Source organism: candidate division KSB1 bacterium, from assembly GCA_034506335.1.
In the GTDB taxonomy this organism is placed as follows: Bacteria; Zhuqueibacterota; Zhuqueibacteria; order JANLFK01; family Oleimicrobiaceae; genus Oleimicrobium.
In genome coordinates, this window is record JAPDPR010000007.1 from 1 (window position 1) to 57671 (window position 57671).

At 58.7% G+C, this 57671-nt stretch carries 37 protein-coding genes (1 of these 37 running past the window's edge); 6 read left to right on the forward strand and 31 right to left on the reverse strand.

The features are described from left to right. From ONB25_03950 to ONB25_03960, 3 genes are all read right to left on the reverse strand, one after another. Nucleotides 1-1765: FAD-binding protein (locus ONB25_03950; GenBank protein MDZ7392043.1), on the reverse strand; the 1765-nt coding region annotated here is incomplete at its 3' end. Between the two features lie 35 nt (nucleotides 1766-1800). Beyond that, on the reverse strand, nucleotides 1801-2571 hold the full coding sequence (locus ONB25_03955) for a 3-ketoacyl-ACP reductase (protein MDZ7392044.1): 771 nt from the start codon (nucleotides 2569-2571) through the stop codon (nucleotides 1801-1803). Continuing rightward, on the reverse strand, nucleotides 2559-5195 hold the full coding sequence (locus ONB25_03960; GenBank protein ID MDZ7392045.1) for an FAD-dependent oxidoreductase: 2637 nt from the start codon (nucleotides 5193-5195) through the stop codon (nucleotides 2559-2561). Before ONB25_03960 ends, ONB25_03955 begins: the two co-directional genes overlap by 13 nt. Nucleotides 5196-5842: 647 nt before the next feature. Between ONB25_03960 and ONB25_03965 the strand changes: the two genes are divergently transcribed. From ONB25_03965 to ONB25_03985, 5 genes are all read left to right on the forward strand, one after another. After that, nucleotides 5843-6883, forward strand: coding sequence for an NAD(P)-dependent oxidoreductase (locus ONB25_03965; protein MDZ7392046.1), 1041 nt, complete (start codon nucleotides 5843-5845; stop codon nucleotides 6881-6883). Between the two features lie 65 nt (nucleotides 6884-6948). Next, on the forward strand, nucleotides 6949-7971 hold the full coding sequence (locus ONB25_03970) for a dihydrodipicolinate synthase family protein (GenBank protein MDZ7392047.1): 1023 nt from the start codon (nucleotides 6949-6951) through the stop codon (nucleotides 7969-7971). A 46-nt stretch (nucleotides 7972-8017) separates the two neighbouring features. After that, nucleotides 8018-9016, forward strand: coding sequence for a hypothetical protein (locus ONB25_03975; GenBank protein ID MDZ7392048.1), 999 nt, complete (start codon nucleotides 8018-8020; stop codon nucleotides 9014-9016). Between the two features lie 39 nt (nucleotides 9017-9055). Then, entirely contained in the window at nucleotides 9056-11494 is a 2439-nt protein-coding gene (locus ONB25_03980; GenBank protein MDZ7392049.1) for a carbohydrate-binding family 9-like protein, read from the forward strand. A gap of 67 nt (nucleotides 11495-11561) precedes the next feature. Next, nucleotides 11562-13175 (forward strand): amidohydrolase family protein, encoded by a 1614-nt coding sequence (locus ONB25_03985; protein MDZ7392050.1) that lies wholly within the window; start codon nucleotides 11562-11564, stop codon nucleotides 13173-13175. Here ONB25_03985 and ONB25_03990 read toward each other — a convergent pair. From ONB25_03990 to ONB25_04030, 9 genes are all read right to left on the reverse strand, one after another. Continuing rightward, nucleotides 13165-14265, reverse strand: coding sequence for a hypothetical protein (locus ONB25_03990; protein MDZ7392051.1), 1101 nt, complete (start codon nucleotides 14263-14265; stop codon nucleotides 13165-13167). The two genes, ONB25_03985 and ONB25_03990, sit on opposite strands and share 11 nt — an antisense overlap. Before the next feature lie 54 nt (nucleotides 14266-14319). Beyond that, nucleotides 14320-15378: a methyltransferase gene (locus tag ONB25_03995; protein MDZ7392052.1), complete on the reverse strand. Its 1059-nt coding sequence runs from the start codon at nucleotides 15376-15378 to the stop codon at nucleotides 14320-14322. Continuing rightward, nucleotides 15375-16358 (reverse strand): hypothetical protein, encoded by a 984-nt coding sequence (locus ONB25_04000; protein MDZ7392053.1) that lies wholly within the window; start codon nucleotides 16356-16358, stop codon nucleotides 15375-15377. The genes ONB25_03995 and ONB25_04000 overlap by 4 nt, the downstream gene beginning before the upstream one ends. 3 nt (nucleotides 16359-16361) lie before the next feature. Next, a complete protein-coding gene (locus tag ONB25_04005) occupies nucleotides 16362-17189 on the reverse strand; it encodes an HAD family hydrolase (GenBank protein ID MDZ7392054.1) in 828 nt (275 codons plus the stop codon). A gap of 115 nt (nucleotides 17190-17304) precedes the next feature. Further along, a complete protein-coding gene (locus ONB25_04010; protein MDZ7392055.1) occupies nucleotides 17305-17814 on the reverse strand; it encodes a nitroreductase family protein in 510 nt (169 codons plus the stop codon). 68 nt (nucleotides 17815-17882) lie between these two features. After that, nucleotides 17883-18803, reverse strand: coding sequence for a glycyl-radical enzyme activating protein (locus ONB25_04015; protein ID MDZ7392056.1), 921 nt, complete (start codon nucleotides 18801-18803; stop codon nucleotides 17883-17885). A gap of 57 nt (nucleotides 18804-18860) precedes the next feature. Further along, nucleotides 18861-19964, reverse strand: coding sequence for a hypothetical protein (locus ONB25_04020; GenBank protein ID MDZ7392057.1), 1104 nt, complete (start codon nucleotides 19962-19964; stop codon nucleotides 18861-18863). A 44-nt stretch (nucleotides 19965-20008) separates the two neighbouring features. Next, entirely contained in the window at nucleotides 20009-22039 is a 2031-nt protein-coding gene (locus ONB25_04025) for a heparinase II/III-family protein (GenBank protein MDZ7392058.1), read from the reverse strand. Nucleotides 22040-22095: 56 nt separating this feature from the next. Continuing rightward, nucleotides 22096-23976: a hypothetical protein gene (locus ONB25_04030; GenBank protein MDZ7392059.1), complete on the reverse strand. Its 1881-nt coding sequence runs from the start codon at nucleotides 23974-23976 to the stop codon at nucleotides 22096-22098. Nucleotides 23977-24118: 142 nt separating this feature from the next. On the opposite strand from ONB25_04030, the gene ONB25_04035 reads away from it, so the two are divergent. Continuing rightward, entirely contained in the window at nucleotides 24119-25318 is a 1200-nt protein-coding gene (locus ONB25_04035; GenBank protein MDZ7392060.1) for an aminotransferase class III-fold pyridoxal phosphate-dependent enzyme, read from the forward strand. An 89-nt stretch (nucleotides 25319-25407) separates the two neighbouring features. On the opposite strand, the gene ONB25_04040 is transcribed toward ONB25_04035, so the two are convergent. The 19 genes from ONB25_04040 to ONB25_04130 form a co-directional block, all read right to left on the reverse strand. Beyond that, a complete protein-coding gene (locus tag ONB25_04040) occupies nucleotides 25408-26406 on the reverse strand; it encodes a uroporphyrinogen decarboxylase family protein (protein ID MDZ7392061.1) in 999 nt (332 codons plus the stop codon). A 20-nt stretch (nucleotides 26407-26426) separates the two neighbouring features. After that, nucleotides 26427-28760, reverse strand: coding sequence for a hypothetical protein (locus ONB25_04045; protein ID MDZ7392062.1), 2334 nt, complete (start codon nucleotides 28758-28760; stop codon nucleotides 26427-26429). Nucleotides 28761-28775: 15 nt separating this feature from the next. Beyond that, on the reverse strand, nucleotides 28776-30425 hold the full coding sequence (locus ONB25_04050) for a hypothetical protein (GenBank protein MDZ7392063.1): 1650 nt from the start codon (nucleotides 30423-30425) through the stop codon (nucleotides 28776-28778). Beyond that, nucleotides 30422-31654, reverse strand: a complete 1233-nt coding sequence (locus ONB25_04055; protein ID MDZ7392064.1) for a Gfo/Idh/MocA family oxidoreductase — start codon at nucleotides 31652-31654, stop codon at nucleotides 30422-30424. The genes ONB25_04050 and ONB25_04055 overlap by 4 nt, the downstream gene beginning before the upstream one ends. 19 nt (nucleotides 31655-31673) lie before the next feature. After that, nucleotides 31674-32816: a uroporphyrinogen decarboxylase family protein gene (locus ONB25_04060; GenBank protein MDZ7392065.1), complete on the reverse strand. Its 1143-nt coding sequence runs from the start codon at nucleotides 32814-32816 to the stop codon at nucleotides 31674-31676. Beyond that, a complete protein-coding gene (locus ONB25_04065) occupies nucleotides 32813-35314 on the reverse strand; it encodes a glycosyl hydrolase-related protein (GenBank protein MDZ7392066.1) in 2502 nt (833 codons plus the stop codon). Before ONB25_04065 ends, ONB25_04060 begins: the two co-directional genes overlap by 4 nt. 45 nt (nucleotides 35315-35359) lie before the next feature. After that, a complete protein-coding gene (locus ONB25_04070) occupies nucleotides 35360-37669 on the reverse strand; it encodes a hypothetical protein (protein MDZ7392067.1) in 2310 nt (769 codons plus the stop codon). A gap of 41 nt (nucleotides 37670-37710) precedes the next feature. Next, nucleotides 37711-38691 carry an isochorismatase family protein gene (locus ONB25_04075; GenBank protein ID MDZ7392068.1) on the reverse strand — a complete coding sequence of 327 codons (981 nt, stop codon included), beginning with the start codon at nucleotides 38689-38691 and terminating at the stop codon, nucleotides 37711-37713. A 162-nt stretch (nucleotides 38692-38853) separates the two neighbouring features. Then, on the reverse strand, nucleotides 38854-39864 hold the full coding sequence (locus ONB25_04080; GenBank protein ID MDZ7392069.1) for a PorV/PorQ family protein: 1011 nt from the start codon (nucleotides 39862-39864) through the stop codon (nucleotides 38854-38856). 44 nt (nucleotides 39865-39908) lie between these two features. Next, nucleotides 39909-42443, reverse strand: a complete 2535-nt coding sequence (locus ONB25_04085; protein MDZ7392070.1) for a hypothetical protein — start codon at nucleotides 42441-42443, stop codon at nucleotides 39909-39911. A gap of 40 nt (nucleotides 42444-42483) precedes the next feature. After that, the gene (locus ONB25_04090) at nucleotides 42484-45675 is read right to left on the reverse strand and encodes a TonB-dependent receptor (GenBank protein MDZ7392071.1); all 3192 of its coding nucleotides are present in this window, start codon (nucleotides 45673-45675) and stop codon (nucleotides 42484-42486) included. Nucleotides 45676-46298: 623 nt separating this feature from the next. Next, a complete protein-coding gene (locus ONB25_04095) occupies nucleotides 46299-48365 on the reverse strand; it encodes a GxGYxYP family putative glycoside hydrolase (GenBank protein MDZ7392072.1) in 2067 nt (688 codons plus the stop codon). Nucleotides 48366-48498: 133 nt separating this feature from the next. Then, the gene (locus tag ONB25_04100; GenBank protein MDZ7392073.1) at nucleotides 48499-51276 is read right to left on the reverse strand and encodes a glycosyl hydrolase-related protein; all 2778 of its coding nucleotides are present in this window, start codon (nucleotides 51274-51276) and stop codon (nucleotides 48499-48501) included. Nucleotides 51277-51373: 97 nt separating this feature from the next. Then, a complete protein-coding gene (locus tag ONB25_04105) occupies nucleotides 51374-52213 on the reverse strand; it encodes an AAC(3) family N-acetyltransferase (protein ID MDZ7392074.1) in 840 nt (279 codons plus the stop codon). Nucleotides 52214-52404: 191 nt separating this feature from the next. Further along, nucleotides 52405-53508, reverse strand: coding sequence for a DUF5009 domain-containing protein (locus ONB25_04110; protein ID MDZ7392075.1), 1104 nt, complete (start codon nucleotides 53506-53508; stop codon nucleotides 52405-52407). 13 nt (nucleotides 53509-53521) lie between these two features. Next, nucleotides 53522-54160, reverse strand: coding sequence for a hypothetical protein (locus tag ONB25_04115; GenBank protein ID MDZ7392076.1), 639 nt, complete (start codon nucleotides 54158-54160; stop codon nucleotides 53522-53524). A gap of 28 nt (nucleotides 54161-54188) precedes the next feature. After that, nucleotides 54189-54935 carry a hypothetical protein gene (locus tag ONB25_04120; GenBank protein ID MDZ7392077.1) on the reverse strand — a complete coding sequence of 249 codons (747 nt, stop codon included), beginning with the start codon at nucleotides 54933-54935 and terminating at the stop codon, nucleotides 54189-54191. A 12-nt stretch (nucleotides 54936-54947) separates the two neighbouring features. Beyond that, entirely contained in the window at nucleotides 54948-55904 is a 957-nt protein-coding gene (locus ONB25_04125) for a PorV/PorQ family protein (protein MDZ7392078.1), read from the reverse strand. A gap of 16 nt (nucleotides 55905-55920) precedes the next feature. Next, a protein-coding gene (locus ONB25_04130) for a hypothetical protein (GenBank protein MDZ7392079.1) crosses the window boundary here: on the reverse strand, nucleotides 55921-57671 show its 3' portion. The gene runs 364 nt beyond the window's last position; 1751 of the gene's 2115 nt are visible here — the last part of the coding sequence; its start codon lies beyond the right edge, outside the window — the gene reads right to left on this strand; its stop codon occupies nucleotides 55921-55923.

The following is a 57671-nucleotide window of genomic DNA, read 5'->3' on the forward strand; positions in this document are numbered from 1 at the left end:
GCCCGCCCTTGTGCAGGTACTCCTTCATTGCTTCAAAGTAGACCGCATGCGTGAGACAGAGGTCGAGGTTCCGGAAGGCCTCCGGCAGTTCCTCCGGATGCTTAACACCTAGGCGGCTGCGCAGACGTTCGAGCTGCTCCCACGCTTCAGAGCAAGCCTTACTTACTCCGTCCACGCTGCGAATATGTGCGCCGTAGGTGGACATGCGTTGTTGGAGCTCCGTGCGGGCACTGCTATGCAGGCCGTGGTCCCGACTTTCATCCCTCAGGATTCGTTGCGCGAGCTCTGCCTTTGCCGCGACCTGCCCCTCAACAACTGCCACGAACTGCGCATCGCTCAACGGTTCTTCCCTGTACCGCTTGGCGATAAAAGTGGCGGCACGCATACTCCCCACCTGCCCGGAATTGAGCGCTGAACCCCCAGGACGGTACACACCGTGCGTCCCGTTGACCTCTCCAACGGGAAACAGATGCTTGATATTGGACTCCCACCAGATATTGCCCTGCAGTCCGCCATTGTTGTGCTGCGCGCACACCGCAATCTCAAGGGGGCCTCGCGTGATGTCGATGCCATGGCTGCGGTAAAGATCGATGGCAGGCTGGTTCATCTTTGCAAGGCGCTGGATCGGTGTGGGCAGCAGCGCGCCAGAACGTTCCAAATAGGTGCGGGCCTCCTCGGCCAGACAATCAAATGAGAAGTCATCCAGCACTCCAGCACCGCTCGGGTTTCGTGTAAAGTCCATGAATACCCTTCTGCCCTTGCGGACCGTTTCCTGGTAAACCAGGAGGTCAATCAACGAGGAACCGTGGTTTGGCACTTTACGCGCGTCGAATGGCCATTGATAGCCTTTGAGAAAGATGGCGGTGGCAAGAGCTCCCATGGAGGGAAAATAGCTGTTGAGAAACTCCCGCTCGTCGCTCCCATCCGACGCCGTGGAAATGTAGCGAGGGATTACCTGTTGGTACGTTCCCGAGACGTTCCAGCGAAAGCCAATTGACGCCAGACCGTATTGCCACTCGGTGAGGTTTTGGGCAATGGCCCCGATTTCCAGTGCCATGCCAGTGGCGCCCAGTTGGCTCTCTGGATAGACCGAAGCACGGTAGATGCCTGCAGGACCGCCAGTAGCCAGCACCACGTTGGTGGCATTGAAAAGCACCAGTCCGAGGCGGTCGTTTTCCATATTCGCCAGGTCAAACGCAAGCGCGCCCACTACCCGTTTCTCCTCCCCCTGCCCTTCGGTCAGCAGGGCTATGACCTGGTGCCGGTCCAGCACCGGGATCCCTTTTCGCTTGACATCCTGCGCCAAAGCCTGAAACATGAGCTGCGAGGTCAGCGGCCCTGCGGAAGTGGCACGCTGCCGGGGGTCGTGGTCCGTCTTGTAACCCACAAATGCCCCGTAACGGTCGTGCGGGAAGGGGACCCCCAAACTGACCAGGTGGAAAAAGGCCTGAAGGGAGTTCTGCGCTTCACACAGGGCAATGTCCCCATGCATGCTCCCCCCTTGCGCGAGGTCGCGGGCCATGTCCAGCGCGCAATCAGGTAGCTCCCCGGACAAGGACAGCTTGTAGTAAGTCTGCTTGTCCGAGCCCGTGTTGTTGGAGGTGCCTCCCCCCCACTGGTCGGTGACGATGATGACATCATCCTGTCCCCTGTCCACTAGGGTAACAGCGGCGTTCAGTCCGGCCGCGCCGCTGCCGATGACCAGGGTATTGCACCGGTAGACCGGAAGCCGCTTGCCGGCCAACGTCACTTCTGACTTGCGCATGAATTTGCCTCCTGCGAAAAGGGCCTCAAAACGGGCTACAGCCGCCGTATGTGAAAGCCTCCATCCACATTGAAGACTTCCCCTGTAGAAAAGGGGAAAGCGCCGGAAGCGATGGCGGCGACCGCCTTGCCGATGTCCTCCGGCAGCCCCCACCGCGCGATGGGGGTCAAACCTTGCGCGATGAGGGCATCGTATTTGTCTTTCACCGCCCTGGTCATCTCGGTTGCGATTATCCCCGGCCGGATCTCGTAGACGTTGATGCCAAAGGGTGCCAGCCGATCCGCGAAAAGCAGAGTCATCATGGAAACGCCGGCCTTGGAGATGCAGTACTCGCCCCGCGAAGGCGAAGAGGTGTAGGCCGAAATGGAGGAGATGTTCACGATCTTCGGGCTGCGCTCCGGAAACTGCCGCTTTTGCTCAATCATCCAGTTGGCAACCGCTTGCGTTAAGAAGTAGGGCCCCTTGAGGTTGATGGCCAGCACGCGGTCAAAACTCTCCTCGCTGGCTTCGAGAATGTCGAGCCGCTGTGCCGGAGCAACACCAGCGTTGTTGACGAGCAGGTCCAACCTGCCAAAACGCGAGCGGCACTCGTCGACGAGCCGCTGGCGGTCATCAGGCTTGGAGATGTCCGCCTTGACGTAGTAGGCCTCCACGCCCATAGATTGTAGCGCCTGCAGGGTGTCTTCGACCTCACCAGGTTCGCGCACATCGTCCACCACCACGTCGAATCCGGTGCGCGCTAGGGCTTCGGCGATCCCCCTGCCAATACCGCGCGCGCCGCCGGTGACCAGAGCTACTTGGCGCATAACGATTCCTCCCGCAAATAGGCATCGATTTCTTCGGCAGCTGCAAGTCCGTCCGCAATAGCCTGCACCGCAGTGGTGCCTCCGTTCACGATGTCCCCACCAGCGAACACCCCCCTCCTGCTGGTCCCATGGTGACCCGGGCCCACCAGTACAAGCTTATTGGGCCCGAGCTTGACCCCGGGAAGAAGCTCGGGCAAGTTATCAGGCACCTTTTGCCCCAAGGCTTCAATTACCATGTCCACTGGAATTTCAAACTCTGCGCCCGGAAGTTCACGCGGAGCACAAAATCCGCGCGCGTCTGGGTCCTCTAGCTCCACGGGCGCCAACCGCACGGCCTTGACCCTACCATTATCGGCGACGTATCCCTTTGGCATGAAGAGATTCATGAAATGGACGTCCTGCAGAAGGGCAAGTTGCTTCTCCGACAGCCACGCGGGCATCGTGGCGAAGGACTCAAAGCACATCACATACACGTTGCGCGCGCCATTCTGCTTGGCGGTAATCGCCGCGTCCATTCCAGTGTTGCCCCCGCCGATGACCGCCACAGTCCGGGGCACAGCGACGCGTCCTGCCTTCTTGGCCTCGGCAAGAAAGTCGATGGCGCTCACGAGATTCTCATAGGCCTTGGTGGCAAGCGACTTCCCTTGGGGTAACCCAATAGCCAAGAATACAGCATCGAATTGCTTGAGCAGCTCCTCCAGATTCCGCGCTGGCGTAAGAGGTGTCTTGTACCTCACCTGCAGGCGGTCATTCGGTAACAAGCGGAGAACGACCTCCATCTCTCGGTCGGCATTCTCAAAGGGAATTCGGTAGGCTGGAATGAGATGGCGCACCACGCCCCCTGGCCGTTCCGCGGCCTCCAGGACTTCCACCGAGTGCCCTTTCCGCACCAAGGCAATTGCACAGGCCAGGCCGGCAGGTCCTGCACCCACCACTGCCACCTTCTTACCGGTGGAATTGGCGGGCACCATCTGTTGCACCAAACCTCTCTCTCTGGCTTCTTTCGCTAGGAAAAGCTGTATGTCCCGGATAGCAACAGCATTGTCGGTGAGGATTTTTTCTACGCACGAGCCCTCACAGAGGACTTCCGTGGGACAAACGTATGCGCACATCTCAGGCAAGACGTTGCGCTCGGTCAAGAGCTGATAACCGCGCTGCAAATCGCCGTCAGCGAAGGCCTTGATGAAGCCTGGCACATCGATCTGGGCCGGACATGCCCGCTGGCAAAACGGCGTGGCGCAGTTGCGACATCGCTCTGCCTCTTCCTTCAAGCGGTCGAGCGCGAACCTCCTGCCGAGGCGGTAATTGGCGGCATAAATCTCCTTGTCGTGAATTACGCATCCGGTACTTTGGCCATCACGCATAATCTGTGTGCATGCCGAGCAGGAGATGCAGCACTTGTACGGGTCCATAACACCAACACTCTGAAGATCACGCACAAAATCAGGGTAGGCCAACGCTCCACGCCCGACCCCTATCAGTGTGGCCCAGCCATTGCGCACGACGCCCGCCGCCACATAGGGCAAGAAAAAGCGCAGCCACGAATACCCCGAACCCACCACCGACAAGTCGGGATGCGCCTGCTGTATCTGCCGCGTGATGCGCAAGAAGAGCTCAATGCCCTCCAACGGGTGAACGTCTGGGATGTAGCCTCCTTTAATGGGGAAATCGTAAGGACGGCCATAATGCGGGTTGTAGTACGGATTACCGATCGAGAGGTTAAGGACCGGCATACCTTCCTGCTTCAGCAAGCCGATCAGCTCGATCGGCTCCTTCAAATCAGGGACTCGGTGATCCTCCTCGGAGACGCCAAAGCCGTAAGGGTACTCAATGGCGTCATACACATTGAGGCGCGTGGTCACAAACACGCCAGGCACCTCTTCTTTGATCCTCTGCACCACCTCACGGAGGAAGCGGGTGCGATTCTCGAAGGATCCCCCATATTTGCTCCCCTCTCTAGTAAATGAAGCAAGCAGTTCCGACACCAAGTAGCGGTGACAGGCCTTCACATCGACACCGTCAAAACCGGCCTCGGCAGCGAGTCGTGCGGCCGCGACATACATCTCTTGGAGGCGGTCCAGCTCGCTGTCAGAAATGAGAGGGTAATCGGGTGGCAGCTGGTGCAGCGGATCCAAAACCCTACTGTGGTGCGCGATGATGGGTGCAGGCCTCCCAGTGGGCTTGGAGTAGCGCCCGGAGTGGGTCAGCTGAAGCACACACACCAGCTCCCGCTCAGCGCCGAATGCCTCACGTGCCGCCTTGCGCGTCTGTTCAACCAGCCGGCCAAAGTCCTCCACATTCCCTGGGTGAAGCCACAACTGACGGGGGTTCGACCTGCCTTCTGGGACCACGGCAGTGGCTTCGAACCAGATGAAGGCACTTCCGCCTGCAGCATACCGTCGGTACCGACGATAGGTAAGCTCGGTCGGGCCACCGCTCGGCCCGGCGTCGAAACCTTCGATCGGGTGAACCAAAAAGCGATTGGCAAGGGTATGACCCGCCACAGTGACCCGGTCAAAGAGCACGCTCACGTCTTCGTCGAATGGCAAGGTGATCCCCAGTTCCCCCAACTTGGCGAACAGTTCCTCCTTTGTCTTGAACCGAAATCGCTGATGTTGCGCCATGGTGCCTCCATCGTTGGCTAAGAACCACCGTCATTGAGGTAGGGTGCAAGACCCGTCCAAGCAACTGCGAGAGTTCGCTTTGGTTAAACAAAAGCCGGATTGCTGGGCCTCGGCAGGCCGTCACGGCTGCTTGTGCGTTTCTCGAGGAGCGCAAATATAGCAAAACCGCAAAGGAATTCAAAGGACATATTCTCGGTATTCGACTCGGCTGCATACAGATATGGTCCCTGGGGTGGGCAGCTGGCCCTCCTAGCTCCTCGCGACCAACACCCATATCCGGAGACTGGCTGCAAAGGGCAGGTCTCGACTCGTGCTGCCTCCCAGCCAGAGAGGTGCTTTCAAGTAGAAAGGCTACTCCATCGAGCCGCCAGCATCCCTCGGCGTCCCGAGCCACCCCTGAGCACCAGCACCGGCACCTCTTCGCGCGGGATTTGCCCACACCCCGGTGAGCCGCATATAGGCCCCCGACTTGGTGAGCCTTACGTCAGCACGTCGGCTAGGCGAGCTTTCCAAGTACAAACCTGCTCCACCACGCCCCTGCGCGCAGCTCAAGAAGAGGCGTGTTCTGCCGGTTGTGCGCCTTATCCCTTGCTTTATTCGGCGCGATTTGATATATTGGAACTCGCGTTTGTGACAAGGAGGTAACGATGACAGCGCCGTGGCCGTCGACCATTCATGACGAAGAGCATCTGGAACGACTCTTATCTGAGCCAACGCCGGAGGTCACCGAAGCAATGGGCGAGTTGGACGGCGACCTGCTCATCCTCGGGGTTGGTGGCAAGATAGGCCCTTCGCTCGCGCGCATGGCTCGCCAAGCATCGGAGGCCGCCGGCAAGAAGCGGCGTATCATCGGGGTAGCCCTGTTTGAGAGTGACCAGGCGCGCGTGCGGCTGGAACGGGAAGGCATCCAGTGCATCCATGGGGATCTGTTGGACCGCACGCTGCTTGAGGGGTTACCCGATGCTCCGAATGTGATCTTTATGGCGGGAATGAAATTCGGTTCCACCGAGAACCTTGCCCTGACGTGGGCAATAAACTGCTATCTGCCGGGTCTGGTCGCCGAACGCTTTCGCAAGTCGCGTATTGTCGCCTTTTCCACTGGGTGCGTGTACCCCCTTGTGCCAGTCACCAGCGGTGGCTCTTTGGAAAACGATCCTCCCCAGCCGGTAGGTGAATATGCCCAATCCTGTCTGGGCAGGGAGCGAATGTTCGACTACGGCTCGCGGACTCATGGCACCCCAGTAGCGCTCATTCGTCTGAACTACGCCGTGGAAATGCGGTACGGTGTGCTGGTGGACGTCGCACGCAAGGTTCTGGCAGAGGAACCTATTGACCTCACCATGGGCCATGTCAATGTCATCTGGCAAGGCGACGTCAACGCCATGGTCCTGCGCTGCCTGCGGCACTGCCAGGCCCCTCCGTTAGTGCTGAATATCACGGGACCGGAGACCGTATCCATACGCTGGTTGGCGCACCAGTTCGGGGCTCTCTTTGGCAAGGTGCCCCGCTTTGTTGGCGAAGAAAGCGGCACGGCCTTGTTGAGCAATGCGGCCCGGGCCTTCGGTCTGTTCGGCTATCCGCGCGTGCCATTGGAGGTGCTCATCCGTTGGACTGCTGACTGGATGGACAAGGGGGGCCCGCTTCTCCATAAGCCGACTCATTTCGAGGTGCGCAACGGCAGATTCTGACAGGGAGACTGGCAGTGGACTACCCGAAGCTTCCCTCTGAGCTGGCAGGGCGCCTGCGCGCTGGGATGGTCATCCCTGCGCACCCCCTTGCCCTCACTCCGCGACGAAGATTGGACGAACGGCACCAGCGCGCCCTCACACGGTACTACCTGGACGCCGGGGCTGGAGGGGTCGCCGTGGCCGTGCACACCACCCAATTCGCTATCCGCAAAAAGGGCGTGGATCTGCTCCGGCCCGTCCTGGCACTCGCCTCGGAAGAGGTTGACGCCTACGCCAAGGCAACAGGCAGGCCTATCCTCAAGGTCGCAGGTGTGGTTGGCACAACCCGGCAGGCGGTGCGAGAAGCGACGCTCGCAAGGGAGCTTGGATACCACACAGTCCTGGTCAGCCTTTCTGCCCTTAAGCAGGCCTCCAACGCCGAGCTCATTGCGCACTGCCGGGCCGTGGCTCGGGTGCTCCCGCTTTTCGGGTTTTACCTGCAGCCAGCGGTCGGAGGGCGCCCGCTGGACGTGGATTTCTGGCGGCGCTTCGCACTCATTGACAACGTCGTCGCAATCAAAATTGCCCCGTTCAATCGCTACCAGACGCTGGACGTAGTCCGAGGCGTGGTCGAGTCTGGCCGTGCCGATGAAATCGCCCTCTACACCGGCAACGACGACAACATCGTGTGCGACCTCCTCACCCCTTTCGCCGTTCGAACCGGCCAAACGCAGGTGACGGTGCGCATCGTGGGTGGCCTTCTCGGCCATTGGGCAGTCTGGACGAGAAAGGCAGTGGAACTGTTGACGCGCATCCGTAGCTTGGTGAAGCAGGGCGAACCTGTGCCAGGAGATCTGCTCGCCCTCGGCGTGCAAGTGACGGACTGCAACTCTGCCTTTTTCGATGCTGCCCACGGCTTTGCAGGCTGCATCGTCGGCATTCACGAGGTTCTGCGGCGACAAGGACTTTTGCAGGGAACATGGACACTCGACCCGCAGGAACGTCTCTCCCCCCGGCAAAAGGCGGAAATAGATCGCGTCTACGCCGCCTATCCGCACCTCAATGATGATGACTTTGTCCGAGCCAATCTTGACAAGTGGCTCAGGTAACAGGTTTGCTACCAGTGTCGCCTAAGGCACTTCCGGAGGACAGGCCATGAACAGACGAATGTGCTTCCTCATTCTGCTTGCCCTGGGACTGCTCTACCCCACCCAGTCACTCCTGGCACGCACGCTTTACGTGGTCACGCGTAGCACAAAGGTCTTCAGGCTGTCAAAGCGCGACTTTCCCAGTGTGGGCCTCTTTTCCACGCAAGATTCCGGTCAAACATGGGAGCATTACGGCTGGCACTACACGAAGTGTTTCTCCGGCGCTACCAGGCTTGTGGACGGACAACGCGTTTTTTATCTGGCTTGCGGGAACGGCGTGCAAAAGTCCCCCGACGGCGGAGAACACTGGATCTTGACCACAGGGAGCGACATAACGGAATGCCTCAAGGTGGTCGTCGATCCTAGCGATGCTAACGTTGTTTACACCGCCTCGGCTTACGGTATTTTCAAGAGCACGGATGGGGGGGCAAGCTGGGAGGAAAAGAACACCGGTCTGGCAAGCACTTTCACCTCGGCGATAATCGTGGACCGGGAGACTCCTTCCCTCCTGTTCTGTGCTACTGAAGCAGGGGTGTGCAGGAGTAAAGACGCAGCAGAGCATTGGGAGCCGGTTGGGCTTCTTGGGCTCGGGGTGCGCACCATTGTCCAACACCCCGCATACCCGAATTTGCTCGCAGCTGGCACCGAAGAAGACGGCGTCTGGCTATCCACAGACAGGGGCACCAGCTGGCACCCGGCCAACGCAGGGCTCACGCACAAAACTGTGTACGCCCTAGCCTTCGCGCCGCAGGATGATCGAACCATTTACGCGGGTACTTTTCAGGGTGGTGTCTTCAAGTCAGAAGATGCCGCGGCCACATGGAAGAGCGTGAACAACGGTTTGCGCGTGCTGGACATTCACGCGATAGTTGTGGATCCGGATGACAAGAACACAGTCTATGCGGGGACCCTCAACGACGGGGTTTGGCAGAGCAAGGATGGAGGGGCACACTGGCGTTTCATCGGCCTGGAGACGAGCCAGGTGTGGGACATGTTTTTCGAATGAAGCTTCTGGCAACGATTACCTAAAGCATGGAGCGCTGACATGGCACGGATTCTCCTTTCGACCCTGGCAACGACAACAATCCTGCTCGTGGGCACCTGCGCTGGGGCCTCAGCAGTAGAAACCGGGTACAAGGACAGACTTCGGCAGGTGCTGGCCTGGGCGGATACATGCAAAGGGGAAAGCTTTTTCCTTGCGGCAGCCAAGATCCACAACGGCGCGCATCGTGAGCAGGGTTTCGCGGACTTTGGGCGCGCCCTCCGCCGCCTGGACAAGTCGCCATCCGGCATGTTCGACATCTACAGTCTGATGATAAGCTACCTAGCAATACGCGATGAACTGCCAGATAGCCTCAAACAGCGGGTACGTGACGCAATGCTCACTGCCCGCTTTTACCGCGGCGACACCGAGAACCATCTCACCATGTACTACACAGGCCTGTACCTGGCTGCGCAGGCGTTTTCCGACCTTCCGGCCGAGAGGTGGTACACGGGCAAATCCGCAGCGCAGAACATGGCTGAAGCCAAGAGCTGGTTAGAGTATTGGATGCGCACCACAACCACAATTGGCCAGGGCGAATTCGATTCGCCAACCTACATGGCCTTTTTCATCACGCCGATGTTTGGCCTTTGCCAGTGGGCAGAGGACCCGGTTATGCGCGACAACGCCCGGGCCATGCTCCACTGGCTTATTGCGGACTTTGCTGTCGAGCACCTGCAAGGGATGTACGTCGGTGCTCATAGTCGCGAGTACCCCGAACGCCTGACAAACAAGACTCACCCCGGTTCGGTAATGAACGCCTGGGCGTGGCTCCTATTCGGACAGACAGCACCGCACTTCGATGACACGCTTGTGGCAGCAGCACTCTGTGACTTTGTGCTACCGGAGGTCCTCTACCTCATTGGCACTGATAGGAGCACCCCTTATGTCCATACTGAAACCAAGCGCGTGCGCAACGTCATCCGCCTTGGCGCGGTCAAGAATCCACCGGTCTACAAATACACCTACATGACCAAAGACTACGCCCTGGGTTCGATGATGGGCGGCGCCATTCTCCAACCGATCCAGCAACACGTGTGGGACGTCAGCTTCGTCACGGAGAGCCCCCATGCCTCCATTTTCTCGGTGCACCCTTACATCGGCGAAGAGGATCTAGGCATGTTTTTCCCCGAGGAAAGGAAGTTTGCGCTGGACGAAGTGACGCGCTTCCACACCTACTACGGGAGCGAGAACAAGTGGTCCTCTAGTTCGCCCTACGAGAAAACTTTTCAGCACAAGAATGCCATCATCGTGCTCTACGACATCCCCCCAGGGACAAAGTTCCCCCACATCGACGCCTATTTTCCCAAGGACCTGGAGCGCCGCGAAGTTGATCGTTCCGGGTGGATTTTCGTGGAGGCCGGGCGCTGCTACATTGCCTACTTCCCGCTCAAGCCATATGAGTGGATAGAAGAGCCTGACTGCTACCGGCTACGAAGCTATGCGCTAAGGAATGGCTGCGTAGTGGAGGTTGCGGGACGCGAAGAGTACCCCAGTTTCGAGGCTTTCAAGGCACGTATCCGCCAAAACACCCTGGTGCACCACACCTTTGAGGCCACGGCCATGGTGAGTTACACGACCTCGGGCGGGGATGTTATGCAGTTCGCGTTCCACGGCGAACGGCGCCTGAATGGGAAGGTGATTGATTTCCAGGACTATGGGCTGTTCCGGGGGCCGTTCTTGAACGCCGAGGTGGGGAGCCGCAAGCTTTTTATCCAACACGGCGGCAAGGGGTTGGTGGTGGACATGGCCACCGCTGATCGAGCACTCATACTCCCGCTGGTCCGCTGCAGGCGGACCACACAGGCCCCGACTTTGGATGGCACGCTAAATGATCCTGCATGGTCTCTCGCGGAACCCCTCCTCTTGAGCGACGCAGTGACCGGCACCACGCCTCGCTATCACACAGAAGTCCGGCTCTTATACGACGATCGCTACCTTTACGTCGGTTTCCGGTGCGAGGACGAACACATCTGGGCAACCATCAAACAGCGGGATGGGGCGATTTATGATGAGGAGTGCGTGGAGGTGTTCTTGAATCCTGCCAATGCGCCTCACCAGTACTACGAGATCAACGTGAGTCCACGCAATGTGGTGTTCGACGCCTGTTTGATTAACGAGCGCACGCCCCAAAATCCGGAGGGCACCTTCAAGAGTCTGAAGCAGTGGGACGCAGAGGGCCTGCGGTCGGCCACTGCAGTCAAGGGCAAGCTCAACGCCCCAGGGAAGGCCACTGAATGGACTGCCGAGCTGGCCATCCCACTTGGACAGCTCTACGGCGCCCCCCACTGCCCTGCACGTTCCGGTGACATGTGGCGGGCCAATTTCTACCGGATCGACGCGCCGGAAAAGGGCAAAGATCCACACCTATACGCCTGGAGCCCGACCGCGCGCAGGGCCTTCCACCTCCCCTGGCGCTTTGGGTACATCCAGTTCGAATAAAGAGGCCTACACCACCGAGCTCAGAAGAGTAACGAGCCAAAGGTAACCCCGACAAGGCGCGGCACCGATGAAAGAAGAACCGATCATCTACTTTGACTGTTTTGCGGCAATCGGCAGGCGTGCGGCGAAGGACCCTCGTGCTCCGTGGAGCACGGAGCAACTGTTGGCAGAGATGGAACGTTGTCAGATTCACGGCGCATTGGTCTACGCCCACCAGGCCCGCGAAACGCACCCTGCTGTGGGGAATCCGCTTGTGATCGAGGAGTGCCGCCGTCATCCCCGCTTGTACCCGTGCTGGGTCGGACTCCCGCACCACACCGGCGAGTTTCCTCCTCCTGAGCAACTGGTCAAGCAAATGGAAAGCGCAGGCGTACGTGCGCTCAAGCTTTTTCCGCGCCTTTTCGAGTTCCGTGTAGACGAGCCCACACTTGGCCCTTTGCTCTCCTGTTTGCAGGAAGCCGGCATCTTGCTCATCGTGGATGCGGGCCGATACGATGAGGCTGTCCAAATGGACTGGGAAGAAGTTGAATGGATTTGTCGCCACTTCCCCCGCCTCAATCTTCTCCTGCACAGCGTGCGGTGGGAAAGCACGCGCATATTGGCCCCTCTGGCGCAACGGTACCCGAATCTCTACTTCGAGTTTTCCAACTACCAAGGCAACCGCATGCTGGAATTCTGGTGTGACCGGATCGGCCATGAGCGGCTCCTTTTCGGCACCGAGGCCTTGATCAAGAGCATGGGGGCGGCCCGGGCATATGTGGACTATGCTGAGCTGAATGAGACACAGAAACGCGCCATCGCAGGGGGGAATCTACAGCGTTTGCTGCGGCTCCCTTCGCTGCCCCCTCAGTACGAGACCTCCTACCATCGTGCGGACCAAGTGCTGCGGGCAGCGCTAAGTGCACAGCCGGTGCGGGACTCGGTTGTTATTGATGCGCACGCGCACATCACCCAGCCGGGCGGAAGAGGCGCATCCCGGGTGGCTATGAACTCTGCTGACGCGCGGGCGGTGGTGGAGCGCAACCGCCGTCTGGGAGTGGCAAAGACGTGCGTGAGCTCCTGGACGGCAATCTGGGGCGATTATGAGTTGGGCAACCAGGACACCCTCCAGGCCATGCGCCAGTTCCCCGACGAGATAGTCGGCTACGCCGTGCTGGACCCCAACTATGTGACCGACTGGGAGCAAGCGTGCCACTACTACCACCAGCAATGCCGCTTCCTGGGCATGAAGCCTTACTACCCGCGCATGAAGATACCCTACAACGATCCGCTGTTCGACCCATGGTACCGCTTCGGCGACGCGCACAGACTTTTCTGCCTTCTTCACTACTCGGACAAGTTCAAGGAGGAGGTCTCCGACATCGCTGCCCGATATCCTAACATTGCTTTCATCCTTGCGCATTCGGGCACGAGCTGGAAAGTAGCCCGGGAGCACGTCTCGTTGGCAAAACAGTTCCCAAACGTGTACCTCGAAATTACCCTCACCTCGGTGACCAACGGCGTCATAGAGTTCATGGTGGAAGAGATTGGCTCTGAGCGCGTCCTGTACGGCTCCGACTCGCCGATGCGCGATCCTTATCCCCAGTTTGGCTGGGTCGCGTATGCGGACCTTCCAGAGGAGGACAAGCGGAATATCTTGGGGAAAAACATGCAGAAGATACTCGAGCGGGTTACGCTGTAGGTTCGCCCTCCACGCGCGCACGAATATCAGCTGCCCTGTCAAAGATCTCCTCCCTGCTTACCCCGGCGGCGGCAACCAAGGCGAAAACGTTCTCGTCTGGCGCTTCGGGGGGAATTGTGTGCGAGGCGGCCAAGATGTAGCCTCCCCCATCGATGGTCATCTGCTCAATAAGCGCGCGCGTTGAGAGATAGACCTCATGGGCTGTGCCATACGGGATGGTGTGGAGGTTGTCCAGGCCTCCCATGAAGGACAGAGCCTGCCCGAACTCTCGCTTGAGCGCACCGGGCTCCATCCCCGGGCAGTTGCACTGGATCGGGTTGAGCACGTCCACGCCGATTTCTATCAAGTCCGGGATTATCTCCCGCATCGCCCCACAACAGTGATAGGCCACCCATAAGCCTCTTTTCTTCCCCACGGCCACCACGCGGGCCAGGTGCGGCTTGATAAGTCGACGCCACGTCTGTGGACTCATCATTAGACCGCGGTGGGAAGCCACATCATCGCCGGTCCAAAGCCAGTCCAGCGGAAAGCGCGCGCACGCCTCTTGCGCCAACATCGCAGCAAAGTCAGCACAGGCGCGCAAGAGGTTCCAGGCGAGATCCTCGTCTGCTGCAAGGTCCACCAGGGCCTGTTCCATGCCCCGCAACCTGCAGTACATCTCAAAGGCGCACGGCGAAACGTCGCAGCCAATGAAGGCAGACTCCCCGCCGCGAACCACCGGCTCCATTTCCGCGAGCAGTGATTCCTTCCGGTCTATGGGGAACGTGTACTGTCGAACCTGCTCCGGAGACGCGTACGCCAGCGGGTGGTACTCCGGCTGGTTGAATGCGCCGCGCTTGACCCACTTGATACCCCAGTAGTCGGTGTGCCACTCTCCCTCATAGGCATGGACAATGCCCTCCATGGCGTAGTTGTTGTTCACCCATGTTTGTCGCACGTCGTTGCCCATCGCCTCCCCCACCATGGAGGGCGGGATCTCCAGCACTTTACCCAGGCGTGCTGCCGTGTCGGGGTGAAACCACATGAAGATGGGGACCCGGTCTGTGGGTTCCCGGCGAAGGGCTGCGTGAACACGCTCTTTACTGGTCACGGCCGAATCTCATCTCGCATGATCTAGGCCTAAGAGTTCACATGGCGCAGCGCTCTACCCTTTTCCCGCGCTAATCCTCTCCCATTCTTCGTACACCGCCATAACCGTGGCAGGATTTGCCCCGGCGCCGAACTCCAATTGCGCGATGATGCCGCCTGAGGGATCGTAAAGGTGACGGGCCACCTCCCGCACGGCCCGCCTGCCGTCCTCCGGGTCCTGCGAGGGCAGAATGTGCTGACGGTCAATTTCGCCCCAGAAGGTGATCTTGCCTTTCACCCGTCTGGCGAGGTCGGCCATGTCCATGCAAAAGAGTTGCGAGTTGATGGCGTCCACGCCGATCTCGACCAGGTCCTCGAATATCTCCGCGATATGGCCATCGGAGTGCATGAAGGCAAACTTGCCATAGCCATGCGCAAACTCGCAATAGTCGCGGTACAATGGTTTGAAGAGCTCGCGCCACACCTCCGGCCTGATTAAGAGCTGGTGTTGGCTACCCCAGTCGTCCATGAATCTGATGGCGTCCACGTCGGTGTTCACCCAAAATTGCATCTCCTCCAGGAAGAAGTCGTGGATGAGGTTAAGCAGTTCCACGGCCTCTTCGGAGGGGTCAGCCATGTCCATCAGGCTTTGTTCGCTGCCCCTGATGAACTGGTAGCGCTCCCAAGGCCTGGGACAACAGCCAGCCAACACAAACTTGTCACTCTTGGCACAAAACTCATTCACAACCTTCCGCGCTCCTTGGGGGTCGGACGGCAGAATCTCATAGGGCGGCTTAACTTCCTCCCAGCGGCGCAGGTCGGCCAATACGGGTTCGCGAACCTCGCCTTGTACCCCGTTTTGAATGTTGACGAATCGGCACCCCCACTCGTCGGTGAAAGTCCCTTTCGCATACATGGCCCCCTTTACCCTCGGCGATGGCCTGTACACATCGGGCGCTCCTGCAAAGTCAGAAGGGTACCGTCGCTGCACCTCGGCCACCGCATCTGGGTAGTGTTCAACAGCCCATGGCAACACCCACAGATCCCGGGGGATCCGCTCCGGGTGATGGAAGGTGATCGCCTTGCGCACAATCTCCCGGGGCGGAATGCCTTCCTTTTTCCTTTTCAAACTCATGAGTGAGCACCCTCTTGGCTAAGGAGGCGCACCACCTCGCGATGCAGTGCAGGCAGCGTGAGTCGGTGTTCGCCCCGGATGTAGAAGCTCTGTCCTCCATCCCGCACCGTACGGACAAGGAGGGTCTTGTATGGCCGGAAGTAGTATCGCGGATCCGTCTTGGGTGCTTCTTCATCCAACTCCTCCCCCAAGTCCAGAAGATCAAACACCGCGGTGGTGAACCTCCGGATCGCCCTTCCCTCCTGGCGGGCGACATTTCGAGCCATGGACAATGCCTTGAGAAACACCTCGGGGCCCATCACTGCTGTGCCAAAGTTCAACAGCACGCCGCCTTCGAACTGCGAAACGGTGTGGGCAATAGTGAGAAAGTCCTGGTATGAAGTGGCACCGAGCGCAGCACCATCGCAGTTGGGGTGCTCGTGGATGATGTCGTAGCCGATGCCCACATGGACCGTTATTGGCACACGCAGGCGGAAACCGGCAGCCACAATGCTCACCTCCCGATGCGGGAAGCGCTCTTGTTCGATCATGCGACCGATGGCCTCACCCATGCCGAGCCCGTCGCGGGCACCCTGAACCACGGCATCATTGATCCTGCCTGTTTCTTGCCATAGGCCAAACTGCCCCTCTCGGATGTAGTGCGCCACGCTCTCCGAAGTGGCCCCAATGAGGGCCAGCTCAAAATCGTGGATTGTCCCTGCGCCATTCATGCCCACGTGGGTCACGACGCCCCGTTCCATGAGGTCGATCACCACGCGCGAGAGCCCAGCTTTGATGACATGCGCGCCCATCATGAGGAGCACCTGGTGACCGCCTCGGGCGGCATCTACCACAGCCCGTGCGACGGGCGCCACTTTCTCTTGCGGAAATTCCCCAGAAATCTGCCCGGGCACGATCAAATCGCTCAATGTCACCAAGTGCTGTCGTTCTGCAAGAGGCTTGATCGCCAGTCTGGTCCTGTCGAACGTGGGAAAAGGCATGGTCTACTCCTCGCCAAAGAGAAGCGCTGTCAGGGCCTGGGCGGCGCGAAAATCAGGGATGATGATGTCTGCACCGGCCGCGATGAGCACCTGGCGCTTCCGCTGGTCAGTGCCGGCGCGCCTCACCTCGTCGGAGGCCACACCCACCGCTAATCCACCAACCCTCTTTGTGTCCTCAATTTCCACATAGCCGTCCCCAAACGTGACAAGCTCTGTGCCCTGCACGTGTTGTTCGGAAAAGATAGCATGAATGGCTACCATCTTGGCGTCCTCGAGCCGATCGTCTTGGGCGCCGTGGATGGCATCAAAGTAGTCGATGATGCCTAACGCCCGCGCCTCGTCCCTGACGTCCACCTCGTCCGTGCCAGAGGCTAGGTAGCAGCGCACGCCGTGCGCCTTCAGTGCCTCCAGCATCTGTACTGCACCGGGCACCATCATCTGTTCTGCCGGTACTTTCCCGCTCTTGACCGCTTCGACCCGTCCTTTGATGCGTTCCCAGAGTCGCGCTAGGTACTCTTTCTTGTACACGCCTGGAGGCTCAGGGTTTCCACCGCGCTTTTTCACCTCCTCCGCCAAGCGCATCATCTGGAAAATTGTCTGCTGGCCGGTAGTCACAGTGACCACATGGCGGACAAAGCGTTCCAGTTCCGGCGGCGGCTCGTGGCATGGTGTTTCCATGAGCACCTCCACCATGAGTGGCACCATCACCTCTTGCCACCCCTGGCGCAGTAGCGAGAGGGTTCCGTCAAAGTCAAAAAGCGCGTGCCGGATTGGGAGCCCCAGCCGCCCCGGGTTAATCACTTCGATCTCGTCGTACTCGGTTGTGCGCATCACTTCTCTCTTGGTAGTCGCAACGTTCTTCCGTCTAGGCCAAAGTACCGCGAACACCCCCGGGAAAGAACACGGAAGCCGGGTCGCCACACCCCCCGCAGGAAAAAATGAAAGGCTACCATCGGTCGTAGTGCACAAGCTCGGAGAGGGGTTTGCGGCTCTTGGGGCCTGGCCGATCGTCGGGGTAGCCGAGTGGCGTGAACGCCAGCGGCTCGACCCCCTCGGGCAGCCGCAACACTTCGCGCGCGGCTACTGGATCAAAGGCGGCAACCCAACAGGTGCCCAAGCCCAGGTCGGCCGCTGCCAATACAAGGTGGTCCATAGCGATCGTGGCATCCACGTCGGCATAGTTCTTCCCGTCGCGACGCGTCCAGGCCTTGTCCGGCACAGTGCACATCGCAATTACCAGCGGGGCCTGGGTGAACCAGGGCGCCTTGTAGATCCTGTGCAGCTCTTCTTCCCGTTCTCTGGTCTTTACAACAACTACAGCAAAGGGCTGGCGATTGGCGGCTGTAGGTGCCAGACGCGCCGCCTCAAGGATCGCTGCCAGCTTCTCCTCCTCCACGGGAACGCTCTTGTAGGCCCGTACGCTATAGCGCGCCCGGACAAGTTGCGAAAACTCCATACTGCCTCCACGTCTTGCAGAAAGGTATGAACCTCCCGTCGCGCCTCATGGCTGTCTTTCACCCCAATCTACGAGGCCTCGGCAAGGCCATGGGACCTCACGACCTGGCGCAAGCGGGTCATCGTCTCGCTCGAAGGGGGCGCCAACTGCACCGCGCGGTACCGCATCCCCAGCGCCTTGTATTTTTCTGCCGCCATCTTGTGCAAAGGCACCAGCTCCACCTTCACCTGAGCCGGGCTCCCAGGAGCTCGATGAGGGTTCCTCCGCGCCAGCTCCCGCAGCACATCACAAATTGCCCCCATCTCCTGCTCACTGTCGTTGAAGCCGGGCACCACCGGCACGCGGATGAGCAGCGGAGTGTCCGTCTGCATCAATCGCTCAGTCATGTTCAGGATCGCACGGCAGCCGCGGCCCGTCGCGTAACGATGCTTCTCCTCATCAACGTGCTTCACGTCCAATATGACCAGGTCAGTCACCGGGAGCAGCGGGCACATCTGTTCCCATGTTCCGGCTGCGGACGTGTCCAGGGCCGTATGCAGGCCCTCCTCCTTGCAGGCCTTGAGAATGGCGGCGGCAAAGGAGGCCTGGTACAGCGGCTCGCCGCCGGATATGGTTACCCCACCTTGGGATGTCGCGTAGAACACGCGGTCCCGCAGAACCACCTCGACAACCTCGGCGTCGGTCATCTGCTGCCCACACAGGACGAGCGCCTGCGTTGGACAAGCCGCAGCACATTCGCCACATCCCTTGCATGCGGCACGATGAAAACGGTGCTGCCCTTGGTGCAGAGAATGCGCCCCCTGCGGGCAAGCCTGAACACACGCGCCGCACCCCAAACATCGCGTGGGGTGGTACAGTATCTCGGCGCGTCGTTTCAGCCCCTCGGGATTATGGCACCAGAAACAACGCAGTGGGCACCCCTTCAGGAATACTGTGGTCCGAATTCCTGGCCCATCGTGGATGCAATAGCGCTGAATGTTGAACACCATGCCCGTCACTGGGCTCACCGGTGTCACTCTCGACAGCAGATTGAGGACGGCACTCGCTCAGGCGGCGCTGCCGCACGCGAGGGCCTCATCGACCATCGCCAAATAGTTTCCCACCGGCACGTAGCTGGGGATAGAGTTTCCTGAACCAACCGCGTACCGCCCCCGAGCGCCGCAGATCTCGATGAGCTGGCGGGTACGCTGCCGGACTTGCTCCGCTGTGCCTCCGGCCAGAATGTTGACATCCACCCCGCCTAAGACCCCAACCCTACCCTGGTACTGCGCCTGGAACTCCTCCACCGGCAGAATCGCATCTTCAAATGAGTGCTTGGCATCGATATGCACCACGTCCAACAGATCCGTCATGATCGCATCGAGATTGCCGCACGAATGGAGGAAATACGGCACGCCATGCTCGTGAGCCAGGTGCGCAAGCCGCCGGTGCCAGGGCAACACATATCGACGGAGGTGGTCCGGCGCGATCAGCGTCCCGGAGCGGAATCCCATGTCGTCACCCTGGAAAATGGCCACCAGGCGGTCCAGAGAAAGTAGCCGACGGTAGTATCCCTCGAAAATCCCCCCGAGTCTGTCAACCAGTTGCTGGACCAACTCTGGATCATCGTGCACGGCAAGGCACAGCCCCTCGTAGGACATGATCTGCGACAGGTGTTCGAATATTCCACCGGCGTGACAGCTCAGGAGGCCCATCCCCTCAGGAAGATGGCTGTTCACGTACTCCAGCTCGAATAAATCGGCATCTTCCACTCTCGGCCATTCGTAGCGCTCCAGATCCTCGCGGCTGCGGATGACGCCGCCATGAAGGTCTGCCCATGCCCTATCCCGCTGGAAGCTCGTACCCGGGTCCTGAGCCACAGTGAACTTCTTTGCAAAGGGCAAAGGGCGCTCCAGACGCACGCAATCATAGCCCAACCGATACCACACCTGAATGACGTTTTGAAGGTAGCGCTCCCTCTGCGAGCGCTCCATCCCCCAATCGACCCACTCTCTGCCCAACACTTCGGTGACGACCGCTCGGAGCACTACATCGTCGACGATGTATTCTACCAACGGTACCCTGCCCGAGGTTTCGTGGCCCAGAAGAATGGCAATGAACTGTTGCGCATCTGGCCGCGGGTGGGCCAGGGGTATGTGTTGCAACTGCACGGATCCTCCAGCTTGCGTCGACATGACCTACGATTTCGGCCTGTTCACACAACAAGCCTCGATACCTCGAACTCTGGAAGTGTACCGGTGTCGAAGATAAGAAGCCCGAGCTCCTTGTCACCCAGGCCAACCTCAATCCGCCAGGTGGTCTGCTCGCGCCTGAGTGCGATGTTGGGGTTGGGCTGGTCAGAGCGGAGAGGGCAACCAACCATCAACAGCAGAGGCTCCGTTGCGGGTTCGGTCCCGGCAACCTCCACAAATGGGAATATGCCTTTCGCCTCAGGCACGGGGTGCTTGTTGCTTGTGACGACCACTGGCACCGTGCCGTCGCATGCAGCATAGAACCGAGCGTACGGGCGCTCGATTGTGAAACCTCTGCCGTCACACAGTACCTTCGCTTTGCCGTCGCTGTTTTCTGCGTGCCATCTGGCCGCAAACCGTGAAGGATGAGTCCCCTTGCAGAGCTTGTCTACCACCACCAGGCACGGGAACTTGGGCACCGCGATGACGGTCCGCGTGACCGCCTCGATGTCTTCATCTACGAGGCGGTAAGCGTGAGTCGCGTCGCTAGCCCAAAAAAGGTAGCCCTCCCGCTCGCCAAGGCGCACTATCTTGGCCGATGCCTGCGAGGCGTTCGTCCCCTCCTTGCCGTCGTGGTACTGGTGGCCTCGGCCGTCCACCAAGACAGTGTTGTGGGCCGGCGAGGTACGCAGTATCCAGGCAGGGTCTCGATGGTCATACGGCGGGCGCTTGATGTCGGCAAGGAGGATCTCTCCGTAGCATTTGAGCACCAATGAATTCCGGTCGGCGTGCTCGTGGTTGGCCGGGCCACCGCTGCGCATGGCGATCACCAAGTCGTCTAGGTCGTAACCGGTGCGGGCGATCACCCAATCGAGTGCAAGGTGTTTGAAGTGCTCGCGCGCAGGAGGTGCGCTGGCGTTGATGCGCTCATCAAACCAGATGACCGAGTAGGGGCTGTGCTTCTGAGCGTGCTTGATCCCAGCGTATTGGGCCAGTCCGTCGCGGGAGCGGCGTGCAGTCCAGAAGGGCACCGCCGAATCGAATCCAGGGCCGCTGTCGCCAAAATTCACCAGGTAGTTCGGGTTGCCATGATGAGGCATCTGCAGCGCCAAGACGTACTCGATCATTCCTGGGAAGTTGGCCCAGTCATAGCAATCGGTGCCGCGCTTGCGCGAAAGCATCTCCACCGTCAACGCCATGTGCAGGGCCGTATAGTCCCAATATGAGCCTCCTTCGTCGTAGCTTCCGTCCCACGCAAAACGTGTGACGAAGGTGCGATAACTATGTTCCACCATCTCCCACCATCGATCCACACGCGGGTCCACCCCGTCTAGGAGTGCCGCACCCACTGCGAGCGCGCCCATGGGAACCGCCTTGAGATTGGTCTTGTCCAGAATCTCCGGCCACCGCCTCATGTCCCGCTCTTCCCAGTAGCTCTCGCGGTCAAAACTCCAGCCCACCACCTTGTCTGGGTAGCGCATGCCGAAGAGGGAGCGGTAACAGGGCTCGCACCCTTTGTCTCCGATTTGGCGAAGCATCTCCTGGCGTTGAGCCTTGCTCAATAGGTCACCCATCCAGTCGTATGCCAGCGACAGGGCAATGGTCGTGGCCGGTGCGCGCTGCAAGCCGATAGTATGGACACCTGCTTCCAAGAAATAGTCCCACTTGGGGTACTCCAGTAGCCTCTTGACCGCCAGCTGAGCGAGTGCGCCCCGCTTTCGGTTGCGGCTAATCAGGTACACAAAAGCCTCACGTTCAAGAATCTTGCAGGCCCTGTCGATGTGTCTCAGGTGGTTGTGCAAGTCTATTTCCTTTTCCAGGAACCGCCAGTCGTCAGCGAGGTCCATCTCCATCAGCTGACCCCAGTAGGTGTGGAACACGGGGAGTTGCACCGTACGGCGCAGCCTGGGCACCTCTTCTGCGGTAAACAATAGGCCAAGCGGAAGTGAAGAATCGGTGCCCTGCTTTTTTTTGGAAGGCCGCAACAGATTCGGCGCAAGGACGATCATGCTACCAGCTATGCTACCCTCGCGCAGGAATTCACGCCTCGTCATCGTAGAGTGCCTTTGAGTCACTTCTCTGCCTCCTCTTACCTTGGATACTCTTTGCGCTATGCGCCACCGGTTTTCGGCGGCAGCTCCTTCTTGCCCGCAGAAGCAAATAGGGCCCCCAAGCTACACAGAATGCCCCCCACTGCCAATCGGATGGGGATGGCCGTGCGACAGGACGGGTCCAGGATTTGCAAGAAGACAAAAAGACCGACAGCGATAGAGAGCCTCCCCACAAGCGGAAAAGTTGACCACGCGCGCCTGCCCGTGGCGTACACTTCTCTGTCCACGTCCACAGGCCGCGCAAGACGGGCGAAGAACTCCTGCACCGCCTCCCTATCCGCCGCGGTCTCGCGGGCAGACAACTTCGCACACAGCACCAGAACGCATGCGAACACCGCAGCGCCCGCCCAGAGGAGCAGTGCTCTTTCGCTGTTGAGCACGGTCGACCTTGAGGCAAGAAATGCCAGCAATACCGCACCAATGCCTGCCACAGCACCGCTCGCCCACGGTTTGTTCCTACAAAGCGTGGCAAGCGGACGCATTCCCAGGAGCAGGACGAAGGTCACCCCGATTGTGACATAAAGCTGCATGCCTACCGACAAGTCGAGCACAAAACGCGCCATTGCACTGCTCAGTGTGCCCAGAAGGACAGCACAGACTGCCGCCCAGCGCGGCGGGCTCTGGAAGACTAGACCAAACGCAAGGGGGATGGCCAACGGCATATAGAAAAGGGACAAGAACACCACCATCAGATTGAAAATGCCGAGGCTGCTCCGGGCGTAAATGACCGCAGTCGTCATGGTTACCAGGCCCAGAAAGACTGTGGCAAGGCGCCCGACAACCAGCACTTGTCGGTCGGTAGCCCGTCGGTTGATCAGACCCGCATAGAGATCGCGCGAAATCACTGAGGAGTCCAGATTGTAACCTGCGTTGATGGTGCTCAGCGTGGCCGCAAACATCGCGACCAGGAAAAGGCCAATCAACCCCTTGGGCAGCGTCTGCAGCACTATCCCCACGTAGACCAAATCCTCAGGCTTGAACTGGTCACCGAAAAAACTAATCTCTCGCAAGTTTGGCCAAAGAACGGAAGCCACGAGTGGAGGTATGCCAAAAAGCACAGGGACGGTCAGGAAAAGCAAGCTGCCCAACAAGCCCACTCGCTTAGCTTCTGCTTCGTCCTTCACGCTGTAGTAGCGCTGTGCCGGTGCCCAGTTGGCATTTATGATGTTGAACATCGTGATAGCGACTAGATAATGCACGTCATAGTGGAGACCGCTGTAGGCATGCGACAGACGCAATGCTGGCAGCTTTTCCACCAGCGCTCCCGGGCCACCCACAAGATGGAGGCTGAGCGGCATCACCACCAAAGTCACCGCTATGAGAATCAGAAACTGGACTACATCGCCGATGGTAATGGCCCAGAGGCCGCCCAGCATTGTATACACCAGGATTATCACACCTGCAGCAACAATCACCCACTCGATGGGTACGCCGATGGTTGCCGCGATTATCTTGGACACAGCCGTGAGCGTGATGCCACGGCCGAGCAGCCCGCTCAGCACCATAACATACCCGGCCAGCTGCCGCGTGGCAGGATTGTAGCGCATCGTCGTGTACTCCACTGGCGACAAGACCCGTGCCCGCCGCCAGCGCGCCGCAGTAATGCGGTAGCCGATGAAAAAAGCAAGCGACCACGTGAGGAAGTAGATGAGGCCATAAAGGCCAGTATGGTAGACGAAACCAGCCGCACCGGTAAAGGTCCAGGCGGTAAAGTTGCCCATGTACAGGGACACGCCGCTGACCCACCAAGGTATGAGGTTCCCCCCAGTGAAGAACTCTTTCGCCCCTTTCATGAACTTGGTGAAGTAAACCCCAATGGCCACCAGAAGCAAGCCATAGAAAGCAAGCGCGTAGTAATCGGCTGGCGCCAGATACTTCATCGTTGCCCTGCCCAATGTCCTGGTGTGAACCGCACGATGCCGCTCACCTGCCTTTGCAAAAACACCTTGATTTCATCTGTGCTAGGATGTATCTTTGCTCTCGCTTGAACATAGCGATCGTCACTACGGAAGGAGCTCTCCCATGACCCCTGCGCACCGCGAACATCTGGAGAAGACACTGCGCCTCATCCCATGGGCCACACAGACTAACGCGAAACGTTTCAAGCCAGAAACGCCCCATATGCCCCCCTTCATCCGGCGTGCCTCAGGGTGTCGCATTTGGGATCTTGACGACCGCTGCTACATAGATTATCGTTGCGCACTAGGGCCCATCATCCTTGGCTACGGTCACCCCAAGGTGGAGGAGGCCATCCGCCAGCAACTCTCGCAGGGAGTGCTCTTCAGCATGGCCAGCCCGCTTGAGCTCGAGGCGGCGGAAGCAGTGCTCAGCAACGTGCCCTGGTTGGAGCAGATTCGTTTTATGAAAACCGGCGCGGACGCATGCTCGGCCTGCGTCCGCTTAGCACGTGCGCTCACTGGCCGAGACCACATCGTGAGCTGCGGTTACCACGGCTACCACGACTGGTCAGTGGTCGACTGGCCAGAATCCGGCGTTCCTGCCGTCCTGCGTCAATTCACCCACCCGCTCGCCTACGGCGATATCCGAAGCGCGGAGCGGCTCTTTGACGAACTCGGCTCCCAGATAGCCGCCGCCGTAGTGGAGCCGTACGATTGGCAGCACCCAGACGGCGCGGCCTTCCTCCACCGCCTGCGGGAACTGTGCGACCATCACGGCGCACTTCTCGTCTACGACGAGGTGCTCACCGGTTTCCGTTTGGCGCGCGGTGGAGCCCAAGAGTACTTTGGCATCACGCCTGACCTGGCAGCCTATGCGAAGGCTATCGCAAACGGCCTCCCACTGTCCGCCTTTGGCGGCAAGCGTGTATTCATGCAGCAGTTGGAAAAAACCGTCATCACCATCACCCACGGCGGCGAAGCCCTCTCGCTGGCGGCCGGCAAGGCGACTATGGAGGTCATGCGCTCGGAACCAGTGCATGAACACATTTTTGCTGTTGGGCAGCGCCTCCTTGATGGGTTTAGCGAGATCATAGCAGAGCTGCGAGCACCAGCCCGTGCCGGCGGACTCCCACCGGCACCCTACATTGCCTTCGACACCGGAGACGCCCAGCTGGACACCCAACTAAAAAACGCGCTCTTCGACCGGTTGTACGCCGCCGGCATCTTCGCCAATGACCGCTGGTTTGTAAGCTACGCCCACCAGCCCAAGGACATTGATGAAACACTGGAGAAAGTTCGCGAGGCCTTCAAAGCAATTTTGTAAGCTAGTGAGCTAATGGCCGTTCTCTGCGCTTTTTCGTTCCACGCACCTCGTACGTTTTCGACAACGACCTAGTCATTACGTGATTGCCCCTACGAAGCTGCCTTGAGGCAATACTCGCGCAAAAGTTCCATGTATTGGCGGTACTGTTGCAGTGACACGTTGGGCGGCGTCTGGTGGTCCACCGAAGGGATGAATCCTCCCTGCCGCATGACCGGGAGTAGGCGCTCAAACTCCCTTCGCATTGCTTCTGGCCCCTTGTCCAGAGTCATCTTGTCAAAGGCACCGATGAGCTTGAAACGCGGATGCCGTTGACGGATTTGTGCCACATCCACCCCAGCCATTCGCTCCAACGGGGCGATCCCTTCGATGCCCACCTCCTCCAACCAAGGGATGAGATCAGTCACATTGCCGTCCGAATCCACAAACGGCACAATCTCGTAGTGCTTTAGGAGCGGAACAATCTGACGGTAGTAGGGCGCCAGAAACTCATCGAACATTGCCTTTGAAAGCATCGGGCCGTGGTTGTACGACATATCCTCAGCAAAGGTCATATACTCCGGCCGCAGGATTTGGCAAAGCGCACGCACGACCCGCAGGTTGAACTCCACCAGGTCAGTGTTGATTTCGTGGATGAGGTCGGGCTGATCGTAAAAGGCCAGGAAATGGCCCTCGATGCCCAACAGTTCGCGCGGACCCCAAAAGAAGCCGTCCAGGGTGAGCCACACCACCAGCTGGCCGCGCGCATGGGGTTTGGCCCACGAGCGAACCAACCGGCTGTCAAAGGGAGGATCCGGAAAAAGGTGCTTCTTGAGCCTGCGATACTCCTCCCTGGTTCGCGCAATGGGTGCTCCATGGTACGCTGGCTTGGGACAATCGGGTCCCAAAGCACTGACCCAGATTTGCCGATATGGGTCGTGGCCGAGAAACACGTTGATATCGGTAAAATCGGTCAGGTGACGCGGCAAGCCCTCCTCGTACCAGCGCGCGAGCGTCTTGTCCCACCACATCGCCCACTCGATCATTGGCAGGCGGTCGACAGGGGCAAAAGACATCACTCGGCGGAAACGCTCCACGTGCGTTAAGGTCATGGCGGAGGACCTCCGGACCTTCACCGCAGGAGTTCTGCGGCCCGGCGCTCCATATACCCTTCTTCGATAAAGGGCTCGTCTTCCATGTGCTTCCGCATGAGGGCGATGCGGCGGTCCAACAAGTCACCCAGATTGTCGCCGTACATGAGAGGCGATTCACCTTTGTCCGTCAAGGCCATAAAACTCACGGGGCTGCGCCAAAGCACCTTAAGCTCCTCGGTGTTGCGTATCTCCTTTTCCATCAAGTCACGAACAAGCTCGCGATAGTGCCTTTTTCGCGCCGCCGTGCGAGCTCGCATGTAGCCGTGCACGCCGGCAATCCAAGCCGCCACGTTGCGCTGCGTCATGAACCAGCAGCGCAGTGCCCTGAGCCGCACCCACTGGTCCACGATTACGTTTCTCTCTCCCAGTTCCGCCGTCGCCTCTCGCTGAACAGCCTCCAGCTTCTCGATAGCGGTATCCAGTGGGTCCCACAGGTATCTGTCAATTCGTTCCACATCCACTTCGCTCTTTTCTGGCGTCGTAAGGTAGAATAGGACATCCCTGCTCAAGTCCACGTTGTTTGGGTTGTGCGGGGTCGTGCACATGAAATCCTGGTAAAAGGCCTTCTCCTCGTCAGGAATGGCGTCCAGGTTGGGCACCAGGGGACGAACCCACAGTCGGTACCAAGTGAAACCGAACGAGGCGTAAAGGGGCGTCACAATGGGGAAGGCCAGGATGGCGTCCTCCGCCAACCGCCACGCTTCGAGGAGCGCGCTGCTGAAGCGTTCACCCGCCCACTTACTCGCCAGCGCGCCCAGTTCCTTCTCAATATCCATTCCCGGGTCAAAGAGGAACCGCCAGGTAATCTCATGGTTCACGTTGTAAGGCACCAGCTCTGGGGGGCACGTGCCCCCGGAGTGAGCTAAGTATTCCACACCGCCCGCATGCATAGCGCGCAGCTTGCGGTAGGTCAGCCGCGGATACGGCACCCCAACCAAAGGGTCAAACATGATATGTGGACCGGCCGTGAAGTAGAAGTGACTCCAGGCTCCTTTGCTGGCTAGCTCTTTCACCAGCTTTTTCTCCCGCGTGTCGAACTCGAGCTGGTACACCGTGCCTGCATTGATCGCCTTGTTGTCCGGATATTGAGGGTGGGCATATGGCACATCCCAACCTCGGGCAAGCAAGGTGGCCGCTTCCACGTCGACGCCCTCGCCCAGTCCAGCCCAGACCGTGTCGTGCTCCCCATAAAAGGACTCCAACCGCGTCATGACGCGGAAATCGGGATTGACCTCCCGCGCCGCATCGCGCAACAGCCGCAAGAAGCGAAGCGCGTTCTCGCCTGCCACTCGAGCAATTTCCTCGTCATCCTTCCACTCGCGAATGAGATAGGCTCCTCCGTTGCGTCCCACGTACAGAGACTTGGTGTGCTCAAAACCAGAACCGCTGTCGTTGGTCCAAATCGAGAGGAACCCGAGCTCAGGCACCTCTCGCATAAGCCTCCGCATCATCTCCGCGTAATGCTCGCGCACCCGTGGATGAGCGATGGTCATGTTGTACCGAGGCTTGAAACTCCTGAAAGGGTGGTCCACTCGTGCACCACGCAACATGGGGTAACGCGCAAAAAACTCCTCCGGTACCGAGCGGGGTTCAAAACAAAGCAGTCCCGGGGTCAAGCCGTACTTCAAGGCCAGTCGCGCATTTTCCTTCAGATTGGCCAAGTTGGCCGCCAGGTAGTAGAACGGGTAGATGCCCTTGTTCAAGTCCGTGTACACGAACTGGTCTAAGGCAGGGCAATAGGTGTAGAACATGGGGTAGACTTCCCCTTTGGGACCTGTTTCCAACCCCATAGGAAACGCAAGGCCATTGACCTCGATGTGCGTGAAGCCCAGCCGCGCCAGCTCGCGGATGTATCGCTCCTTGTTCAGACCCCGTTGGATCCTCCCTTCCTGGGTCAGAAAGTAATCGTAGGAAACCCTCTGCCATTTGAACGCCGTAGGAAACACACGCCCCTGCGCGAATGGCGCAGCGTCTTTCTGCCACAAATGCTCAATCACGTACCGCACGAAGCTGAAGAGCAAGTTGGCGTGTGAAGTCACGATCATACCCCCTCCTGCCGGCTCCACCCGTAGATAGCCGAACGCGTTGTCTAGGCTCTGGCGCAATCGCTGCAGATCCTCGCTCTCAAAGTCCTCAGCGGTGCCGACGTAAATGACTCCAGGCCTCAGGCCGATCCGTCTTGTCCGTGTGGACTCCACCGGGACCGCACCCAAGACCGAGGCAAGCTCGCTCGCCGAGGTGCGCGCCACCAAGGGACCTTGAGCATGATACTGAATCGACCGGACATTTGCTACGACGTCCTTAAGAATCATTGCGTATTCCTCCGGCTAATTTCCGCTCGTTGCGTTCTTTACATTGGCTCCTTCCACGCCGTCATTAAGAAGCGATTCCTTCAGTCCGACCACAATCTCGGTCCCCTTTTCGCACGCTATCTCGGCATCCACGTAACAACTCCTTGCTATGCGGCTGTTGGCAAAGGGTACTTCCCTTCCATTAACCGTGAGTTTCCGGGCTGATTTTCCCTCGGGCAGCAAAAGGTGAAGCTGCACCTGGCAAGGAGCGGAGTGCGTTCTTATCACCAAGGCATGGCCTTCGTTGCTGTACTCGTACCCAAACACGCTTCGCGAAACCTCATAGCACACTTGAACCTCACATGCCTGCACGTCGGCTGCGGGCCACCGAGGCGCCAGTCTCACCACTGCAAACTGCTTCAGACGGTCTTCAATACCGACAAGCCCCTCCAGAAACGCATAGAGCATGGCACTTGAGCCCCAGCCGTCGGTCGGGGTGGCGTCCGGACTGGTGCTCGTCTCCCGCGTGGAAGGTCGTCCATCAGGGAAGTACCATAGGAACGTTGCGTTGGTATCCCGAATCAGCTGGTAGTAGCGACGCAGGATATCCACGCCATAAGACTCGAACCCGTGCTCAAAGGCCGCTCGTGCCAGCTCACCGCCCACCAACGGCATTATGCCGCCGTTCACATAGGCACCACGCACTAGCTTTTCATCACCAAAAACGCCGTCGGGGAAGGGTGGGTCTATGGAAAACCACTCGGCGAAGGAGTGGGTACTTTCCCTACGCCTCAGATACTCACCAATGATGGAGGCGGCCATCTCCTGCGTACACACCCCGCGATTGATGTCCATAGGATTGCTGAGGCTGAGCTGCTCGTCCTCCTCTACACCGTCGATCGTTACGGGAGTCAGCTTCACAAAGTGGGTGTAGAACCTCCCGTTCCAGCAGACCTCGTTCATGCGTTTCCGTATCCCCTCTGCTTGCTGGCGCCAATAGGAAGCGCGTCTCTTCTGCCGGAAATAGCCATAGAGCAGGGCCATGATCTGGAAAGCCTGGAAATAGCCGCTATTGTCCCCGTGCATGATCCCCCAGTAGGTGTCATCGGTAATCTGGAACTGCAGCCAGTCGTGCTTGCCAGCCGTGTAGGCAAAGTCCCACGTGTCTATGGTGTAAGGCCGCTTCACCAGCTGGAGGCTCGGCTCCCAGCGCCACGGACTATTGAACACGTAGTGCAAAGCCTTCTCCAATTTCGGGAGCAGACGTCTAATCCAATCGTCGTCCCCGGTAGCCTGCCACGCCAAAAAGGCGGCCTTCACGAAGCGGAACTCGACATCCGCCTCCACTGGCACCCGGACATACTTGGCCCAGTTTTCGCGTTCCGAAGGCAGCTTCTCAGGAATGGTGGTAAAGAAATCGAAGATTCTCCCATTGTCGGCTTGGGTTTCGGCAAAGTGCTCCACTGCCGAGGTCAAGTCGCGCTCGAAGTAGCGAAAGCCACGCATCATGTCGCTGTGGTCGCGGATCCAGATGGACTTTCCATCCGGTGAGCGGTACCCCCGCACCGGTTTTGCATCGATGACCAAGTCCAGCGTATCCTGCTCCAGGAACCCGCGGATGCGTGGGTAAAGCTCATCAAACTCCGGCCTTCCTGTCCGGACAAAAGTGCTGAAGGAATCGCTCACAGCTGCCCACCCTTAGGACTCGTTCCGCCGGGGAAGAAAGTGTAGCCTTCCAGGTTTATTTCCTTCCCAGGGACTGCCCACGGCACCTGCATTTCGCTCGGCAGTACATTGCGCTCGAATGCCTCCGCCAAACACTGCCCTACCGCAGGGGCGTAGGTAAGCCGCCGGCCCGGCTCGCCCTTGGTTGTCACCATTTCCCTTGGCAGATCCACAATCTCGGGTGCTGACTCGTGCATGCCGTTGATGGCGAGGGTGTGAGCCAGTGCCGCTTCTATCCCGCACACGGGAGCAGCCCCTGTGCGCACGGCGGAAATCGCCTGCCACATCTTCTCCAAGTAGTGCGAATCCGGCGCTCCATAGCTCTTTTCCCTGCCGTCATGCCATCTGGCCACGAACTCCGTGTGCCAACCAACGTAGGTAACCTTGGCCCGCTCGAACTCGTACTCGATACGCGGTCCAACCTCCTCCTCCACCGCATGGGAACCATAGAAAAGAACCTCTGTCCCATGCTCCGTGAGAAACCGTGCGGCGAAGGTGTCAAAGTTCTCAATGTCGTTTGCACGATAAAGTTCCGCCACCGCTCGCCTGGGTCGCGCGCTTGTGTCAACTCGTTCCCCGAGCAGATAGAACATGTTGTGCAGGTAGTGAGCTAACGCATTGTTCGCTGGGCTGTCCAAAACCCACCGCCCTTCTGGATCGCGTTGGGCCCCGGCCCAGTTGTTCCGCCGGTAGTAGCTCTCGTCTCGCGGCCAGAGTGCGATAGTCTTGAACCTCAGCGGCGCGCCAAAAAGGCCCGCGGCGATATCACGTTTCAGTGCCTGGATCGTTTCCGTGAATGACCACTGATAGCCGATCGCCACAAACTTTCTGGCGGTGTTTCGGGCCCGAATCATCTGGGCCCCTTCCTGAACAACGGCCCCCAAGGGTTTCTCGCACAAGACGTTGCTCCCCTTGCTGAGCGCCAAACAGGTCTGCTCACAATGCAAATGAATGGGTGAGGAGATGATCGCTAGATCGGCCTGGTGGTGCGAGTAAAAATCCTCCAAGCTCCCATACACCGGAACGCCCCTGGCACGAAGCTCCGAAAGGCGCGTACATCGCTCCGGCTCGGGGTCAACACCTCCGACAATGGTGACATTTTCGTCTTTCCGGTGGTCCATGAGCCCTTCGAGGTAAACCAGTCCATAGCCTCCCAAAGCAACAACCACTATGCTCACGTTTCTCGCCATATCCGGCACCTTCTCTTCGTCAACAATACGCACACAATCGATGATATTCTTCCAGCATCGCCATAAAGTTGTCGTAGCGAGAACCTACTGCCACCGAATGGCTGCTCCCGAGTATGAAACGCCCTCCTTCCTTTGCGCAATTCATGGCCCGACGTACGTCCGCCCGCACATCCTCGGGCGTGCCGCTGACGAGGTGCTCGACTGCTACGCCACCCCACAAGGTGAGCACACGGCCGATCCCACTTTTCAAGGCACAGATGTCCATGCCCGCCGAAGGTTGAATCGATTGGTAAGCGTCGTATCCGATCTCGACGAATGCATCCAACAGAGCGTGCACGTTACCACAGCAGTGTTTCATCACCTTCTTGCCATACTTTTCGTGAATTTGGCGCACTCTCGTACGATTGGCCTCGAGGAAAAGCTCCCGGAACAGCTTCGGACTGATGAACGGTCCTCCCTTGTGCGCAAAGTCTGCTCCCCAGAGTACCGCGTCGCTGTCCGGATGGATGAGTACTTCGTCGGCAGCCATCTGCTGTTCGAGCAGTTGAGCGGTGGCCGCCTTGACCGCGGGGATGTTCTCAGCGAGCTCAAGGCACCCCCGCTCCAAGCCTCCGAGAAACACAATGCCGATTTCGCCCCCCGAGGGTCCGCAGATGAACTTCTCCTGTTTGAACTCCTGAATCACGCCATCCAGTACTCGCCAGGAACGCTCGTCGCGCTTCGGAACCGGCAAAGGCCTCTCAAACATCTCGGGCCGAAACACTGTCCTTTCCAACACCGGGTCCTTGATGCACGTGATATCCGCTGTGACCGGCGAGTAGCGGTAGATACGCCCAAAGCGGTCTTCCCAGGTCACGTCATCAAGACGTCGCGGGGGTGGCTCGTCAGTCTCGGCGGGGATTTCCCACGTGGCCATGGGAAAAGTGACGATGTCGAGCTCCAACTTGCGGTGCAATTCGATGTGGTCCCGCAAGTAGCTTTCTGCCACCTCGTCGTGTCGCCCTTCCCAAAACGCAATTTGCGACTTCGCCTTGGCCCGGAGGTAGGTCTCATGGCCAATAATCTTTTCCACCGTGTCGAAATCGATCGCAAATTCGCCGATGGGCACCCGATCAGGTTGTTCCCCGGCAAGGGTTGCCAGGACCCGTTGCTTCGAAGTCATCGCCCAGTCAGGCTTTGCTCCAACAGATCCACTTCCGCAAACCTCTTTTGCCGCCCCGAATACCGCAGCGTCTTAATCTCGAACGGGGCAAGGGTCACGTTGGTCTTTGCAGGCACCCAAGGCAGTTCCACTACAGTGGTCCGCTCCTGCCCGGTTGGTTCGAACAGTCTGATGATCAGGTCGTCGTTGTCCTCGGCTTTCTTGATTGCCGTCACAAGCACGCTCTCGTCGCTGACCCGAAGGCCTGGCTGGGGCGGAATCCCTTCTCCAGGAGGGAAGAACGACAGCGCAAAGGGGCGCTCGTTCTTGCTGAGCGCCTCGCGGTCAATCGCTGCCAGCCGTTCAGCTGCAGGTCCGGCATTGAGCCAGAAACGAAAAATGCGCTCGCCCTGATCGATGCGCGGTGTGAAGCGGTCCTGGGGCACAATTGGTCGGTCCTCGATCGGATGCCCGGAGTAGGCTGGTGACCGTAAGAGCGACAACCGCAGCTCACCTTCCGCAAAGTCTGCCCCATAGGTCCCCTCGTTGATGCAAGTGACTGCGTACCGGTCCTGCTCACCCAGCACCGCCATCCACTTCTGCGCCACAACCTCATCACCGTTTGTCGGCAACGTCCCCCTGCCGTACGCAACTTGGCCCAACAAACGGCCGCGTAGGAACGCCGTGGGTATGGACAGTTTGAGCATGCGGTTCTTTTCTCCCCAATACACGCGCAGCTCAACCTCCACTTCATTGCCCTCTTTGAGGACCTTGTAGCGCTGGCATATCGCCGAACTGCCATACGAGAAGCATGCCTCCACCACCGTTCGCACCGGCCCATCTTCGATCACTCGTACCGGAGGCAGCGCCTTGGTGCGCACACCGGCAAATCGAGCCGATTGCGTGCCCGACATGAGGCCAAACTCCCCCACCACCTCGCGGAAACGACGGACGCGCATCCCCCACGGGTCCTCGTTGTCATCAATCACCAGTGCCTTGAAAGCACCAGGGCGCAGCACCTCCGTACCACCCACGCGCCATGCGTCTACCAACCCCGTCCGCGCATTGATGACCATCTCCATGGTCGGGGTGCTGAGCACCAGCTTCCCTCCGCGTACTGCCGGCCTCTGACGCTCCCTCGCCGAAACCAGCTTTGGCCGGCACTCAAACCGATTCATCTGGCTCGGAGCCAGTTCCGCCCTGAACACCACGCGCTTGCGCCAGTCGATGCTCAGGTTGCTGAGCTCTTTTTCCACTTGCGCCGGCACCGGCCTCCCGTTCTGAAAAACCTCAATCTCCGTGAAAAGCGACTGGTCCCAGTTTATGTCCGCCAGTTGGAACTCGCATTCGATTGTATCGCGGACGGGATACGGGTGCGGATTGTACACGAGGACCGGGATCTCGCCCTCTTGCGCGGACGACTGCCCCCGGGCAAAGGCGAAGAAGGCACGAGCTTTGACTCTTGAAAGGATCTCCAGTCCATGATCCATAAGCCGTAGCGAGGCCTCCTCCACCGGCTGGATGGAACTGCCGGGCAAGATGTCGTGGAACTCACTGGTCAACAGGTCGTGCAGAGCCTGGCGCAGCTCTGCTGCTGGATAGGGGATGAGCCTTTGCGCTGCAGCGCTAGCCGCCATCTTCTCGGTGAGGTAGAATTCATTTTCCAGACGGCGATGGCGCTGTTTTACTCGAGTCATGGAGGTATAGCATCCCACCCCCCACGGGTTGATATCACCTTCATGCACCGGGAGCTGCTCACGCCGCCGAGCAAGCTCCTCAAAGTACGCTTCGGGAGTGGAGTGCATGATCTCAAACTCTTGCGTGTCCTTCATCAAGGCCGCAAGCTGTTGCAAGTCCATGCGCGAGGGGCCACCTCCGTGGTTACCTACCCCCCACAGCAGGACGCCAAGCTGGTCGTGCGGGTGCTCCCGCATCCAGGTTTCTACCTTCTGCCGCGCGCCACCCAGCGGGCTGTTGTAAAAGCTCTCCACGCGCGTGGCCAGCACCTGCGAACCGTCGTACCCCGTCCAGCGAAAATCTTCAGCAGGGAGCGTACAAAAAGACGAATCCGGTCGACAGAACAGATAGGCATCGTAACCACTTTTGGCCAGAATCTGCGGAAGCCCTCGGCTGTGCCCAAAGGGGTCGAAGTTGATAGCCACCCTGGGTTCGGCACCGAACTTTTCGCGGAAATAGCGCCTGCCCCACAGGATCTGTCTCACCAGCGATTCACCGCTGGACATATTGCAGTCTGGCTGCAAGTACCAGCCACCCATGATGTGCCACTTGCCCTGCCGCACCAACTGCTGGATGCGACGAAAAAGCTGTGGCTCATACTCTTCAACCCACTCGTACAGTATCGCTTCGTTGTGGTTGAACACAAAGCCAGGAAACTCCTCGCAGAGGTTGGCGGCGCTGCGAAAAGTAGCAATCGCAGCCGCGGCCCCTTCCTCCCACTCCCACAGCCATACTGGGTCCATGTGGGCATTGCATACCAAGTGCAGGCGTTTCTTCTCCACGCACCACCTCCGTCACGCACGTGTCCAGTTATCGCGCCGTGAACATCAACGCGGCTGTTCTTGCAAGATCACCTCATCTCGCCAGTAGCGAATCTTGCCAACCCCCGGCATGTCTGGGCTCCCGTCGAACGCCAGGCCGAACATGGCAGGTTTCGGGTCATACAATACTTGCTCCCCGTATCGTGCCCCGCTTATGTTGATCGCAGTATACGAAAGCATCCGCCCCCTGCGGACAAAGAAAACAAAGTCCCCGTTGGTCTCAAATTCCCCATACTTGATTCTACCCGACTCGTAGGTGTACTTGGGCCGACGCCAGTCTCGTATCATGTCCATACGCAGGTCGCGTTTGGCCGCCACAGTGGTGATCCTATCCCCATCGGTTATCTCTACCATGAGTCCTTTGCCTTCTGGAGCCGGCTCCACATACCGCACCTTCTTCACAAGTTCCTCGGGCGCCACGTCAGGCCGGTGTGGTATCAGCACTGTAACGAAGGCGACGGTCTGCCCTAATTCAAAGTGCTGACCTGTCGTCTGGTGGATGACCAGCTCGTCCTGGTAGTACCGCCGCTCCCTCTCGACCCCTTCGAGCTTGTAATGGTGCTCTGGGAACATGATCAGGAGGCGCATGTGAGGAGGCAGGGCCAGTGCCTGAAGCGAATCATATACAGTGTCGTACCAGTGCTCTCCCTGGGCGAGAATCTTGCGCGTGTGCCAGAGGTTGGCAGCGGTGAAAAACGCAGGCACGCGCGCCTTCACGATGTCAAACACCACGAAGAGCTCAGGTTCTTTTACATAGGTGACTATGCGGTCCTGCTCGTAACCGAGGAGTTCGTCAACCACTCTTGTTCGGCTATAATCGAATTCAGGCAGTGTGACAAAGTCCACCTTCTGTGTACGAACCTCGCGATAAGAACCGGCGTTGTGGAGAAAATCCAACACCGACTGCCCTGGGACCGCGTCCCGTATGCTATAGCGGTATTGACCCTGGTGCTGGCCCATGAAAATCTTCTCCTGCCGCACGCAGACGCGATTGTGGAAGTAGTCCTGGCGGTACGCGCCGAAGGGCCCGCTGGGCATGTAGTCGCGATACCCTCCATCGTGAAGAAGCACCGAGCCCCCTGCCATCAGCAGCACGATGCTGTTTTCGTCCGCGTGCCCATGGGTCATCTTCTCTTCTTCCACGGGAATGGTGTCGCGCAAGTAGTCCCTAAACAACAGACCGGCGTCACCCTCGTCCTTGTAATTGAGGAGGAGATAGGTTGAATTGGCCTGCCAGCCGTTTCGCATCACGATCTTTTTGCCCACAACGTCTTCCATCACCTCGGCGCTCAATGTGGCGGGAGCTTGCGGGCGGACCCTATCCGTGCCAAGCCGATATGCGTCCAAGAGCAAATAGGCAAGACCCGTGTCGGCAAGATTCTTGAGATTGAGAAAACGCTCGGCAATCGTTGCCGCTGCCCACTTGAGCTCGGCCGAGTTGTAGGCACGAGCTGCTGCCTCAAAGAACACCAAAAATCTACTCCAATTTGCCCGCCAATGGGAATCCCCAAAGTCAGGAATCATCCCATCCGGGCACATCAGATTGAGGAAATAATGGGCGTAATAGTACAACTCGGGCAATTGGAAAAGCTCGTTCACTGAGTTTTTCGCATCCGCGTAGCTGAGCAGCGAGTAGAGCCACACGGCGTTGTAGAGGCTGGCGTCCTCGATCTCCCAGTTACCCCAGTTGTCTGCCCGCAGGGCCTCTTCCAGCACCTTCCAGTACTTTGCCTTTGGGTGATCCGGCACCGCGCGAATAGCCCAGGCCAAAGTCTCAGCGCGCAAAATGGCTCGATTCATCGCCCCCCATTCTTGGGTCCTGAACAGATACTCAATGCTCTCACCAATGATGGCCGCGATTTTGGCTTGCTGGGGCGGCGTGAGGAATCCCTTCCGTTTCAGGGAATCGTAGGCCCGCACATAGCGCATGGTCGTGAAAAAGTCCGGGAGCGCAGGAACCCCTTGGTCGTAGTCAGACCTCTTGCGCGCCGACGAATCGGGATAGAAGGCGCGATAATCACTGTAAGTCAAAAGCACCTTTCGCGCCCGTTCGGCATACTCTTTCCGTCCTTCTGTTTCGTAAAGAAACCCATAGATGGCAGCCATTTCCAGAAAGCGCGGAGGAGGGCGGTAACCGAAAACGTTGTCGGGATCGATACTTGCCTTCCACACCGCTTCCAGTGAGTCATAATGCTGCCAAGTCCAGTCGGCGGAAGCTCGCGCAAATTCCAGGTACCGCGCCATCGGCGGGGCTACTTGCCCCACTGCCCACGTGGCACAGAGCACCAAGAGAATCACCACTAGAGTTGTCCGCATAAAGGCCTCCTTCATCCTGCCGGGCATTGGCGAATCGTTTCTTACCCTCTCCTTGCCTTCGTGAGACGCTGGCATGCTGCAATGAAATCCTGAGCACTGTGCACGTAGCCGAACATCAAGCTGGTACGCCACAGCGCTTCTTGCTTATGGAGCTCGCCCGCGACACTCTCCTTGTTCTCCACAGCAGTCACCGCCTCCTTGAGGCACGAACAACGATAGCCTAGGCGTGCCATGTCCACCATACCGCCTGGTGAGAACCAGAGGCACCAGTTCAGCGCAAAGCCCATGTAGATCAGATGCCACACCCCCAGGTGGCGCAGTACTGCATTCAACTGATGGGTCGTAGTCGTCACATACTCGTCCCTCACCGGGCGAGCAGGTTCCGGGAAGTCCAAGCGACTCGAGTACCACTGCACGGCTTCGGGGAAACGCGGACCGAAAAGGAGGCGCTGTTTTTCTGCATCTGGGTGCTCTTCTTGGGTAGGACGCACTGCACCCGGTCCGCGTGCCGGTTCGGGTCCCGCTAGCGCCTGGGCGCGCTTGTATCCAGGATACTTGCGTGCATAGGATTCATCCGAGGCCACGTGCACCACAGGCACTCCTGCAGCCCGCGCAGCCCCGAGAACCTCAGGAACAACGGTGCGCGTGATGGGGATAGAACGAACGGCCCACTCCAGCATTTCCATAACCGGGCCAGCAGGCCCAGAGGGTGTGAATTGCAACTCACGATCAAAACCCACATTCCATATGTGCATGGAGATCAGCGCAGTCTCTTCCACTGGCACCCTTATGGGCACGCTTTCTCCCCATCCTAGGAAGCCCTGTGCACCCAACATGCCACGCGAGAAATCAACCGGATAGTGACGGTAGTATTCGCCGCGCAGTTCAAGAAAGCGTCCTGAGGGTACTCTGTCCCGGGGCACGACAGGGTGATTCCCCCTGGCGGCCCGTGCCGCTGTCTTGCTGACGATGAGCGACCCCGCCGCGCAAAGGAGCTTTCCAAGAAACGAGCGTCGGTTCATTGCTCTCCTGACAATGCTCGGCGAGGCAGGCGCCCGATGCGCACCGCCTCGCCGCTCATGTGGCCACTGCATACGAAAAACTCCCAGAGTTGCCTCCGGGAGTTTTTCGCTGCAGCAACACTCACAAACGCACGCCGTGTGCAGACGGCTGGTACGGCTCCCTTAGAACTGGAACCTCAGGCTGAACCGGTGGGTATTGTCAAACACGGTGAACTGGGTGAATGCATAATCCAACCACAGGTTCATGCCTGAGATGGGCAGTGCCAGGCCCGCGCCGAAGGATGCGCCTTCGTCGGTCTGTTTCAGCCGAGTCAGCTCATCCGTGAAGCCGGAGTAGTTGAACTTGTACCCGGCACGCAGGGCCAATTTGTCGTAGAGCGTCCACTCGCCGCCCACGAAGTAAAGCTGGGGGCTGTCCTTCGGCTTGGTCAGGTCTACGAACGCCTTCAGGGCAGTGTTCTCCTCCTTGGCCACGCTCATCGAGGCGCCAATAGCGAAGTAGAGCGGCAACGAGGCCCCGATGGCGTAGAACTTGAGGTCGCTGCCCACGTTGTTGATGCGCGCGCCGAAGGTCAAGTCGCGGAAGCCCGTCTCGTACACGGCGCCAAAGTCGAACGCCCAGGCGTTGGCTGCTACGTTGTCAATGCTCTCACGGATGTACTTGGCCGCAAGACCCATACGGAAGCGATCGGTGAACTGCTTGCTATAGCCAAGGGTCACCGCAAGATCGTAGTAGTTGTAAGTATCGTAGCGTCCAACTCCCGGTGCCTCGGGCACAGGCTCCTCGTAGCCCGGAGGCGCGAGGTCGCGGTCGGCGGCCAAATCAGACAGGCCCATGTAGATGACGCCCAACCCGAAGCTGCCCACGTCACCGAGCCCATGGGTGACCGCCAGCGCCGTGTGATTGATGTCGATCAACCACTTGTTGTAGTTGAGCCCTACCAGTGTCTTGCCGGCATCGGTCTGGATGCCCGCCGGGTTCCAGAAAATCTGGTTCGGGTCGCCGTAGATGGTGGTCGCCGCCGAGCCCAAAGCCACCATCCGTGCACCCACACCGATCTTCAGAAACGCGGCGCCGTCGATGCCCGGCTTCCTCAGCTGCCCGGCGGCCGCCATCGAGGCCACCAGCAGCAGGAATACCAGAACGAGGCCTACGGTTCTTGACACCTTCATATCTGTATCTCCTTCGGTTAGGGATTGTCAGATCATGACCACTGCTACCGGATGATGGCAAAGGTGCCCTGCTGCTGGCCACCCTTGTACTTGACCACCCAGATGTAGAGGCCGCTCGCTACCTCGTTGCCGTTCTGGGAGTACATGTCCCAGAAATAGGTCCCGTTAGTAGCAACCGGCGCCACATAGTCGACCTCCTGTACCAGCATGCCAGCTAGGTCGAAGATCTGGATGGTGCAGCGGGACGGCAAGTTGTAGAACATGACCTGGTGCTTGCCGCTGGCATCATGGAAGGCCACCCGCTTGTACGGGTTCGGACGCACGCCGATCTTGGCCCTCCCCATCTCGATATCGGCTACAGTGGCCGTCGGAGACACGAGCACAAACACAGCGCCGAGTTTCTTCAACCCCTCGATGTTGCCCTCACTTGGATAGTCGGAGGTCTTCCATGCCCACGGCCAGGTGTTCTCCCAGTAGCCGCTCCGGCCGTTGATGTTCACCTTGCCGCTCTCCAGCCAGCTCACGTTGTCCAATCCCTGATAAGCCGGCGGCACAGTGGCAGCCGCGCCCTCCTTGTAGCTGGACACGTAGTACCAGTAGCTCTGGCCAGGAGCGGTGTAGGTGTCATCTTCCCACGCATACGGATAGGTGGCTGCATCGGTGTCGGTGTTCTTATAGTTGGCGAACTCTGACTTGGGCACCACCTTGACCAGCGTATACGGACCCCAGTAGTCACCCTGCTGCGGCTTGAGGTAATCCCTGTTGGTCATCAACGGGTTGATCTCATCCTTGCCGGGGTCAACCGCTGGGTCCATGGTCTTCCACCACGTGCCGTGCGTGGGATAGAGTTTTTCGGTGGACTCGTAACGCGGCCACGCCTGGCACTTGTAGATCTTGATGCCGTCGCAGGCACCCAGCTTGCTCGGGTCCTGCCACTTGATCAGAGGGCGAACGTTCTTCGAACCGCTCACCTTGATCTCCGGCACCGGTGGCCCAGACGGGACATCGTAGGAGCCGTCTGGCTTGATCGAGGCAAACACCGCGCGTGCCATCTTCACCGTCTTGCGCAGGCCGAGGATCCGGAAGCCCGAGCCACGGTAGAAGTAGACGCGAATCCGCTCGCCTACTTCCATGGAGAATGGACCGATGGCGCAGATGGGGTCGCCGTCGAACTGATACTGCGTGATCAAGCCTTCGGTGATGATGTTTGGTTCCATCGCCTGGCCACGCGGCGGCGCATCGATGGGGTTAATTCCCAGAGGCTGGCCGGTCACCGGGTCGTTGACCACCACCGGTGTCGCCTTCTCCCGCGCACCGTCCGGGTAGGTCCACTGCGACTTGTCCTTCACCACGAACGTGGTCGGGTCGCCAGCTGTACCCCCGGAGAAAATGGCCGGGTTGGGATTCAGGTCGAACTTTGCGCCATCGCCGCTCTTGCCGCCGTCCACAAAGAAGCAGCCCATGCTGGCGATGTGTGCTTTCTTCGGCGTGCCGTCAAACACGCCGCCCCAGCCAGGCTGATTGGTGTGGAACCAACCACGCTGCACACCCTCACCCACTGCGGGCACAATCTGGTTGCCACTGGCGTCCTTGAATGCCAAGAACTTTTCCTCCCACTGGAGCGTATTGGGATTCCACTTCTTGGCGCCAAGCCAGCCGTAGCCATTGTAGGCGTCGAAATACTCGCCAAAGTCTGTTACGGCCGGGTGGTCATTGGGACGCACGGTGGTCGAACCAATGGCCTGGCAGTGAATGTCCCACGGGTGCCCGTTCTCATCTGGCGTCAGGTCAATGATGCTGGCGCGGTAACGGTTGTTGTTCACATAATAGATGCGCCCGCCGTCATAGGTGATATAGAAGTGGAAGCAGCCTGGCCAGTAGAACAGCGTCAGCGCGTTGATGCGATTGTTGGTCCGCTCCACCACACCATCGGCATTGAGGTCTGTCTGGCCGGTGTTGTAAAGCTCGATCTCCACAATGTGGAAGTCGTCGAGGTTGCCCCACGGCATGGTCCAGGAGTGGGCAGTCAGCTTCACGTCCACGCCAAGGGTGGTCGGCCACGCCGAGGTCGCCCAGGCGTGGGTACGATCCGCCGACAGGTAGCAGCCGCCCGCGGGGTCGTGATAGTTGCGGAGCGGGTCTTTGGCGCCAGCCACATTCGGGGTGTACATCAGGTAGGCGTAGTTCTCGCTTCCCGCAGGCCCCAGTGGCCCTTGAATAGCCGCAAAAGCAGGGTCGGGGTTAAACTCCACTGCATTTAACCCGTTGCTAAAATCGATGGCAAGCCTCCCCGACATCCAGCTCCACGGCGGGTTTCCGAACAAACCGCTGGTGATAAGGCGATTGTTCTGGAAAATACACGCCTGCGGATGGCTGTATCTGATGTTCTTCACGTCGGTCTGAATGGCCAGACGTGGCCATGGGTAGTCGTAATTGGCGGGAATGTACGTGCACCACGTCTCACCCGCAACAATTACCATGTTCTTCTGCGGGCCCTCAGCCCAGGCCGAGAGCTGGGTCAGGGTCACCGCCGCTACCACCAAAAGAAGGGTGGTAAAGAGTTTTGAGTGCCTTTGCATGTGCCAGTCTCCTCTCAAATGCTCTGTGCAAACCTGCGGTTTAGAACCCTATCTCCAGACCGGCCCAGATCTGGCGCGCCGGACCATAGAGCGGACGGCCCAACCAATCGAAAGGCACATTCCAGTAGCCCTTCGGGTCGCCTTCGTCACCGCTCTTAGGCTTGCCGTCCCGACCCAATTCGAAGATCTTCTGGTCGATGTTCTCATAGAACGGCGTCCGGTTGTAAGCCAGGATGTTTTCCTTGTTGGTGACGTTGTCCACTTCCACAAATGGCCGGAAACGGATGCCTGCAAGCTTCCCTTCCCAGGTCAGCCGCAGGTTGAGCCAGTAGTTCCATGGGCCTTCACGCATCTTCGGGCTCACGGCAAACCACGGGTCAAGGTCGATGTTTTCCGTGGGCAGGTACTTGAAGCCGCTCATGGCGTTGCCTACCGCCGACAGCTCAAAGTCAAATGGCAGGTAGAACAGCAGGGTGGCGCCGAAGCGATGCGTGCGGTCAAAACCACCGGCCAGCGGGTTCTCCGTCTCGCGCACGACGATGTTATCCTCGCGGTACGGGTAGTAGTCTGCCCACTTCAGCGGCAGTTGGCCATAGTTCGCGCTGTCGGTCTTGGCACTGAAGTTGGTCAACTGCGTCGGGTCGTTGCCCGTCCTGGCCTGGGCCGCCTTGATGTAGGAGTACGCATAAGTGAGTCGCCCTGACCAGAAGCCAGTGCGGCGCTTCTCGATGGTCAATTCGATACCGCGGGAGTCGGCATGGCCCCACGAGCTGCGAATGTAGAGACCTTGACCCTTGTACGGCGTCAGGCCCCAGAGCCGGTTGCCATAGTTTTCCACGTCACGGTAGTAGACCACCGCGTCCAGGGAAATGTCCAACACCGGCGCCCACTGCAAGCCAATTTCATAGGCTGTGGAGCGCATCGGCTCCTGGTCCACCCACACCGTGGTCATGGACGGCGAGGCCGAGTAGTTGGTGAAGTTGTAGTCGCTGTACAACGAGGCAAAGTTCGGGTACTGGATGAACTTGCCGAAGGAGTAGTGCATCGCCATACGATCGGAGATCGGGTGCGATACACCCAGGCGCGGGCTGAAGAACCACTTCCAGCCAACCTTCTCGCCCCGGACCGGGCGCAGCTCCCACAGGGCACCCATCGCATCGGCGATATAGTCCCACGGGTGGAAATCGTTCTTGAAGCGCCGCGTGTCATTGTCATAGCCGTCCACACGAGCGCCCACGTTCACGATCATGCCCATGTACTCGATGCGGTCCTGTAGGTAGAAGCCCAGTTCCTTCGGGTAGAAGGTGTGCATGTCCACGTGGAAGCACTCCATCGGGTACTGATGACCAGCACCACCGAGTTCCGCCTGCTTGTTGTCCACGTCTACGTAGTGGTAGCGGAACTGGAATCCGGTCTTGATCTGGTGGTTATAGGTGATCTGGCTGGTCAAGTCGCCCTTGATGGCCGTCACATTCCTGGTGGTGCGGCTGTAGAGCGCTGCCGGATAGCGCGGACGGAACAGACCGCCGGTGGTCCAGAAGTTGACCTTGTTCTCCATGTAGGTCTGGTCGATCGCGCTATAGAAGAAGGTGCGGTTCGGGTCCCTGGGCCCAAGCACAGCATCCGGGTGCTCGTTGAGGTAGTTGCCCACGTAACCGTTGACCGTGGTCCAGTCGATGTAGGTAATGCCGGTGGCCGGATCGGTCTTGGTCACGCCGCCCACGTAGCGCAGGTACTCCTCCCGCGAGTCGAAATCGATGAAATCGCCCTTCTCATCGATGTCGCAGTAGCCATCACCGTTGTCGTCTGGGTAGCCCAGCTCGCTGGTCTTGTTGCTCTGGCTAATCTGGATCTCGTAGAAGGTCTTGGGCGACAGCGTATGGGTCCACTTGGCATAAGCGACCAGGCCAAGGTCCTTATAGCGCGGCGCGCCCTCCATGTAGTACAACCACTTCGGGTTGAACTTCCAGTTGACAAAGTTGAACAACTTGCCGCCGTCATCGATCTGGCCGTAAAGGGTCACGCGCATGTCCTTAGTGAAATCGTAGTGCAGCTTCAAGCTGCTCACAATGCGCTTGTCCAGGTCGAACGGCATGGCGGAGGTACGCAGATTCTGGTAGCGCCCCGTCAAGAAGAAGCCGCCTTTGCCGCCCGTAAACGGCAGCGGCCCGCTCAGATTGCCCTCCACCTCGTAAGAGCGACCCAGGCCCACGGAGTCGTTGGGGTCGTAGTAGTACTTGTCTTTGGCCAGCTGTTCGCTCCAGGTGTACAGCTGTGCAGAACGCTGGTCCTTAATGGCGGAGGAGGCAGCCAGCTTGTCGCGCTCGTCAAAGTACCCGATCTGGACGATGTTCCCCTGCGCGTCCTTCTTGCTGTCCTTCATGTAGTAGGGGTTGGTGCCAAAGTGTTCGATCTTGTCCAGAGGGGTGCCCCGCACGAAGATCTTGCCGGTGTAGTTCTGTCCACCCGACTTGGTCACCATGTTCACGATGCCTGCGGAGGCGGTGGGGTACTCGGCGGTAAAGGTGCCGGCATAAACGTTCAATTCCTGGATGGCGCTGGAGAGCATCTCGGTCATCGCCGTCTCGCGGATCTCCGAACGACGGAATGCCTGGTAAACGTGGCCTACATCCAGTGTACCGAACGCCCCGGTGCCACCGGAGAAGTACGTGTCCGATACATCCACTCCGTCCACCAGGTACTTGGTCTCGTACTTACGACCACCGCGCACATAGCCGCTGAAGGTGCTCGCTGCCGTCTCCACCAGGTCCCGATAGCTTCCGACCGGCAAACGGTGGTCAAGCTCCTGGGCCTCCATCGTGGTCTTTGACTGGGTGAGGGTTTTCTCAACCAATGGCCGCTCTGCCACCACAGTGACCGCCTGTCCCTCGATCACGGTCGGGGAGAGTTGAAAATCGACCTCTGCGGTCATGCCAGTGACCACGCGGACACCAGTCTTGGTGACGGCCGTGTAGCCCATGAAGGATGCCTTGAGCGAGTACACACCAGGTGGGACGTTGAGGATAAAGTACCGACCCTGCAAGTCGGTAGAGCCCCCCATCGTCGTCCCCTCGATGATCACGTTGACGCCGGGTAGCGGTTCACCTGTGTCGGCGTCCGTCACCCGCCCAGCGATCTTGCCGGTGACCGCAAACAAAGACGTGCTTGCCACCAACGAAAGGACGAGGACGATGGGGACAAACAGCGCCAGTTGTAGGATGCGTTTGTGCATGTCCATGCTCCTCCAGTTTAGGGGTCTCTCGGACAACACTCCTGAACTCACTACCGCCTACCCTCCGGCACTCACCTCCTTTCGCAGCAAGACCACGGCCAAAAAGAAAAGGGAATAAAGCCCGGCTAGGGATGACCTACACCCGGAAGCTTTACTCCCTTTACCACGACACCAACCCTCCCCAACATCGCATCTTGATGAAGCGTCCACATAGTCTCCGTCGTGCTCCACTCGATGATGGATGGGGAAACGGCATTGAGCGCCAAAGTTATCGACGCATATTATAACGAATCTGCAATAAAAAGTCAAGAGAAAAATGTCATTCAGTGCGTTTTCTCGCATTTTTTTAGGTGCATGCGCCCCGGAAAGACGCGTAAACCTCCCCTCGCACAGTCGCTGCGCGGCGCTAATCCACTTCTCCGGAGACAACTGACCGTCCCCCCATGGCGCCCAGCTCCTAGCGCACCAGCGCGAGAAAACGCTTCGCACGACCACCCCCCGCAGTCCCCCTTTTCCGTCGGACCGTGACTTGCACCCCTCAGCCATTGAGTCCGCAAAGCACCCGCCTGCGCCAAACGCCGGTCCGCAGCAAGCTTTCGGCCTGCCTATCCTCTCGGGCAGCGCTACTTGGCGAGAAAACGCTCCTGGAAAGTCGGTTCTGTTCCCGCCATTGCGAGAAAAAGGTCTAAAGGCACCACTTCAAACTCCTTTGGCAGTTTCTCCAGAATGCGCTTCACACGTTTCACGTCACTTGATTCGCGCACATGCATCAACAAAAAGTACGGACGCTTCTTGTTTATGGCGGCTAACTCCTTGAGGTCTTCGACCGCTTCGTCCTCAGGCTTCGTGGGTGACAGATAGTAATCGTAGGAGATCAAAGGCCTACCGTCCTTGATCGCGAACGTGTACGAGGGCGCGTATCCGTTTACAAAACCGATCGCATCTGGCATGCCTTTGTAGTAAGCCTCTACCACCTCCTTTGTGAGCTCGGTGTTTCCTTCCACCGTCGCTCCCTCAGAGTAGTCCATAATCTCAAACACCCTCAGGTCGTGCTTCTCCATGAAATCTTTCGCCATAGCAATCAACCCGGGGAGCATGTGCGGTGGCACAGCCTTTGGATACAGGTAGCCGGGCCCAGACAGAGCCCCCAGGAAGTAGTCATTCGGCGTTGCTGTCGTGTAGAAGTATTCCTGAACTGCCGGTTCCATCCAGAGCCGATTCGTGATAACCTCCCATGCGTAAGGGATTTCCCCCCGGCCCGGTCGGTTCCAGGCACCGATACCCATTCCATCTGTCTGAATACAGGTTATGTACACCTTCTTCTTCGGCTTGTAACGCTTTCCGGGGACAACATGGTGGTTGTTCTTGAATACAAAACCAGGGGTGGGCTGCACCTGATGGCTAAAGCTCAGATTGGGGATGGTGTGCAGCCCCTCTACCCGCAGACCAAAACTGGAAGTTAAGGTCACGTGGTCGCGCTCCTTGTCCTTGGCATACGAGTGCCACCCCATGACCATGGACATCGGGTTCATCTGGCTCAGCAGTTTGCGAGCGAGGGCGTACTCCTCTTCGTCCTCTGGCCTGGTGGATAGATCGTTGAAGAAGGCCCTCTTGCAAACGCCCCAGTCGGCAACGCCGGGCTTCATGACCGGTCCCGCATCGCCCCCGAGCCAAATGATAAAATCGCGACTGCAACGATCCCAATAACGGTCATAAGCCCACTGGTAGATCTGTGCATCGGTCATCCCGTGGAACTTGCCGCGCAGGTCTTCCACCATGTGCAGCCCATAGCTTTCCACCAGTGGCACAAACTGTTCAGTGACCACCACAGCCTTCTCCACACCCGCCACCGTAAACGCCACGATCAGGGAAGTGCGTACCGCCGGGTCCCACACCACGTATCCCTTTGGCACGTCCCGAAACGTCTCCAGTGCCTCGTTGAGCGACTTGAGCTGGGTGAAGGTGAAGTACCTCTTCTTCTGGTAAAACTCAAAAACCGGCACGACATAGTGGAATGGCCAGGTCTCCGGGTAGATGAGGTAAAGGCGGGGACCGGTGGTGTTTACGATTCCCTGCAGACTTATCAGCAGCGCCTGCTCCGGGAGCTTGCCCGCGACCTCCCAGTTGTCTTGAAGCTTGTAGTAGTATGCCTCCCGGCGGCCGGCTTTCTTGAGCACATAGTGCAGGGTGTGGCCCGGCCGTGATGAACGGACGATCTCATAGATCAGTATGTCGCCTCCTTCACGCAGTTCATAGGTATGAGTGCAAGCCACCTGAGACAGCCCCTGCGAGCCCCGGACCGTGAAGCTTTCCCGCAGCTTGAGCACACTACCGCCGTTCTCCCAGTGCGCCACCAGCTCACGCTCACTTCCCACAGGCATTGCTAGGCCCATGAAGACGTTCGTGGGGAACACCCGGTTCTTGACCGGTACCTTGATCGCTACACCATCGGTACGAAGGTCTAACGAGTCAACAAAGCGGCGGCTCGTGCCCCAGGTTTGCACCAGCAGCACACCATTCTCCTTGAGAGTGACGTCGATGGTAAGCGTTGCGTAGAGGTCGATCTCCGTGCTCAAGTCAGGGATGAGCTTCCAGGTCCCGCTGAACTCCGGGTTTCCATCGGCAAATGCTCTTGCGTTCAGGAGAAGCAACGCCAACAGAACAGCACCAAGCCAGCAGTTAGCTTTCATCGCAACTCCTCCATGCAGTGAGTGGTACAGGGTTTTGAAAGCCTATTTGACCGCTGCGAAGACCGACTCCTTCGAGGCACCAGCGCCCTCGCAGCGCCTAGTCACCCACACCCCCTTCACAGGAGAAAGCTTGTCAGTCGAGCCACACTTCCAACGTCACGATCTTGTTCTTGTCCGCGCGCAGGAACACGGAGCGCCCTTCACATCTTGCCGGACCGATGGGCTTTTCGTTCAGCTTTACCAACCGCGCCTCGCGCACCGGACGCCAGAAGCTTATCGAACCGTCCACGGTCTCCTCGGTGGGATTGAACACGCGCACTATCAGCCCGTCGCTGCGTGAGGAGCGCTTGACAGCGGAAAGGACCAGTGTGCCAGGCTGGATGTCGATGAAACTCAAACTAGGCGGCAGTTCTCCAGTGCTGCGCCCGGCCTGCACCAGGCGCAACTTTAGGTTAAAGCGATTCGCGTACTCGTAGACACCGCCTTCATGCCACACGCCCTGATAAGGGTAGACGGCATAGTCAAAAGTGAACGGGCGGAGGCACTGGCACATTACCTGCGTTTCGTCGGTGGCCACATTTTCGGGATCCGCACCGATGATCGGGAAGCGGTAAGTGCGGACCAGGGTCAGCCCAATGGTGCGTTGTTCATCTTCGAACACCGCATACTCGGGCAACCCGACGTTAAGAATCGCCAAACCATGTCCTTCTCCCTGCACCCCGCAGAACATGTACTGTGGGTAATACGGGAGCATCGGCTCTTTCCAGGTGGAGGTGTCGGGCAGATGGATGTCCCGTTCGGTGACGTCAAAGTGCGTCTCTGAGTAGGACCTTTCGGCCCGAGAATAGCCTGAGGGGAACATCACGAGCAATTTGTGGTCGCGGACGTTGTTAGTCAATTCGGTGTGCACCTCAAGCATCGGTGCACCGCTTTTGAGAGTCAGGTAGGAGACGATCTCAAAAGGCACTCGCTCCGGGTTGCGGCGACTCCCGTCCGCGAGCGCATCTTTGGGCAGCATCATCGTGAGCTTGACGCGATACTGCACCATTACCGGTCCGTCAACGACTTTGCCGATTTCGGCCTGCGCGCCGATACTGCTGATCTCCTCGTCCATGTCAGCCCGGCGCTGCGTCGCGTGGTCGCCGACATCGGAAAAGTCCAGGAAGTAGTGCAGGCCCCTGTACCGTACGCCACTCGACTTGCATACGAGGTCGACCCGCCCGTCAGGGCCGATCTCCGCCCGCAGGTGCTCGTTCTCCATCACGTTCGGCGCCGGCGAAAGGCTCCCATAATTCAACTTGCGTCCAGGCTGAGGTTTGATCACAAAAGAACGATAGCCAAGCCCTGGGACGTCATTGAGTCCAATGGCGCAATGGACCCGACGCGCCTTGTAGGGGATGGGAAACTCGTATGGATTCTTGACGATAGGGCCAAACGGGTACGAGCGGATGAACTGTACGGGGAGCTGATTCCCTGTCTCATCCTCTACAGTGAACCACTTTGCCCCTGATTCTTCGGGGAGATCGATGATGGCATTCACCACCTCGCTGCGCTGATACTGGGTGGGATTGAAGGCAATGAGACATACGGCGTCTTCTGGCAACCGCTTGTTGTCAATGTTCCGCACAATGTGCGCCATTGACCGCCTGGTGACATTATCAGCCAGATGGCGAATCTGCCGGTTGCGGTATTCCACGTCCTCATGCACCAGGTCCACGCTGCAACCGGCGATGCTGTCATGAGACTGATTGGCGAGGTGATACTTCCAGGCCAGGCGAAGCATGCCTTCAGGGTATTCCATCCCTACAAGGTTCGCCAGCGCGGCCCAAGTGTCTGCATTTTTTTGCAGCTTGAGTTCGCAGGCGCGGTTCTGCTGCTTCAGATACATCCGGGCGCAGAGCATGCCGGGAAAGAGATTCTGCCATAGACCATCGACCATCGTATAGCGGAACTCCCCGCGCATCACCTTCAGGTCCTTTGCCCGCGCCTTCACAGCCTCAACATAGTCGTAGAACGAGCTGTGGATATATGTGTCCCCAGTGTTGAGCTTGTTAGCCTCCGCGATGATCTCGGGAGTACGGGGGTACGGGTTCACCTGATCCATACCGTCCAGATACAGGAGCTGGTCACACGTGGCCCCTTTGACGGCGTGCGCCTTAATTTCCGCCAGAGCCTTGGGGAGATTCTCTAGGTACAGTTTCTCCAGATGTTTCCCTTCCAAAAGCCAGTAGTCGAACCCATAGAGTTCTTCGTCGCAGGGATGGAACGGCAGCTGTCCTTCCCGCCAGTGGTAGTCCCATTCAAATGGCCACTTGTTCAAAGCCACAGGCCGATAGACATGCACATACCAGTTTGCCCGCCCATAGGGGTTCACCGAACGCATCCCCATGATTCTGCTTCCGTCCGGGGCTTCCCAGATGAACTCGTGCTTGGTGATGCGGTCGTTGTTGCCACGATAGAAGAACATGTGGTCCAGATCGAACCCTCGGTAGATTTGTGGCATCTGGGACGATTGCCCGAAGGAGAAGGGGCTGTACCCCGACCATTTCTTTCCCTTCCACTCTTCAGTGATGAGGGTGCCCATGAGCAGGTTGCGAACGATCGACTCGCCGCTGATTTCCGGGGTATCCGGAAGGGTGTACCACGGCCCAATCTGTATGCGCCCCTCTTCAACTAAGCGGCGCAAGATGGGTTCGTTCTCAGGCTTGATCGCGAGATAGTCCTCCAAGGGGATGGTCTGCGAGTCGAGGAGAAAGTACTTGTAGTCTGGTCTCTCCTGCAACAGCTTTATCAGCGCATCGAACATATCCACCAGGAGCATGCGAAACTCTTGGAACGGATAGCGCCACTCTCGATCCCAGTGGGTATGCGACACGACGTGAATGGTGTAGGGGCCCTGTACCTCGTGCATGAAATCCTCCGTGGTGGTGGTGAGAAAACGCTGCCGCCAAATCTATGAAACCACCTGGAGATTGTCAAGCGATTCCTGCGTCACCTGTGGGCTGTGTTCACGCCCCATCGGATCGGGACAGAGCCCCGCCATCTAACAATGCCTTCCTCCTCTCATCACAGGCGGGGCATTCTCCTGGCGGACAGAGAAGGCGATGAGCGAACTTGCGGAAAAAAGGCACACCCTCGTCAAGGAGCAGCTTCACCCCCAGGCAATAGGCCCAAAAGCTCCCTCTTGTCACACGCTGCACGAGGCGCCGCTGCAAGAGGTGTTCTTCAAAGGCTAGAAAACCCTTCGAACAGCCAGGAACTTCGCGCAGTGGCTGCTCCCCTGTTGTGGAAACCCCGATCGGCAACACTCCCATGTAGTGCCAGGGGAATATCGCCACCCACGGCACCGGCGCCTTGACTTCAAGGTAGTGGCAGAAGCTTAGGGCAGAAAAATCGGTGGCTAGCAAGAGCACGGAGGCATGGTCTTGCCGAGCGAGCCATTCAAGTACACTCCCTTCTCCCAGTGGGCTCGCGGGGGCGTTGTCCGCGGCAGTTTCCCGCGCCGCTTGTCCCCAGAGGCAAAATGAGTGCGTAGCAGAGAGAGTTCTAACAACCCCTGGCATGGTGCGGAACACTTCTGAAAGTGCACCGACCTTGCTGGGCGTGGACTGTGGATCGAAGACCTCTCCCCTGCTGTCCAAGCGCTTGAAACAGTAAGTGAAGGCAGGCATCAGGACCGAGCCTCGCTGTCCAACCTTCCGCTGCAGCACCCGGATGAAATCTTGAGCATTCAAGCCAGGAAAAGCAGCGCGCAATCTGCGCAATGAGGAATGGACCATCACGTGGTGACCCACGTCTACGCCCAGCGCGCCCAAAAACTCGGCGAAATGAGCTCCAGGTTGGTGCATGTCTTTTCGTCTTCGATAAGCATAAGCAGCATGTTCTTGAGGGCGTACCCACGACCCCGCCCGTCAGGTAGTAGATGGCACCATCGCCGAACAAGAACCACGGGGGAAACTATGGCACTCGGGACATGGGCTAATTCGCCATCAAACGTCTATCGAACCGAGGAATGGTCTTGCGCCAGGAGAGGCCTTCTTCAGATTTTCCAGAAAATTCTGCGGCGATACATCCAGTAAAGGATTAACCACCAGACGAGGACATATGCACATGTGTACGTCCACGACGCCGCAGTCGCGCCCAGAACGGAATCCAGCCACCGCCACAGCGCTTCGCGGACCGACATCGTTGTGCCCCCAACTTGAACCTGCCACTCCTGCAGGGTGTGGACGCGCACCATGACGGAGAGGAAATAGGCAGTAATGGCATTCATCCCGAAGACCACAAAAGGAAATGCCCAGGACTTGTATCCCCGCCCTTCAATAAGCCAGTGGAAGAGGGCAAGGAGAACCGTGGCGATTCCTACCGCAAAGAGGACGAACGAGGCAGTCCAAAGAGCCTTGATCAGCGGCAGCTGGAGACCCAATAGGAGGCCACCCCCTGTGCAGGCCAAGCCGATGAACGCAAGAGTGCGGACGCGGCTCCCCACAGCGCCCGTTCCGCTGCGAAGGATGTCGCCCACAATGCTACCCCCGCATACTAGGGCACCGGTCGGTACTACCGAAACGGCGCCAGCTAGGTGCAACTGGGCAAGGTACTTGTCATTCACGTAGCTGATAATGTTGCAGTCGGGAAGGAGCGTACCACCAGGACAGCCGGCGAAGGGCACGAAGGAAAGGAGCACCCAATGAGCCGCCAGGAGCAGCACCGCCAACCCTGTGCGGAGCGCAGGAGAAAGGGCGTACGCGCATGCCCCTACCAGGTAGGCTAGGCCGATCAGCTGGAGGACATCGAGGCCGACTACCACCCGCCTGGCAGTACTGGAAACAAGCACGATACCCAACAAGACCAAGATCCCAGCGCGCCGCGCGGCCTTTGTCAGGTAAGAGAGATGCGTGCCGCCTTTTGCTCTAAAGGCGCCGTAGGAAAACGGAATGGCCACGCCCACGCAATACAAGAACCAGGGGAAAATCAGGTCGCAGAAGGTTACTCGGCCTCCCCAGGGGGCATGACGAAACCATGAAGGATAGGCCTGGTCGTGCACGGTGTTGTTGACCATGAGCATGGCGGCGATGGTGAACCCGCGCAGAGCATCCAACGACACGAGTCGCTTCTGCGAGACAAAGGAGAGGCTCTGGGCCATGGAGGAAAGGTTCTCAGAATGCAGTTTGCACACCGAAAGTGCAGAAAAGGCTCTGGAGGCCGCTCACGTTTTCCAGGCGCAAAGCGAGCGCAGGCCAGAGCTCGCCCACGATCAGGCGGTAGCCAATTTCAACAAGAATGCCGAACCGGCCGCCCAATGCCATGCGCGCCCCCATACCACCCTCAAAGGCCCAGCTCCATTGGTCCTGCTCGCGCGCCGGCACAAACACTTCTGCCAGCTGATACGCTCCGCGTGTGGCTCGCCAATGGTGCAAACCCACGCCGCCGCCAGCAAAGACCTGTAGCCGACGCCAGGAGGCCAAGGCATGACTTGCGCGCACCGTCGCACTTACGGAACCAAAATACAGATCAAGGTCACGGTAGTAGAGGCGCGATGTATTCTCCTTGGCCAGTTCAAGGAGCTCCATGCCCACCCGCCACGACCAGCCGCTAGCATCCCATCGTCCCACCTGAATCCCCCCAAAGCGTTGGCTCGGCGCAAACCACTCTTTCAAAGTGCCAATAGGCGCGACCGTCCCCCAGTGTAACTGTACGCACCACTGACTTTGCTCCTCGGCCGCAAACAACTCATTCCCTGCCCTAATAAGAACACTCAGTGTTGCCAAGACAAAAACTCGTTTCAGGGTGTGCACGGGGACGGCTCTCCCTGGCTTGTCTCCCTCAGTACAAAAAGACCAATGCGCCCACCAGCTCCCCAAGTGTGGTCATGGGGAAGCGTTCGTAGCTCCTCCCTCCTGCGGGAAAGATGCGGCCGCATGCAGCACTTACGCGTAAGCATACGTAGCGTTGCACCATCAACTCGCACCCCACCTCAAACCGCGCGGCGTACACAACACCTTTGCGCACCTCCGCATGGTTGTAGTAGTCGTAAACAAACACATAGTTCAGTTCTGGAAAATGCTTCTCCCAGACTTCGTGCAGGCGGAGCGTCCGCTCATAGAACAACGCTCCCGCGCCAACTGCCAGATGCAGTGCGGCCTTCCCTTTGTCCGGCCAACGCAGCGTGACAAGCGGCATTAGTTCGGTCATGTAGAGGTGTTGATCAGGCGTGAACGTGGCTCGATATGACTTGTCCCTTGACTGGAGATCGCGCACATAGTTGCCGTAGAATCGCTGCCAAAAGGCCCACCCCCACTGCTCCACTGCCCTGTCCTGCTCGATCTGTAGGTCGAAATAGCCTGCCCGTATCCCGAGGCCAACCGCGCGTGTGAGGCGGAAAGAGGCGGCGCATCCCGTCGCCCAACCGTTCACTTGCCGCAGGCCCTGACCCTTCTTTAGTCCAAACCCATGGTCATAGGCCGCCCAGGCGCTCACAGACACAGGCTGCAACTTCTGGGCAGAGGCCCCGCTCCAGAGCACCCAAAGCCCCACCACGAGACAGGCTACTCTGCCAACGCTTGAATTCACCAACGGCACTCCTCAAAACTCTGCAGAAAAGCTCACGCGCAACACTGACTGAAGGCGGTGATAGTCGGTGTGCGCCAAGTCAAAACAGACGAGCCCACGGCCTGTCCTCTTCTTGACACCAAATCCGAGGGTGAGGCCCTCCTCGTCATAGTTGAACTTGTACCCGGTCCGTAGCGCCACGAGATCTGCCAACCAGCACTCTGCTCCCACGTGCAGACGCTCGCTATAGTCGCTCGGATGCAAAGCGTCGGCCGCAACCGTGAGGCGGTACTGGCTGCTGGTGCTCCCCAAGAGCTCCATGGCCGCCCCAAGCCGAAAAACCATAGGCATCTTGAACGAGTCGCCGATGTATCGGCTATCCACACCAAAGTTCTGCACATAGCCTCCCAGGCGCAGGGAACGGAATCCGGTCGTGTAGACCATCCCCAAATCGACGAGAACGTTATCGGAGCTATAAACGGCAATTCGTTCGCGCACATAGCGCAGGGTTAAGCCGTAGGAAAACCAAGCGGTGGCTTGATGGGCATAGGACAGCCCTATCGCCAGAGCTTCGGCGCTGTAGGTGCCACGTACGATGTAAGCACCACCTGGATTGTCAATATCGGCATTGACGGTTTCTACCATCTCACCTAGATCGAGCCGGTTGACGCCAAGTCCGCACACGCCCATGCGCCCGGGAAGCCGCAATGCAAGTGCGCACGCCTGGTGACTCGTCTCTGCCAGGTACGGGGCATAGGACACGCTCAGCGCCCGCATGCCGCCAAGGTGCGCAAGGAGGGCGGGATTGACAAAAAGCGCCTCCGGACCGGCATCAACCAGCGCCACGCCCACATCACCCAGAGCCGCCACGCGGGCAGTGACCGGTATCTCAAGAAATGTGTAGCCAGCCGTGCCCACCTTGCGAAACTGCGCCTGGCCTGGAATGGCGACTGCCACGGCAAGCAGGAGCGCCAGAACCGGTCTGTGCATTGCGCACTTCATACAGTCACCTCACGACACAAAACTTGCCGATGCGGGTGGCCCCTCTCGTCGCCTGCGCGTGCGAGGTAAGGTGGTAAATGTAGCAACCGCTCTCCGCAAACTGACCAAAATCGGTAACCTGATCCCATTGCGCAATTCCGGTATCCTCGGTGTGTTCAATTGTCGCGACCAAGTCGCCGCGGATGGTGTAAATCCGGATGGTACACGGGCTTGGGATATTCATGAACGAGATTACATCCTGAGCACCAGGTGTAATGAAGCCCGAACGCATGACAAAAGGATTGGGCACAACGAGCACCTGGTCAAGCGTCGTGTTGACCGCCGAAAATGTGGCCACAAATGGGGTAGTTGTATGATTCGGGTAGAAAGAGCTCTCCAATACAGGGACCCGGTTGCTATTGGTCTCCGGGAAGACGGCGGTGAGGTCAGGAGGCCAGTGATCATGGCCCGTATCGAAAGCAGAAACAGCGTAGTAGTATCCAAAACCAACGACGACCTGAGAGTCGACAAAGGTGTAAGTGTGCGAAATCGGGTCAAAATACCTTGGATCGCTGATCTGTACCTCTGCAATTCGCTGCCAGGGGCCTATGGGCAAATAGTCAGAGCGATAGATGCGATAGCCGGCCACATCATAGGCCTCCTGACCAGAATAGTCCTGGTCCGGCAGGAGCTCTCCCGCAGCATCCCAGCGGATAATGTTCCCCACCCTCGTACCGGTCAGTCGCGCAAGCTCTATGTGCTCCGGCGCGGCAGGCGGATCCGGCACGTTGTACTGATGGTCGAAATTGAACTGAGCTCTTTGTGCCGTGGCGTTGAGGTCCGCCAGGCTTGCCTTGGCAATGTCTTGCTCCGTAGTGGCGGGGTCAAACACCACCTCAGAGCTCACGCTGCCAACCAATTCGGCCATCACCACGCGCAGCGAATCACCCGGACCAAGGTCCCAGGGCCCCAGCGAAACCATTGTCCACATCCGGGACCTCCCCCAGCGCTCGTCAGCCAGGCCTTGAGGAAAGAGTATGGCCTGGTAGGTATTGCGCAGGTCCCTCATGGCACTGTACCACTGCTCGTTCGTCTCGAGGCCGGTGAAGGGAAAAGCGTGCGCCGGCTCGCTCACGGACCAACCCACCTGATTGATGGCATTGACCTGACCGCGTTTGTTTGGCGAAACATACAGGAACTTGATCCCTGCGAATGCGGGTGCCAGCCATTCTTTGCCGCCCCGTGGGCCGCCACTGCCATACACATAGGGGTCGAATTTCTCGTTGCCGGGGGCTTGGGTGTAGTCATCCGCCCAGCCATAGACCATTCTCTGCCGCGCATCATACAAGAAACGGTTGTTCAAGGCTCCTGGCGGCAACTGAGGAAAGAGCATGGTCCATCCCCGCGCGTTGATGGAAAAGGCGTAGGTGAAAAGCACGTACAGGTCCTGGACAACGGAGTCCTGGGCGAGCATCCGATAGACTTCTGGCGAGGCCACCTGTGGGTCGAAGATATGCCCCTCGCGGGCTATGTTGGTGATGACGTATTCGATGATGATGTACTTCTCATCCTTTGCGGACCCGCTCCAACACCGGACCGTCCGCTTTACCCGCACGGGCAAGAAACGAGGGGGACGATATGGAAAGCGGTATTGCGGGTTGAACTCCCACGCTGTGTCAATCACCTCTTCCGCTTCTCCAGGGTCTGTACGCAGCCAATAGTTCTCACCGTTGGGCCAGCGCAGGCGGTGGCGGAGGAGAAGGTATGGGCTGTCGG

Coding starts and splice junctions, on each gene's coding strand:
- ONB25_04035 (MDZ7392060.1), top strand. CDS start 24,119: ATGACCCCTGCGCACCGCGAACATCTGGAGAAGACACTGCGCCTCATC.
- ONB25_04110 (MDZ7392075.1), bottom strand. CDS start 53,508: ATGGCCCAGAGCCTCTCCTTTGTCTCGCAGAAGCGACTCGTGTCGTTG.
- ONB25_04005 (MDZ7392054.1), bottom strand. CDS start 17,189: ATGCGCACAACCGAGTACGACGAGATCGAAGTGATTAACCCGGGGCGG.
- ONB25_03955 (MDZ7392044.1), bottom strand. CDS start 2,571: ATGCGCCAAGTAGCTCTGGTCACCGGCGGCGCGCGCGGTATTGGCAGG.
- ONB25_04105 (MDZ7392074.1), bottom strand. CDS start 52,213: ATGCACCAACCTGGAGCTCATTTCGCCGAGTTTTTGGGCGCGCTGGGC.
- ONB25_03975 (MDZ7392048.1), top strand. CDS start 8,018: ATGAACAGACGAATGTGCTTCCTCATTCTGCTTGCCCTGGGACTGCTC.
- ONB25_04010 (MDZ7392055.1), bottom strand. CDS start 17,814: ATGGAGTTTTCGCAACTTGTCCGGGCGCGCTATAGCGTACGGGCCTAC.
- ONB25_03970 (MDZ7392047.1), top strand. CDS start 6,949: ATGGTCATCCCTGCGCACCCCCTTGCCCTCACTCCGCGACGAAGATTG.
- ONB25_04025 (MDZ7392058.1), bottom strand. CDS start 22,039: ATGACGAGGCGTGAATTCCTGCGCGAGGGTAGCATAGCTGGTAGCATG.
- ONB25_04100 (MDZ7392073.1), bottom strand. CDS start 51,276: ATGCACGAGGTACAGGGCCCCTACACCATTCACGTCGTGTCGCATACC.
- ONB25_03995 (MDZ7392052.1), bottom strand. CDS start 15,378: ATGAGTTTGAAAAGGAAAAAGGAAGGCATTCCGCCCCGGGAGATTGTG.
- ONB25_04125 (MDZ7392078.1), bottom strand. CDS start 55,904: ATGCACAGACCGGTTCTGGCGCTCCTGCTTGCCGTGGCAGTCGCCATT.
- ONB25_03960 (MDZ7392045.1), bottom strand. CDS start 5,195: ATGGCGCAACATCAGCGATTTCGGTTCAAGACAAAGGAGGAACTGTTC.
- ONB25_04000 (MDZ7392053.1), bottom strand. CDS start 16,358: ATGCCTTTTCCCACGTTCGACAGGACCAGACTGGCGATCAAGCCTCTT.
- ONB25_04070 (MDZ7392067.1), bottom strand. CDS start 37,669: ATGCGGACAACTCTAGTGGTGATTCTCTTGGTGCTCTGTGCCACGTGG.
- ONB25_03965 (MDZ7392046.1), top strand. CDS start 5,843: ATGACAGCGCCGTGGCCGTCGACCATTCATGACGAAGAGCATCTGGAA.
- ONB25_04045 (MDZ7392062.1), bottom strand. CDS start 28,760: ATGATTCTTAAGGACGTCGTAGCAAATGTCCGGTCGATTCAGTATCAT.
- ONB25_04075 (MDZ7392068.1), bottom strand. CDS start 38,691: ATGAACCGACGCTCGTTTCTTGGAAAGCTCCTTTGCGCGGCGGGGTCG.
- ONB25_04040 (MDZ7392061.1), bottom strand. CDS start 26,406: ATGACCTTAACGCACGTGGAGCGTTTCCGCCGAGTGATGTCTTTTGCC.
- ONB25_04060 (MDZ7392065.1), bottom strand. CDS start 32,816: ATGACTTCGAAGCAACGGGTCCTGGCAACCCTTGCCGGGGAACAACCT.
- ONB25_04030 (MDZ7392059.1), bottom strand. CDS start 23,976: ATGAAGTATCTGGCGCCAGCCGATTACTACGCGCTTGCTTTCTATGGC.
- ONB25_03985 (MDZ7392050.1), top strand. CDS start 11,562: ATGAAAGAAGAACCGATCATCTACTTTGACTGTTTTGCGGCAATCGGC.
- ONB25_04080 (MDZ7392069.1), bottom strand. CDS start 39,864: ATGAAGGTGTCAAGAACCGTAGGCCTCGTTCTGGTATTCCTGCTGCTG.
- ONB25_04055 (MDZ7392064.1), bottom strand. CDS start 31,654: ATGGCGAGAAACGTGAGCATAGTGGTTGTTGCTTTGGGAGGCTATGGA.
- ONB25_04095 (MDZ7392072.1), bottom strand. CDS start 48,365: ATGAAAGCTAACTGCTGGCTTGGTGCTGTTCTGTTGGCGTTGCTTCTC.
- ONB25_04085 (MDZ7392070.1), bottom strand. CDS start 42,443: ATGCAAAGGCACTCAAAACTCTTTACCACCCTTCTTTTGGTGGTAGCG.
- ONB25_04090 (MDZ7392071.1), bottom strand. CDS start 45,675: ATGCACAAACGCATCCTACAACTGGCGCTGTTTGTCCCCATCGTCCTC.
- ONB25_03980 (MDZ7392049.1), top strand. CDS start 9,056: ATGGCACGGATTCTCCTTTCGACCCTGGCAACGACAACAATCCTGCTC.
- ONB25_04015 (MDZ7392056.1), bottom strand. CDS start 18,803: ATGGTGTTCAACATTCAGCGCTATTGCATCCACGATGGGCCAGGAATT.